The organism is Brevundimonas bacteroides DSM 4726 (assembly GCF_000701445.1).
Taxonomy (GTDB): domain Bacteria; phylum Pseudomonadota; class Alphaproteobacteria; order Caulobacterales; family Caulobacteraceae; genus Brevundimonas; species Brevundimonas bacteroides.
Map to the genome: position 1 here is coordinate 1 of NZ_JNIX01000015.1, position 52344 is coordinate 52344.

Annotated in this window: 66 protein-coding genes and 2 tRNA genes (1 of these 68 only partly in view); 55 read left to right on the top strand and 13 right to left on the bottom strand. The window is 67.6% G+C overall.

Features of this window, described 5'->3' with window-relative positions; all coding sequences use genetic code 11:
• The first annotated feature begins 572 nt into the window (after positions 1 to 572).
• The 3 genes from Q333_RS0113290 to Q333_RS17420 are packed head-to-tail and all read left to right on the top strand — an operon-like array spanning position 573 to position 2618.
• Entirely contained in the window at positions 573 to 1142 is a 570-nt protein-coding gene (locus tag Q333_RS0113290) for a LemA family protein (RefSeq protein WP_029417644.1), read from the top strand.
• 6 nt (positions 1143 to 1148) lie between these two features.
• Positions 1149 to 2159 (top strand): M48 family metallopeptidase, encoded by a 1011-nt coding sequence (locus tag Q333_RS0113295; protein WP_029417646.1) that lies wholly within the window; start codon positions 1149 to 1151, stop codon positions 2157 to 2159.
• A 9-nt stretch (positions 2160 to 2168) separates the two neighbouring features.
• Positions 2169 to 2618 (top strand): hypothetical protein, encoded by a 450-nt coding sequence (locus Q333_RS17420; protein ID WP_029417647.1) that lies wholly within the window; start codon positions 2169 to 2171, stop codon positions 2616 to 2618.
• Here Q333_RS17420 and Q333_RS0113305 read toward each other — a convergent pair.
• Positions 2609 to 2684, bottom strand: a tRNA-Lys gene (locus Q333_RS0113305). The two genes, Q333_RS17420 and Q333_RS0113305, sit on opposite strands and share 10 nt — an antisense overlap.
• 194 nt (positions 2685 to 2878) lie before the next feature.
• On the opposite strand from Q333_RS0113305, the gene Q333_RS0113310 reads away from it, so the two are divergent.
• The gene (locus tag Q333_RS0113310; RefSeq protein WP_029417648.1) at positions 2879 to 4294 is read left to right on the top strand and encodes an amino acid permease; all 1416 of its coding nucleotides are present in this window, start codon (positions 2879 to 2881) and stop codon (positions 4292 to 4294) included.
• Positions 4294 to 4647 (top strand): Hpt domain-containing protein, encoded by a 354-nt coding sequence (locus Q333_RS0113315; RefSeq protein ID WP_029417649.1) that lies wholly within the window; start codon positions 4294 to 4296, stop codon positions 4645 to 4647. Before Q333_RS0113310 ends, Q333_RS0113315 begins: the two co-directional genes overlap by 1 nt.
• On the opposite strand, the gene Q333_RS0113320 is transcribed toward Q333_RS0113315, so the two are convergent.
• Both Q333_RS0113320 and Q333_RS0113325 read right to left on the bottom strand, forming a co-directional pair.
• Positions 4644 to 5009, bottom strand: coding sequence for a chorismate mutase (locus Q333_RS0113320; protein ID WP_051651333.1), 366 nt, complete (start codon positions 5007 to 5009; stop codon positions 4644 to 4646). The two genes, Q333_RS0113315 and Q333_RS0113320, sit on opposite strands and share 4 nt — an antisense overlap.
• The gene (locus Q333_RS0113325; RefSeq protein WP_029417653.1) at positions 4981 to 5811 is read right to left on the bottom strand and encodes a ferredoxin--NADP reductase; all 831 of its coding nucleotides are present in this window, start codon (positions 5809 to 5811) and stop codon (positions 4981 to 4983) included. The genes Q333_RS0113320 and Q333_RS0113325 overlap by 29 nt, the downstream gene beginning before the upstream one ends.
• A 254-nt stretch (positions 5812 to 6065) precedes the next feature.
• Here Q333_RS0113325 and Q333_RS0113330 point away from each other — a divergent pair, with 254 nt between their 5' ends.
• Positions 6066 to 8321: a S9 family peptidase gene (locus Q333_RS0113330; protein ID WP_035294461.1), complete on the top strand. Its 2256-nt coding sequence runs from the start codon at positions 6066 to 6068 to the stop codon at positions 8319 to 8321.
• Between the two features lie 35 nt (positions 8322 to 8356).
• The gene (locus tag Q333_RS0113335) at positions 8357 to 8653 is read left to right on the top strand and encodes a SemiSWEET family sugar transporter (protein WP_029417656.1); all 297 of its coding nucleotides are present in this window, start codon (positions 8357 to 8359) and stop codon (positions 8651 to 8653) included.
• Here the strand turns inward: Q333_RS0113335 and Q333_RS0113340 are convergent.
• Positions 8650 to 9723: a L,D-transpeptidase family protein gene (locus Q333_RS0113340; RefSeq protein WP_029417658.1), complete on the bottom strand. Its 1074-nt coding sequence runs from the start codon at positions 9721 to 9723 to the stop codon at positions 8650 to 8652. The two genes, Q333_RS0113335 and Q333_RS0113340, sit on opposite strands and share 4 nt — an antisense overlap.
• A 148-nt stretch (positions 9724 to 9871) precedes the next feature.
• Here Q333_RS0113340 and Q333_RS18000 point away from each other — a divergent pair, with 148 nt between their 5' ends.
• From Q333_RS18000 to Q333_RS0113395, 11 genes are all read left to right on the top strand, one after another.
• Complete coding sequence (locus Q333_RS18000; protein ID WP_281173722.1) at positions 9872 to 9994, top strand: hypothetical protein; 123 nt, start codon at positions 9872 to 9874, stop codon at positions 9992 to 9994.
• Between the two features lie 116 nt (positions 9995 to 10110).
• Positions 10111 to 11445, top strand: a complete 1335-nt coding sequence (locus tag Q333_RS0113350; protein WP_029417660.1) for a hemolysin family protein — start codon at positions 10111 to 10113, stop codon at positions 11443 to 11445.
• Between the two features lie 96 nt (positions 11446 to 11541).
• Positions 11542 to 11617 (top strand) — tRNA-Trp (locus Q333_RS0113355).
• 77 nt (positions 11618 to 11694) lie between these two features.
• Entirely contained in the window at positions 11695 to 12009 is a 315-nt protein-coding gene (gene secE / locus Q333_RS0113360; RefSeq protein WP_029417662.1) for a preprotein translocase subunit SecE, read from the top strand.
• Between the two features lie 42 nt (positions 12010 to 12051).
• Positions 12052 to 12612, top strand: a complete 561-nt coding sequence (nusG, locus tag Q333_RS0113365; RefSeq protein ID WP_211249716.1) for a transcription termination/antitermination protein NusG — start codon at positions 12052 to 12054, stop codon at positions 12610 to 12612.
• A 190-nt stretch (positions 12613 to 12802) separates the two neighbouring features.
• Positions 12803 to 13234 (top strand): 50S ribosomal protein L11, encoded by a 432-nt coding sequence (gene rplK / locus Q333_RS0113370; RefSeq protein WP_029417664.1) that lies wholly within the window; start codon positions 12803 to 12805, stop codon positions 13232 to 13234.
• A 4-nt stretch (positions 13235 to 13238) separates the two neighbouring features.
• Complete coding sequence (gene rplA, locus Q333_RS0113375; RefSeq protein WP_029417665.1) at positions 13239 to 13928, top strand: 50S ribosomal protein L1; 690 nt, start codon at positions 13239 to 13241, stop codon at positions 13926 to 13928.
• Positions 13929 to 14094: 166 nt separating this feature from the next.
• Positions 14095 to 14604, top strand: a complete 510-nt coding sequence (locus tag Q333_RS0113380; protein ID WP_162175591.1) for a DUF2059 domain-containing protein — start codon at positions 14095 to 14097, stop codon at positions 14602 to 14604.
• Between the two features lie 309 nt (positions 14605 to 14913).
• Positions 14914 to 15429, top strand: a complete 516-nt coding sequence (gene rplJ, locus Q333_RS0113385; protein ID WP_029417667.1) for a 50S ribosomal protein L10 — start codon at positions 14914 to 14916, stop codon at positions 15427 to 15429.
• Positions 15430 to 15492: 63 nt separating this feature from the next.
• The gene (gene rplL / locus Q333_RS0113390) at positions 15493 to 15882 is read left to right on the top strand and encodes a 50S ribosomal protein L7/L12 (protein ID WP_029417668.1); all 390 of its coding nucleotides are present in this window, start codon (positions 15493 to 15495) and stop codon (positions 15880 to 15882) included.
• 160 nt (positions 15883 to 16042) lie between these two features.
• Positions 16043 to 16720 carry a type 1 glutamine amidotransferase domain-containing protein gene (locus Q333_RS0113395; protein ID WP_029417669.1) on the top strand — a complete coding sequence of 226 codons (678 nt, stop codon included), beginning with the start codon at positions 16043 to 16045 and terminating at the stop codon, positions 16718 to 16720.
• A gap of 18 nt (positions 16721 to 16738) precedes the next feature.
• On the opposite strand, the gene Q333_RS0113400 is transcribed toward Q333_RS0113395, so the two are convergent.
• The 3 genes from Q333_RS0113400 to Q333_RS0113410 all read right to left on the bottom strand — a co-directional run bounded on the left by Q333_RS0113400 (position 16739) and on the right by Q333_RS0113410 (position 20972).
• Entirely contained in the window at positions 16739 to 18694 is a 1956-nt protein-coding gene (locus Q333_RS0113400; protein ID WP_029417671.1) for a M61 family metallopeptidase, read from the bottom strand.
• A 113-nt stretch (positions 18695 to 18807) separates the two neighbouring features.
• Positions 18808 to 19308, bottom strand: coding sequence for an FKBP-type peptidyl-prolyl cis-trans isomerase (locus tag Q333_RS0113405; protein WP_029417672.1), 501 nt, complete (start codon positions 19306 to 19308; stop codon positions 18808 to 18810).
• Between the two features lie 41 nt (positions 19309 to 19349).
• Entirely contained in the window at positions 19350 to 20972 is a 1623-nt protein-coding gene (locus tag Q333_RS0113410; protein ID WP_029417677.1) for a response regulator, read from the bottom strand.
• Between the two features lie 162 nt (positions 20973 to 21134).
• On the opposite strand from Q333_RS0113410, the gene Q333_RS0113415 reads away from it, so the two are divergent.
• Complete coding sequence (locus Q333_RS0113415; protein WP_029417679.1) at positions 21135 to 21899, top strand: alpha/beta fold hydrolase; 765 nt, start codon at positions 21135 to 21137, stop codon at positions 21897 to 21899.
• A 21-nt stretch (positions 21900 to 21920) separates the two neighbouring features.
• On the opposite strand, the gene Q333_RS0113420 is transcribed toward Q333_RS0113415, so the two are convergent.
• Together Q333_RS0113420 and Q333_RS16660 are read right to left on the bottom strand one after the other, a co-directional pair.
• The gene (locus Q333_RS0113420; RefSeq protein ID WP_084176141.1) at positions 21921 to 23321 is read right to left on the bottom strand and encodes a mechanosensitive ion channel; all 1401 of its coding nucleotides are present in this window, start codon (positions 23319 to 23321) and stop codon (positions 21921 to 21923) included.
• Between the two features lie 112 nt (positions 23322 to 23433).
• Positions 23434 to 23841: a YciI family protein gene (locus Q333_RS16660; protein WP_035294464.1), complete on the bottom strand. Its 408-nt coding sequence runs from the start codon at positions 23839 to 23841 to the stop codon at positions 23434 to 23436.
• Between the two features lie 57 nt (positions 23842 to 23898).
• Between Q333_RS16660 and Q333_RS0113430 the strand changes: the two genes are divergently transcribed.
• On the top strand, positions 23899 to 25212 hold the full coding sequence (locus Q333_RS0113430; RefSeq protein WP_051651334.1) for an MFS transporter: 1314 nt from the start codon (positions 23899 to 23901) through the stop codon (positions 25210 to 25212).
• Between the two features lie 179 nt (positions 25213 to 25391).
• Here the strand turns inward: Q333_RS0113430 and Q333_RS17095 are convergent, their stop codons facing one another.
• Genes Q333_RS17095 through Q333_RS0113445 form a run of 3 tightly spaced genes read right to left on the bottom strand, consistent with a single transcriptional unit; the run spans position 25392 to position 28662 of the window.
• Positions 25392 to 26792 (bottom strand): alpha/beta fold hydrolase, encoded by a 1401-nt coding sequence (locus tag Q333_RS17095; RefSeq protein ID WP_051651335.1) that lies wholly within the window; start codon positions 26790 to 26792, stop codon positions 25392 to 25394.
• Entirely contained in the window at positions 26789 to 27787 is a 999-nt protein-coding gene (locus Q333_RS0113440; RefSeq protein WP_029417684.1) for an MDR family NADP-dependent oxidoreductase, read from the bottom strand. Before Q333_RS0113440 ends, Q333_RS17095 begins: the two co-directional genes overlap by 4 nt.
• Positions 27784 to 28662 carry a VOC family protein gene (locus tag Q333_RS0113445; RefSeq protein ID WP_029417685.1) on the bottom strand — a complete coding sequence of 293 codons (879 nt, stop codon included), beginning with the start codon at positions 28660 to 28662 and terminating at the stop codon, positions 27784 to 27786. The genes Q333_RS0113440 and Q333_RS0113445 overlap by 4 nt, the downstream gene beginning before the upstream one ends.
• A 71-nt stretch (positions 28663 to 28733) precedes the next feature.
• Between Q333_RS0113445 and Q333_RS0113450 the strand changes: the two genes are divergently transcribed.
• Positions 28734 to 29036 carry a DUF1330 domain-containing protein gene (locus Q333_RS0113450; protein WP_029417686.1) on the top strand — a complete coding sequence of 101 codons (303 nt, stop codon included), beginning with the start codon at positions 28734 to 28736 and terminating at the stop codon, positions 29034 to 29036.
• Positions 29037 to 29054: 18 nt separating this feature from the next.
• Positions 29055 to 29945: a DUF1838 family protein gene (locus Q333_RS0113455; protein ID WP_029417688.1), complete on the top strand. Its 891-nt coding sequence runs from the start codon at positions 29055 to 29057 to the stop codon at positions 29943 to 29945.
• Between the two features lie 72 nt (positions 29946 to 30017).
• Here the strand turns inward: Q333_RS0113455 and rpmG are convergent, their stop codons facing one another.
• Positions 30018 to 30185, bottom strand: coding sequence for a 50S ribosomal protein L33 (gene rpmG / locus Q333_RS0113460; protein WP_029417689.1), 168 nt, complete (start codon positions 30183 to 30185; stop codon positions 30018 to 30020).
• A 128-nt stretch (positions 30186 to 30313) separates the two neighbouring features.
• On the opposite strand from rpmG, the gene Q333_RS0113465 reads away from it, so the two are divergent.
• The 33 genes from Q333_RS0113465 to Q333_RS0113625 form a co-directional block, all read left to right on the top strand.
• Positions 30314 to 30874, top strand: a complete 561-nt coding sequence (locus Q333_RS0113465; RefSeq protein WP_029417690.1) for a hypothetical protein — start codon at positions 30314 to 30316, stop codon at positions 30872 to 30874.
• Positions 30875 to 31138: 264 nt separating this feature from the next.
• The gene (gene rpsL / locus Q333_RS0113470; protein ID WP_021697983.1) at positions 31139 to 31513 is read left to right on the top strand and encodes a 30S ribosomal protein S12; all 375 of its coding nucleotides are present in this window, start codon (positions 31139 to 31141) and stop codon (positions 31511 to 31513) included.
• Positions 31514 to 31536: 23 nt separating this feature from the next.
• On the top strand, positions 31537 to 32010 hold the full coding sequence (rpsG, locus tag Q333_RS0113475) for a 30S ribosomal protein S7 (RefSeq protein WP_029417691.1): 474 nt from the start codon (positions 31537 to 31539) through the stop codon (positions 32008 to 32010).
• A gap of 165 nt (positions 32011 to 32175) precedes the next feature.
• Positions 32176 to 34257, top strand: coding sequence for an elongation factor G (gene fusA / locus Q333_RS0113480; protein WP_029417693.1), 2082 nt, complete (start codon positions 32176 to 32178; stop codon positions 34255 to 34257).
• Between the two features lie 56 nt (positions 34258 to 34313).
• Entirely contained in the window at positions 34314 to 35504 is a 1191-nt protein-coding gene (gene tuf / locus Q333_RS0113485) for an elongation factor Tu (protein WP_029417695.1), read from the top strand.
• Positions 35505 to 35910: 406 nt separating this feature from the next.
• Positions 35911 to 37056 carry a GNAT family N-acetyltransferase gene (locus Q333_RS0113490; protein ID WP_029417697.1) on the top strand — a complete coding sequence of 382 codons (1146 nt, stop codon included), beginning with the start codon at positions 35911 to 35913 and terminating at the stop codon, positions 37054 to 37056.
• An 11-nt stretch (positions 37057 to 37067) separates the two neighbouring features.
• Positions 37068 to 37982 (top strand): cupin-like domain-containing protein, encoded by a 915-nt coding sequence (locus Q333_RS0113495; RefSeq protein ID WP_029417699.1) that lies wholly within the window; start codon positions 37068 to 37070, stop codon positions 37980 to 37982.
• A 100-nt stretch (positions 37983 to 38082) separates the two neighbouring features.
• The gene (locus Q333_RS0113500) at positions 38083 to 39024 is read left to right on the top strand and encodes a GIN domain-containing protein (RefSeq protein WP_035294468.1); all 942 of its coding nucleotides are present in this window, start codon (positions 38083 to 38085) and stop codon (positions 39022 to 39024) included.
• Positions 39025 to 39383: 359 nt separating this feature from the next.
• Positions 39384 to 39689 (top strand): 30S ribosomal protein S10, encoded by a 306-nt coding sequence (gene rpsJ / locus Q333_RS0113505; RefSeq protein WP_003164367.1) that lies wholly within the window; start codon positions 39384 to 39386, stop codon positions 39687 to 39689.
• A 20-nt stretch (positions 39690 to 39709) separates the two neighbouring features.
• The gene (gene rplC / locus Q333_RS0113510) at positions 39710 to 40465 is read left to right on the top strand and encodes a 50S ribosomal protein L3 (protein ID WP_029417705.1); all 756 of its coding nucleotides are present in this window, start codon (positions 39710 to 39712) and stop codon (positions 40463 to 40465) included.
• Complete coding sequence (gene rplD / locus Q333_RS0113515) at positions 40465 to 41133, top strand: 50S ribosomal protein L4 (RefSeq protein ID WP_029417706.1); 669 nt, start codon at positions 40465 to 40467, stop codon at positions 41131 to 41133. The genes rplC and rplD overlap by 1 nt, the downstream gene beginning before the upstream one ends.
• Positions 41133 to 41435, top strand: a complete 303-nt coding sequence (locus tag Q333_RS0113520; protein ID WP_029417707.1) for a 50S ribosomal protein L23 — start codon at positions 41133 to 41135, stop codon at positions 41433 to 41435. Before rplD ends, Q333_RS0113520 begins: the two co-directional genes overlap by 1 nt.
• Before the next feature lie 4 nt (positions 41436 to 41439).
• Positions 41440 to 42273 carry a 50S ribosomal protein L2 gene (gene rplB / locus Q333_RS0113525; protein ID WP_029417708.1) on the top strand — a complete coding sequence of 278 codons (834 nt, stop codon included), beginning with the start codon at positions 41440 to 41442 and terminating at the stop codon, positions 42271 to 42273.
• A gap of 2 nt (positions 42274 to 42275) precedes the next feature.
• A complete protein-coding gene (gene rpsS, locus Q333_RS0113530; protein ID WP_029417709.1) occupies positions 42276 to 42554 on the top strand; it encodes a 30S ribosomal protein S19 in 279 nt (92 codons plus the stop codon).
• A gap of 1 nt (position 42555) precedes the next feature.
• Entirely contained in the window at positions 42556 to 42936 is a 381-nt protein-coding gene (rplV, locus tag Q333_RS0113535) for a 50S ribosomal protein L22 (protein ID WP_035294470.1), read from the top strand.
• Positions 42936 to 43685 (top strand): 30S ribosomal protein S3, encoded by a 750-nt coding sequence (rpsC, locus tag Q333_RS0113540; RefSeq protein WP_029417712.1) that lies wholly within the window; start codon positions 42936 to 42938, stop codon positions 43683 to 43685. The genes rplV and rpsC overlap by 1 nt, the downstream gene beginning before the upstream one ends.
• A 5-nt stretch (positions 43686 to 43690) precedes the next feature.
• Positions 43691 to 44131 (top strand): 50S ribosomal protein L16, encoded by a 441-nt coding sequence (gene rplP / locus Q333_RS0113545; RefSeq protein WP_029417713.1) that lies wholly within the window; start codon positions 43691 to 43693, stop codon positions 44129 to 44131.
• Positions 44131 to 44325 (top strand): 50S ribosomal protein L29, encoded by a 195-nt coding sequence (gene rpmC, locus Q333_RS0113550; protein ID WP_029417715.1) that lies wholly within the window; start codon positions 44131 to 44133, stop codon positions 44323 to 44325. Before rplP ends, rpmC begins: the two co-directional genes overlap by 1 nt.
• A gap of 9 nt (positions 44326 to 44334) precedes the next feature.
• The gene (gene rpsQ, locus Q333_RS0113555; RefSeq protein WP_029417716.1) at positions 44335 to 44577 is read left to right on the top strand and encodes a 30S ribosomal protein S17; all 243 of its coding nucleotides are present in this window, start codon (positions 44335 to 44337) and stop codon (positions 44575 to 44577) included.
• Positions 44578 to 44594: 17 nt separating this feature from the next.
• A complete protein-coding gene (gene rplN / locus Q333_RS0113560; protein ID WP_029417718.1) occupies positions 44595 to 44963 on the top strand; it encodes a 50S ribosomal protein L14 in 369 nt (122 codons plus the stop codon).
• Positions 44964 to 44965: 2 nt separating this feature from the next.
• On the top strand, positions 44966 to 45274 hold the full coding sequence (rplX, locus tag Q333_RS0113565; RefSeq protein WP_029417720.1) for a 50S ribosomal protein L24: 309 nt from the start codon (positions 44966 to 44968) through the stop codon (positions 45272 to 45274).
• Entirely contained in the window at positions 45274 to 45834 is a 561-nt protein-coding gene (gene rplE, locus Q333_RS0113570) for a 50S ribosomal protein L5 (RefSeq protein WP_035294472.1), read from the top strand. The genes rplX and rplE overlap by 1 nt, the downstream gene beginning before the upstream one ends.
• Before the next feature lie 19 nt (positions 45835 to 45853).
• Positions 45854 to 46159, top strand: coding sequence for a 30S ribosomal protein S14 (gene rpsN, locus Q333_RS0113575; RefSeq protein ID WP_029417722.1), 306 nt, complete (start codon positions 45854 to 45856; stop codon positions 46157 to 46159).
• 14 nt (positions 46160 to 46173) lie between these two features.
• Positions 46174 to 46572 carry a 30S ribosomal protein S8 gene (gene rpsH / locus Q333_RS0113580; RefSeq protein ID WP_029417723.1) on the top strand — a complete coding sequence of 133 codons (399 nt, stop codon included), beginning with the start codon at positions 46174 to 46176 and terminating at the stop codon, positions 46570 to 46572.
• Between the two features lies 1 nt (position 46573).
• On the top strand, positions 46574 to 47107 hold the full coding sequence (rplF, locus tag Q333_RS0113585; RefSeq protein ID WP_029417725.1) for a 50S ribosomal protein L6: 534 nt from the start codon (positions 46574 to 46576) through the stop codon (positions 47105 to 47107).
• A 3-nt stretch (positions 47108 to 47110) separates the two neighbouring features.
• Positions 47111 to 47473 carry a 50S ribosomal protein L18 gene (rplR, locus tag Q333_RS0113590; protein ID WP_029417727.1) on the top strand — a complete coding sequence of 121 codons (363 nt, stop codon included), beginning with the start codon at positions 47111 to 47113 and terminating at the stop codon, positions 47471 to 47473.
• 10 nt (positions 47474 to 47483) lie between these two features.
• Positions 47484 to 48119 carry a 30S ribosomal protein S5 gene (gene rpsE, locus Q333_RS0113595; protein WP_029417728.1) on the top strand — a complete coding sequence of 212 codons (636 nt, stop codon included), beginning with the start codon at positions 47484 to 47486 and terminating at the stop codon, positions 48117 to 48119.
• A 3-nt stretch (positions 48120 to 48122) separates the two neighbouring features.
• The gene (gene rpmD, locus Q333_RS0113600) at positions 48123 to 48317 is read left to right on the top strand and encodes a 50S ribosomal protein L30 (protein ID WP_029417730.1); all 195 of its coding nucleotides are present in this window, start codon (positions 48123 to 48125) and stop codon (positions 48315 to 48317) included.
• A 134-nt stretch (positions 48318 to 48451) separates the two neighbouring features.
• A complete protein-coding gene (rplO, locus tag Q333_RS0113605) occupies positions 48452 to 49048 on the top strand; it encodes a 50S ribosomal protein L15 (RefSeq protein ID WP_029417732.1) in 597 nt (198 codons plus the stop codon).
• A gap of 107 nt (positions 49049 to 49155) precedes the next feature.
• Complete coding sequence (gene secY / locus Q333_RS0113610; protein WP_029417733.1) at positions 49156 to 50532, top strand: preprotein translocase subunit SecY; 1377 nt, start codon at positions 49156 to 49158, stop codon at positions 50530 to 50532.
• 30 nt (positions 50533 to 50562) lie between these two features.
• Entirely contained in the window at positions 50563 to 51135 is a 573-nt protein-coding gene (locus tag Q333_RS0113615; RefSeq protein ID WP_029417734.1) for an adenylate kinase, read from the top strand.
• Positions 51136 to 51214: 79 nt separating this feature from the next.
• Positions 51215 to 51952 (top strand): energy transducer TonB, encoded by a 738-nt coding sequence (locus tag Q333_RS17680; RefSeq protein ID WP_051651336.1) that lies wholly within the window; start codon positions 51215 to 51217, stop codon positions 51950 to 51952.
• 66 nt (positions 51953 to 52018) lie between these two features.
• Positions 52019 to 52344: the 5' end (the start) of a zinc-dependent metalloprotease gene (locus Q333_RS0113625; RefSeq protein WP_051651337.1), read on the top strand. The gene runs 2158 nt beyond the window's last position; only the first 326 of its 2484 coding nucleotides appear in the window; it begins with the start codon at positions 52019 to 52021; its stop codon lies beyond the right edge, outside the window.

The following is a 52344-nucleotide window of genomic DNA, read 5'->3' on the forward strand; positions in this document are numbered from 1 at the left end:
GGCCCTGTTAGAGCCTTGCCGCTACTGACGCCTCCGGCGGGAAGGTCGGCGTGCTTGCGAAAGCCGATCCCCTGAACGCGGCGAGTCTTCTGCTCGCCGCCTTTTTGGTGGGCTACCGCCTGGAACGCGGTTCCAGGCTACTTGAGCCCGAGACCCTCGCTCCTGACAGTGAACCCACGCCACCCCCTTGATCCGGACGCCGAATGACCGCTCTTCACGGCCTCCGGTCGTTGGACCTCTGGAGCCCCCGCTCCAACCGCTCCCGCCGCGACAAGCTCGCAAGGCCTTGCGCCCTTCCCAGGCGACGGAACCGGAGGTGATTGTAAGGCAGGATTCAATGAGGGCGCGTTCAGAGCGTCTCAAACGGAGCGGGCGTTGATTTTACTCGCTGATTCCGGGCGTCGTTGGATGACTGGGAAAAACAGCGCGCGATCATCCTTCCTCGTGCCGCAAGGGGAGAAGGGACATGAGTGCGTCGTGGTGAGAGATACGTGAGACCATTGGCGACCTGACGATTTCGCTATCCGCATCGCCCGGCCCGCGTGATAATCACGCCGAACAGGGGAGTTCCAATGATCACGCTCATCGTCATCGCCGTCATCGTCGCGATCCTCGCCTTCGTGGTGATCGGCGCCTACAACAAGCTCGTCGCGCTGGATCAGCGCGCGGACCAGTCGTTCGCCGACATCGACGTCCAGTTGAAGCAGCGCAACGACCTGATTCCCAATCTGGTCGAGACGGTGAAGGGCTATGCCGCCCACGAGCAGGGCACGCTGAACGCCGTGACCCAGGCCCGCGCCGCCGCCGCAGGAGCCACGACCGTCAACGACAAGGTGGCCGCCGACAACATGATGACCGCCGCGCTCGGCCGGCTGTTCGCCGTGGCCGAGGCCTATCCGGACCTCAAGGCCAACACCAACTTCCTGGAGCTGCAGCGCGAGTTGGCCGACATCGAGAACAAGCTGGCCGCCGCGCGCCGCTTCTTCAACAATGCCGTGGCCGAGTTCAACGCCGTGCGCGCCCAGTTCCCGACCGTGCTGTTCGCCGGGATGTTCGGCTTTGGTCAGGAGAAGCCCTTCTTCGATGTCGGCGCCGCGGACCGCGAGGCCATGAACGCCGCCCCGCCGACGGTGAAGTTCTAGGCCTCGATGCGCGCCGTCGGTCTCGCGACCCACATCTGGGCCAACAACACCCGCTCGATCCTGCTGCTGGCCGGGTTTCCGGTCATGCTGGTGGGGGTGATCTTCGGTCTGCAACTGATCCTGATGGGGTTCGGCGTTCTGCCGAACTCCGGCGGGACGCTGGAAGACGACATCGCGCTGGCCGTCTCGATGCTGGCGGGCACCATCCCGCTGGCGCTGGTCGTCGCCGGGATCTGGTTCGCCATCGCCTGGTTCGGCAACCAGGCGATGATCGACGCCATGACCGGCGCCCGGAAGGTCGAGCGGACGGCGGAGCCGCAGCTTTACAATCTGTTGGAAAACCTGGCCATCTCACGGGGGTTGCGGACGCCGACGCTGCGCATCATCGAGCGGCCCGAGCTGAACGCCTATGCGTCCGGCCTGCGCGAGGGCCATTACAGCGTGACCGTCACGCGCGGCCTGATGGAGGCGCTGGACCGCGACGAGATGGAGGCGGTCCTGGCCCATGAGCTGACCCACGTCATCAACAAGGACGTGCGGACGATGGTCATCGCCTCGATCTTCGCCGGCATCATCACCGTGTTGGCGGAGCTGACGTTCCGTGGGCTGTTCTATGTGCGGGGATCGAGCCGGGACAACAAGAACGCCGGGCCCTTGCTGATGATCGGCTTCGCCATCGCCCTGGTCGGCTTCGCGCTGGCGGTCGTCATCCGGCTCATGCTGTCGCGGACGCGCGAATATGTGGCCGACGCCGGGGCGGTGGAGCTGACCAAGAACCCCGACGCCATGATCTCGGCGCTGAGGAAGGTCGAGGGACGGTCGTTCGTGAAGGCGCCGGACGAGGTCCAGGGCATGTTCCTGGACAACCGCAAGGAGGGCTTCCTCGACGGTCTGTTCGCCACCCACCCCTCGATCGACAAGCGGGTCGAGGCCCTGATCGAATTCGGCGGCGGGCGCGATCCCGGACCCTTGCCGGCCATGCCCTCGGCCGCTACGGCCGTGCCGCTGGCGGGTTGACGGGGCGGCATGGCTGGGCGTCTCAAGGTGTTCGCGTGGTCGGACGGGTTTCACCGCTTCACGGTGGCGACGACCTCGCGGCCCAAGGCGCTGGAGGCCTGGGGCGTCGGGCAGGATCTGTTCGCGGGCGGGCTGGCGGACGAGATCCGCGAGGGCGACGACTACGACGCGGCGCTGGCGCGGCCGGGCACGGTCATCCGGACCGGCGTGGCCGTCGATCCGGGCGAGGTGAAGCCGGTCCGGCCGAAGGCGAACGAGCCGGCGGCGAAGCGGGCGAGGGCGCGCCGGGACCAGCTGAAGGCGGAACTGGAGACGCTGGAGACCGAGACCGAACGGGCGCTGTCGGAGCTTGCGGCCGAGCGCGAGGCGCTGGACGCGCGAATGGCCGAGGTGAAGGCGAAGGCCGACCGGGAGAGGAAGCGCCTGAAGGCCGCGCTAAACAAGGACGATGGTGGGTGATGTAGGGTTCGAACCTACGACCCGCTGATTAAGAGTCAGCTGCTCTACCAACTGAGCTAATCACCCGGACCAGTCGTCGTGGTCGGTCGTGCAAACGCCATGCCGCTTCCGCGTGTGCCAGATCGCGAGGCGTCACGGGAGGGCGGGACATAGAGAGTAGGGCCTCTCCTGGCAAGGGTCTTCGAGCGTGGTTCCTCTGTGTCGCGGGGGCGTCTAGCATCGCCCGGGAATCGCGCCGGGCAAGGCGGGGGAGTGGACGCATGGCTTTCTGGAACCGGCGCAAGTCGATCGATCTGATGCAGGCCGGAGGCGACGGGCCCCGGCTGAAGGCCACGCTGAGCTGGTATCACCTGATCGCGCTCGGCGTCGGCGCTATCGTGGGCACCGGCATACTGACCCTGATCGGCGTGGGCGCGGGGCTGGCCGGGCCGGCGGTGATGATCAGCTTCGCGCTCGCGGGTCTCGTCTGCGCCTGCGCGGCCCTGGCCTATGCCGAGCTGTCGACCATGATGCCGCAGGCCGGCAGCGCCTATACCTATTCCTACGCCGTGCTGGGTGAACTGCTGGCGTGGATCGTGGGATGGAGCCTGATCCTGGAGTACTCGCTGGTCGTGTCTGCCGTGGCCGTGGGGTGGTCCGGCTATGCGGTCGGGTTCCTGACCGGGCTGGGCATCGATCTGCCCACCGCGCTGACGGTCGGGCCACATGTCGCGGGCGGGATCGTCAACCTGCCGGCCGTGTTCATCATCGCCATAGTGACGGGCCTTCTGCTGCTCGGCACGCGGGAGAGCGCGACGCTGAACGCCGTGCTGGTGGTCATCAAGGTCGCGGCGCTGGTGGCGTTCGTGGCCATCGCCCTGCCGGCGTTCGACAGCGCCAACTTCACGCCCTTCATGCCCAACGGTTTCGGCGCGCCCTTCGTGCAGACGGGGGTGATGGCGGCGGCGGCCATCATCTTCTTCGCCTTCTATGGCTTCGACGCCATCTCCACGGCGGCGGAGGAGACCAAGCGGCCCGAGCGGGACCTGGCCATCGGCATCGTCGGCTCCATGCTGGTCTGCACGGCGCTGTATCTGGTGGTGGCGGCCACCGCGATCGGCGCCCGACCGGTCGCGAGCTTCGCCGAGAGTCCCGAGCCCCTGGCCCTGATCCTGCGCGAGATGGGGCAGGGGACGGCGGCCCAGTGGATCGCGGCTTCGGCGGTGATCGCGTTGCCGACCGTGCTACTGGCCTTCCTGTTCGGACAGAGCCGGATCTTCCTGGGCATGGCGCGCGACGGCCTGTTGCCGACGGGGCTGGCGAAGATTTCGGGGCGAGGCGTGCCGGTCGTGGTGACGGTGTTCACGGCGATCGTGGTCGCGGCGCTGGCCGGTGTGATGCGGCTGGACGAGCTGGCGTCGCTGGCCAACGCGGGGACGCTGGCGGCCTTCGCGGCGGTGGGGGTGTGCCTGATCGTGCTGAGGCTGCGCGACCCGAACCGGCCGAGGAAGTTCAAGGCGCCGCTGTTCTGGCTGGTCGGGGCGATCACCATCGTCGGCTGCATCGTCTTCTTCCTGAGTTTGCAGACGCGGACGCAGTTCTGGTTCCTAGTGTGGAACGGGGCGGGCTTGCTGGTCTACTTCCTGTGGTCGGCGCGGAACGCCCGGCTGGCCAAGGCCCCGCAAGAGGCCGCCTGATGTCGCGCCGCGACCTGACCGGCGCGGTGGACTTCTCGGTGCTGGACCGCACGACGGGCGGCGACGACGCGGTGTCGGAGGAGATCCTGGGCCTGTTCGTCCAGCAGGCCGAGGTGTGGGCCCCGCTGCTGGGTGTCCGCGAGGACGGTTGGCGGGACGCGGTTCACACTCTCAGGGGGACGGCGGCAGGGATCGGCGCAGGCGCGCTTGCCGAGGCCTGCGCGACGGCCGAGGCGGCGGAGAAGGCGGATGCGCCGCCGTTGCTGGAGCGGGTGCGGGACGCGCTGGACGCCGCCCTCGCCGACGTGGCGGCGTGGCGGCATGAGCTTATGCTCAGGTCGCTGAAGGGCTAGCTGCGGGTCCGGTCGTAGACCGAGAACTCGTGGGCGATGCAGCGGTCGATCAGGGTGCGCCAGACGGGCTCGGCGATGTCGGGCGACAAGTGCTGGCCTTGCGCTGCCGCCAGGACCTTGGCCACCACGTCCTCGATTCGGGCGTCGTCGTGGACGGCGTCGCGGTTCGGCTTGATGCGCGCGGCGGCCTCCATGTAGCGCTGGCGCTCGGCGATGAGGGCGACGAGGGCCCGGTCCAGCGCGTCCACGCCCTGGCGGACCTCGGCCATCGACTGGCAGGCGGCCGGGTCGACGCGGGCGTCGACGGCGACGATCTGGGGCTTGTGCAGGACGTCAGCCGACAAAGGCGCGCTCCAGGACATAGTCGCCGGGCTCGGCGTTGGAGCCCTCCTTGAGGCCGAAGCCTTCCAGCAGCTCGGCGGTTTCCTTGATCATGGCCATGGAGCCGCACAGCATGACGCGGTCGCGGTCGGGCGAGAAGCCGCCCCTCTCGTCTGGGCCTGCCAGGCCGAGGTCGGTGAAGACCGCGCCCGACGTGATGCGGTCTGTGATGCGGCCCGGCGTGTCGAACGGCTCGCGCGTGACGGTGGGATAATAGGTCAGCTGGGCCGCCGCCTCCTCGCCGATCAGGGGATCGTCGTGGATGCCGGAGGTGAAGAAGTCGCGGTAGGCGAGGTCGGCGACGTTCCGCACCGTATGGCAGACGATGACGCGGCCGAAGCGGCTGTAGGTGTCCGGATCACGCGCGACGCTGAGCCAGGGCGCCAGGCCTGTGCCCGTGCCGATCAGCCAGAGCGTCTCGCCGCCGGTGAGGGCGTCGAGCACGAGCGTGCCGGTGGGCTTCTTGCCCATCATGACGGTGTCGCCGGGCTTGATGTGGACAAGGCGGGACGTCAGGGGGCCGTCGGGCACGGCGATGGACAGGAACTCCAGCTGTTCGTCCCAGCTAGGGCTAGCGATGGAGTAGGCGCGGAGCAGGGGCTTGGCGCCGTCCTCGGCCGGCAGGCCGATCATGACGAACTCGCCCGAGCGGAAGCGGAAGTCGTCCGGGCGGGCGACGCGGAAGCTGAACAGCTGCTCGGTCCAGTGATGGACCCAGGTCACCTCCAGCTCGTGGAAGGCCGAGGGGCGGGCGGGCGGCGGGGACAGGGCGGCGTCGGTCATATGGCCCTGTCTTTAGGGGGTCGGGGGCGGAAGCGGAAGGTGGCGTAGAGTCCCTCTCCCAGCGGGAGAGGGCTTGAGGCTCGGAGAGCGTAGCGATCCGCTAAGCCGAAAGGGTGAGGGGTTAGATCGGTAGCCGGTGAGAGGGAAACCCCTCACCCTTTCGCGCAAGTCCACTCGCTTCGCTCGCGGGCGCTCAAGCCCTCTCCCGCCGGGAGAGGGTGACGAGCGCGAAATCCCCCGCTAGCGTCGCCGTCATGCGTACCGTCCTCGCCGTCTCCGCCCTCGCCCTGTTGTCCGTCACCACCGCCCAGGCCCAGACCCCGGACTCCGCGATCCTCACCCCCGAACGGGTCTTCGCCAGTCCGTCCTTGAACGGGCCGGTCGCCCAGGGCGTCAGCCTGTCCCCGGACGGCGAGTTGGTGGCCTTCCTGAGGGCGCGGGAGGACGACGTTTCGGTGCTGGACCTGTGGGCCGCGCCAACCGGGGCGGGGGAACCGTTCAAGCTGATCGACGCGAGGGCGCTGGTCCCGGACGCGGGCGAGCTGTCGGAGGCGGAGAAGGCGCGGCGCGAGCGGATGCGGATCAGCCAGCGTGGCGTGGTCGAATACTCCTGGGACGAACAGGGCCGCTACATCCTGGCGCCGCTGGAGGGCGACATCTTCTTGGCCAGCCGCCAGGGCGGCGACATCCGCCGCCTGACCGAGACCGAGGCCGACGAGATCGACGCCAAGGTCAGCCCCCAGGGTAACTTCGTCAGCTTCGTGCGCGACCAGGATCTGGTGATCGTCAACCTCGCCGACGGGCAGGAGCGGCCGGTCACGACGGACGGCGAGGGCCTGATCACCTGGGCCACCGCCGAATTCATCGCCCAGGAGGAGATGGATCGCGACACCGGCTACTGGTGGAGCCCGAACGAACGGTTCATCGCGCTGCAGCGGACCGATGAATCGACCGTCGACGTCATTCCGCGGCTGGACATCACCGGCGGCGGGGCGACCACGATCGAGCAGCGCTATCCGCGCGCCGGGCGGCCCAACGCCGTGGTCGAGCTGTGGGTCCAGGACGTCGCCTCGGGCCAGAGGGTCAAGGTCGATCTGGGCGACAACACCGACATCTATCTGGCGCGGGTCAACTGGGCGACGGACGGCAGCGTGCTCTATGTCCAGCGCCAGTCGCGCGATCAGCAGACGCTGGACCTGCTGCGCGTGGACCCGGCGACCGGGGCGTCGCGCGTCATCGCGACCCAGACGTCCGACGCCTGGGTGCCGCTGACCCACGATTTCAAGGCGCTGAAGGACGGCCGCTTCATCTGGTCGGACGAGAGCACCGGCTGGCGGCACCTGTATCTGTTCGACGCCGACGGCCGGAAGGTGCGCGCCATCACCTCCGGCGACTGGCCGGTCAAGGCGCTGAACAGCGTCAACGAGGAGACCGGCGAGGTCTTCTTCACCGCCTCCATGCGCGACGGCCGCGAGTATCCGATCGAGCAGCAGCTGTTCCGCGCGAGCCTGACCACGGACGGCGCGCCGGTCGCGGTGACGCCGCAGGGCGGCTGGTGGTCGGCCAGCATGAACCGGACGGCGACGGCCTATGTCGGGAACTACAACGACCTGACCACGCCGCCGCGCTCGGGTCTGTATGCCGCCGACGGGACCTTCGTGCGTTGGATCGAGGAGAATGCGGTGGACGCCGACCACCCGTTCGCGCCCTTCGTGTCGCGTCGGCCCACCGTCGAGTTCGGCACGCTGGAGAGCGATGGCCACATCCTGGTCTGGCAGATGGCCAGGCCCGTCGATTTCGATCCGTCGCGGACCTATCCGGTAGTCATGCAGGTCTATGGCGGCCCCTCGGGGGGCGGCGTTCGCAACGGCTGGCTGCCGGCGACGACGCAGCTGCTGACCGAGGCGGGCTATCTGGTGTTCCGTCTGGACAACCGGGGCGAGGGCGACCGGTCGGCGGCGTTCAAGCAGGCGCTGTACCTGACGATGGGCCAGCCTGAGGTGGACGATCAGGTTCTGGCGATCAACCATCTGAGATCCCTGCCGTTCGTGGATGACGACCGGATCGCGGCGATGGGCTGGAGCTACGGCGGGTTCATGACGCTGCACATGCTGACCGAGCCGAGGATGAACCTGACCGCGGCCATCTCGGGCGCGCCGGTGACGGACTGGAGCCTGTATGACACCCACTACACCGAACGCTTCATGTCGACGCCGGAGGCCAACCCGGAGGGGTATGCGGCGTCGGACGTGGTGGATCAGCTGGACCAGCTGACCGGGCGGCTGCTGCTGATGCACGGCATGGCCGACGACAACGTCATCCTGGAGAACTCGACCCGGGTGATGGATGCGCTGCAGGCGTCGAGCACGCCGTTCGAGCTGATGCTCTATCCGGGCCAGCGTCATGGCGTGCGGGGCAATGAGCGTCAGCTGCAGCAGTGGCGGACCTACCTGGACTTCCTGGACCGGACGATCGGATCGCGGGCGCCGGAGGCGCTGAGGGCGGAGTGACAGGAACCGGGGCCATGTCGCGCCGTTGACGGCGCATGAACTCCGACCTGATCGCCAACGCCTTCGGCACGGCCGCCGCCCTGTGCTCCATCACCAGCTTCGCGCCCCAGATGATCAAGATCTGGAAGGAGCGTGACGCGTCCTCGGTCTCGCTGAAGACTTATTCTCTGACGGTGACCTGCTTCGTGCTGTGGGTCGTCTACGGGGTGATGACCCAAGCTTGGCCGGTGACCTTCGCCAACTCCGCCGCCCTGGTCATGGCGGCGGGGGTGCTGGCCATGAAGTGGCGGTTCAAGGACGGCGATCCGGAAGAGGCGGAGGCGGCCTCCTAGGTGAAGACCACCTCGACGCCCGGCTTGACCGAGGCGGCGAGCTGTTCGGCGCTCCAGTTGGTCAGGCGGACGCAGCCGTTGGACTGGGTCTTGGCGATCTTGTTCGGATCGGGCGTGCCGTGGATGCCGTAGGTGTCGCGCGACAGGTCGATCCAGACCGAGCCGACCGGGTTGTTCGGCCCCGCAGGGATCACGAGCTTCCTGTCGCCGCGGTCGTAGCTGACCCGTTCGGGATCGTAGGTGTAGTTAGGCTCGGGCGCGACGCCGAGCACCGTCAGGCGGCCTGACGGAGCGGGACGCTCCGGGCTGCCGATGGTGGCGGGATAGAAGGCCAGCAGCCGGCCGTCGGAGTCGAAGGCGCGCAGCGAGCTCTCGGCCTTGTCGATGACGATGCGGGAGACCTCGGGCAAGGGTGCGGCCGAGACGGCGGGGACCACGATGGTCTGGCCGACGCGGGCGAAGTCCACGCCGGGATTGAGTGCGGCGAGCACGCCTTCGCTGACGTGGAAGCGCTCGGCCAAGGCTTCACGGGGGCTGGCGTAGCCTACGCTCCGCATCGCCGCCATGGCTTCGAGGTCGGTGGGCACCGGCGCGAAGGGGCCGGCGACGTCCTGGGCCGTGATGACGTGGTCGGTCAGGACCGGGGCGGCGCCCTCGGTCAGGCGGGCGAAGACCTGGGCGTCCAGTGCGCCGTCGACGGGCAGGTCGTTGGCTTCCTCGAAGGCGGCGACGGCCTGGCGGGTGTTGTCGCCGCCGAAGCCGTCGACGATGCCGGGTGAGAAACGGGCGCGATCGAGCAGAATCTGGGCGCGGATGATTTCGGGAGGCGGGGTTTCGGGAGGGGCGGCCTGGCCGGGCGCGGCGTCGGTCGGAGCCGATGTCGCGGCCGACGCCTCGGACCAGACGGCGCTTTCGATGGTCTGGCGGGACAGGGTTCCGGCCGGGGCCGCGGGCGCAGGCGCGGTAGGGACGGCGGCCGGCTGCTCATTTCCGTCCGGATCGGGGGCTCCGCAGGCGGCGAGAGACAGGGCGAGGGCGGCTGGGAGGAGAAGCACAGGCAGGCGACGCATACGGAGGAACTCACGGCGGACTGGAGCCGCATCAACCCGCACCCGGCGTTTACCGTTCCGCACAACCGGTTGGGGCGCGCGCTTGCCGTGAACCGCGAACCGGCTTCTACGTTCGTTTCGGCCGTTAGGATTTTGGTAACCAGTTCCCATGCGACGCGCGCTGCACATCGGTCTCTTCATCGGCACCCTGCTGGGGGTCTCGGCCTGCGCCACGGCCGACGACGGGTCGCGCGGTGCCTACGGCTCGGTCGAGGCCGGGCGCACGAACTGATCGTTCGGTCCCAGGAAGCCTTGGCCAAGGAAATCGTGGCGAAACCGGCCGCGTTCCGCTAGGAGCGGACGGCGGACGCCGACTGTCGCGCCGCGTCGGGCCTCTCTCCCCACAAGATGTTATCCATCGCCATCGTCGTCGTTCTGCTCCTCGTGGTGCTCAACGGCCTGTTCGCCATGACCGAGCTGGCGGTCGTCTCGTCGCGCAAATCCAAACTGCAGAGCCGGGCCGAGCGCGGCGACCGGGGCGCGCGCGCCGCGCTGAAGCTGTCGGAGGACCCGACCCACTTCCTGTCGGCCGTCCAGGTGGGCATCACCCTGATCGGCATTCTGGCCGGCGCCTACGGTCAGGCCGCCATCGCGGGCGAGCTGACGCGCATCATCGAAACCGCGTTTCCGGCGACGGCGGCCTGGGCCGAGATCGCCTCGACCGCGGTGGTCGTCGTCGGGATCACCTATGTGTCGCTGATCGTCGGCGAGCTGGTGCCCAAGCGGCTGGCGTTGATCTTTCCCGAATCGATCGCGGCGAAGACGGCCGGTCCGATCTCTACCCTGGCGATCGTGCTGCATCCCTTCGTGGCGCTGCTGACGGCGTCGACCTCGGGCATCCTCAAGATCATGGGGGTCAAGGACCGCGACGGCTCCGACGTCACCCAGGAGGAGGTCGAGACCATGATCGCCGAGGGCACGGCGTCGGGTCTGATCGAGCCCGAGGAGCAGGTCATGATCGAGGAGATCCTGACGCTCGGCGACCGTCCGATCCGCGTGGCCATGACGCCGCGCCACGAGGTGTTCTGGATCGCTCTGGACGACACCGAGGAGCAGTTGCGCGAGGAGATCCGCACCTGTCCCTATTCGCGCATCGTCGTGGCTCGCGAGAACGACGTCGATAACCCGATCGGCGTGGTCCACAAGAAGGACCTGCTCGACAGCCTGCTGGATAACGGCGAGTTCAACGTCGAGAAGCTGGTGCAAACGCCGGCCTTCATCCCGCAGTCGACCTCGGTCCTGAAGGCGCTGGAGATTCTGAAGTCGTCCAAGGTCCACATGGCCTTCCTGGTCGACGAATTTGGCGCCTTCGAAGGCGTGGTCACGGCGACCGACCTACTGGAAATGATCGCGGGCGACTTCGACGAGGGTCATGACGACGCCGAGCAGATGATCCGCCAGCGCGAGGACGGCACCTGGCTGGTCGACGGGCAGATGGACCTGGACGAGCTGGCCGACGACCTGGGCGAGGACTTCGGTGAGCACGAGGGCTTCCACACCATCGCGGGCCTGGTGCTGCACCAGCTGTCGCGCGTGCCGGAGGAGGGCGAGGTGCTGCAGCTCGGCCGGTTCGAGGTCGAGGTGATCGACATGGACGACCGCCGCATCGATAAGCTGCTGTTCCGTCAGGTGGTGAAGCCCGAAGACGAAGCCGAGGCCAACGCGGCGCGGTTCGAGGACTGATCCGGCTTGAAAACGCTGGCGGGGTCAGGCATAGCCCCCGGTCTGGCGAACCGACGCGCCGATGGGTTCGCCCCCACGGCGCGTTCTGTTTTGTCTAGGAGTTTAGCTCAGTTGGTAGAGCACCGGTCTCCAAAACCGGGGGTCGTGGGTTCGAGTCCCCCAACTCCTGCCATTTTCCCCTCTGTTCCCGCAGGCCACGGCTTCCCATCTGCGGGGATGGAACACGCGTTAGAAGAGACCCCGTAGACGATGGCCAAGTCCAGGTTCACAGGCGGACGCCGCACCGGAAACCCGGCGGCCGGCTCGCGCCCGCAGGTCGCGGCCCAGGCCTCCGGCGCCACGGTCACCGTCGACGACGCGGCCCCCAAGAAGAAGACCAGCCCGGCCCAGTTCTTCAGCCAGGTCCGCGCCGAGGGTCGCAAGATCGTGTGGCCGAGCCGCAAGGAGACCTGGATCACCTCGGTGATGGTCTTCATCATGGTGGCCATCGCGGCGGCCTTCTTCTGGATCGTGGACTGGATGCTCGGCATGGCGTCCACCTTCGTCCTCGCCATCGGCCAATAAGAAAAAAGAAGGATCGCGCCCGTGACGGATGCAGCGCCCGAACTGAAGGCTCCGGCCAACCCGCGCCACAAGTGGTACATCGTCCACGCCTATTCGAACTTCGAGAAGAAGGTCGCCCAGCACATCCGCGACCAGGCCAAGCAGCGCGGGCTGGAGGAGTATTTCTCCGAGATCCTGGTGCCGACCGAGGACGTGGTCGAGATCCGTCGCGGCCGGAAGGTCAACTCCGAGCGCAAGTTCTTCCCCGGCTATGTGCTGGTGAAGATGGACCTGACCGACGACGCCTATCACCTGGTCAAGGACACGCCCAAGGTCACGGGCTTCCTGGGCGCCGCGGGCGGCACCAAGCCACTGCCGGTCTCCGAGCGCGAGGTCCAGAACATCATCGGTGCTGTAGAAGAGGGCGTGGAGCGTCCCAAGCCCACGATCCGCTTCGATATCGGCGAGACCGTCAAGGTCATCGACGGCCCGTTCGCCAGCTTCGACGGCCAGGTGGAGAGCGTCGACGAGGACGCCGCGCGCCTGCGGGTCGCGGTGTCGATCTTCGGCCGTCCCACGCCGGTCGACCTGGAATACAGCCAGGTGGAGAAGGTCGCGGCCTGATCGTCCGACCACTTCAGACTTCGCGGCGGCGGCTCCTTGGAGCCGCCGTTTGCTTTTGCAGGGCGAGCCCGCTATAGGCGCGCCTTCGCTTTTCCGGCCCGCCGGAAACGCGGGAAATCCGTGGGAGGCCGCCATGCCGCACCACGGCTCATCCGTGGCGATTGAGTTCGCCGCTTCATAGGAGAGACCAATGGCCAAGAAGATTCTGGGCTATATCAAGCTGCAGGTGCCCGCGGGCTCTGCGACCCCGTCGCCGCCGATCGGGCCGGCGCTGGGTCAGCGCGGCGTCAACATCATGGGCTTCGTCAAGGAGTTCAACGCCCGCACCGAGAAGGAAGTGAAGGGCACGCCCCTGCCGACGGTGATCACCGTCTATCAGGACAAGAGCTTCACCTTCGTCACCAAGACCCCGCCGGCGACCCACTACCTGAAGCAGGCCGCGGGCATCACCTCGGGCGCCAAGCTGACGGGCCGCGAGACGGTCGGCAAGGTCACGCGCACCCAGCTGCGCGAGATCGCCGAGAAGAAGATGAAGGATCTGAACGCCAACGACGTCGAGGCCGCGGCCAAGATCATCGAAGGCTCCGCCCGCGCGATGGGCCTGAACGTGGTGGAGGGCTAAGACCATGGCCAAGCAACCCAAGCGCATCCAGGCCTGGAACGTGGACCGTGAGGCCCTGCTGCCGTTCGACGCCGCCATCAAGGCCGTCAAGGACAACGCCAAGGCCAAGTTCGACGAGTCGATCGAGATCGCCGTCAACCTGGGCGTCGACCCGCGTCACGCCGACCAGCAGGTCCGCGGCGTGGTCAACCTGCCGTCCGGCACCGGCCGCGACGTCCGCGTCGCCGTCTTCGCCAAGGACGCCAAGGCCGAGGAAGCACGCGCGGCCGGCGCGGAATACGTCGGCGCCGAGGATCTGTACGAGCAGATCAACGGCGGCCTGATGGACTTCGACCGCGTCATCGCCTCGCCCGACATGATGGCCCTGGTGGGTCGTCTGGGTAAGGTGCTGGGCCCGCGCGGCCTGATGCCGAACCCCAAGGTCGGCACCGTGACTCCGAACGTCGGCCAGGCGGTCAAGGACGCCAAGGGCGGCGCTGTTGAGTTCCGCGTCGAGAAGGCGGGTATCGTCCACGCCGGCATCGGCAAGGCCTCGTTCACCCAGGACGCCCTGGAAGCCAATGTCAAGGCGATCGTCGACGCCCTGGTCCGGGCCAAGCCGTCGGGCGCCAAGGGCACCTATGTGAAGCGCATCAGCCTGTCGTCCACGATGGGCCCGGGCGTGAAGGTCGATCCGGCGTCTCTGAACGCCTGATCCGCCGCACAGCGCTGAAATGATGAAGGGCGGCGGCCGCAGGGTCGCCGCCCTTTTTCATTGGCATTTCCCTTGTCGTCGGCGATTGTCGGCAAACAACCCGGGGCGGCGAGACATGAGACGTGCAACTCTTTTGATCGGCGCTGTTCTCGCGGTATCGGCGCCCATGGCCGCACCCGTCGCCGGTCAGGATCTGGAGGTCCAGGCGGCGTCGCCAGTCGACGACTCCGCCGAGCGCCTGGCGCTGGCCCGTCGATTCATCGCGACGATGCAGGTCGAAGAGCTGGACCAGATGATCTCCGCCATGATGCAGGACGTGGTGGCGGACATGCCGGTCGAGAAAGGCGAGGTCGATCCGCAGACGTTCGAGCGCGTCATGATCTCGTCCACGACCCGGATGGTGGAACGGCTGTTGGAGGCCATGGCGCCCGTCTATGCCGAGGTCATGACGGTGGAGGAGCTTCGCGCGCTGGTCTCGTTCTACGAAAGCGATGTCGGCCAGTCGTCCGTCCGACGCATGTATGAAGCCGCACCCCGCATGACAGAAGTCATGACCGAGATGATGCCGACGCTGGCCCGCGAGATGATGACAGACCTCTGTGGCGCGCTCAGCTGCACGGCCGACGAGTTGCGCGAGGCGAAAGCGGCGATGGATGGAGCTTTCGCCGCCGAGTGACCGCGGTTGATTTCCGCCTTCCTTCCTGTATAGAGCGCCGCTTCCCGTCGCGGCCCCGGTCGCGGCGGACCTGTCCGAGAACTTCGGGGCGAGGGGGCCACCCTCGCCGTAAATGCTGGAGAGCCCTCCAGCGCCGTGGGGAGATGGGGATGTGAGATGACAGCCGTCGGCCCGTGATCCGGGATGGACGATGTCGGACGCTTCCTTCGGACAATACGACCGGCCTGAACGTCTCGCGGCGACGCGCGGCGCTTTGGCCATACGGCGTCGGGGCTCGTCCCGGCGTCGAATCCAAGACTGGAGACCGCAATGGATCGCGCACAGAAGGCCGAGTCGATCGAAACGCTGAAAGGCGTCTTCGCCGAGGCCGGCAGCGTGGTCGTGACCCACAACCTGGGTCTGACCGTTGCGGAAATGGAAGACCTGCGTGGGCGGCTTCGCTCGGCCGGCGGCTCGTTCAAGGTGGTCAAGAACCGCCTCGCGCTGAAGGCCCTCGAAGCCGACGAAGGCAGTGCGTATCGCGGCCTGTTCAAGGGCCCGGTCGGCATCGCCTACGCCAACGACCCGGCCACCGCGGCCAAGGTCTCGACCGAGTTCGCCAAGGGCAATGACCGCTTCGTCATCGTCGGTGGCTTCATGGGCGAGACCGTCGTCGATCCGAAGGGCGTGGAGAGCCTCTCCAAGCTGCCGTCGCTCGACGAGATCCGCGCCTCGCTGATCGGCCTGCTGAACGCGCCCGCGACCAAGATCGCCGGCGTCGTGCAAGCGCCCGCCGCCCAGCTGGCCCGCGTCTTCAGCGCCTACGGCGCGAAAGAAGCGGCGTGAGCCGACTTTCCATCTCCGCATTCCCCTCTCTGAACCCAACCTATTCCCCGAAGGAAAACTGACATGGCTGACCTGTCCAAGATCGTCGAAGACCTGTCCTCGCTGACCGTCCTCGAAGCCGCCGAACTCTCGAAGCTGCTGGAAGAAAAGTGGGGCGTCTCGGCCGCCGCTCCGGTGGCCATGGCGATGCCCGCGGGCGGTGGCGGCGCTGCCGCTCCGGCCGAAGCCGCCGAAGAGCAGACCGAGTTCACCGTCGTCCTGCTGGACGGCGGCGACAAGAAGATCAACGTCATCAAGGAAGTCCGTGGCGTGCGTTCGGACCTGGGTCTGAAGGAAGCCAAGGACCTGGTCGAAGGCGCTCCGCAGAACGTCGTCGAGAACGTCTCCAAGCAGGCCGCCGACGAAGTGGCCAAGAAGCTCACGGAAGCCGGCGCCAAGGTGCAGGTCAAGTAAGCTTCGGACCTCGGACGTTTCCGTCGGGCGGCTTGAGCCGCCCGGTCGGACCGAAGATCGAAAAGCGCAGGCCCGGAGGGAAACCTTCGGGCCTGTCGTCGTTTCTGGGGCTCCCCTATCGGAACGGTCGCGCTTCCGTTCCCCGCAAGAGAGACCCGCGATGAAGATCCTGATGGTGCTGACGTCCCATGATCGGCTGGGCGACACCGGCAAGAAGACCGGCTTCTGGCTGGAGGAGTTTGCCGCGCCCTACTATGCGCTGAAGGACGCGGGGGCCGAGATCACCCTGGCCTCACCGAAGGGTGGTCAGCCGCCGCTCGATCCCAAGAGCGACGAACCCGATGCCCAGACCGACGCCACGCGTCGGTTCAAGGCTGACGACGCGGCCCAGAAGGCGCTGGCCTCGACGCAGAGGCTGTCGGACGTGAGCGCCGATGATTTCGACGCCGTCTTCTATCCGGGTGGCCACGGGCCGTTGTGGGACCTGACCGAGGACCGCACGTCCATCGGCCTGATCGAGGCTTTTGCCAAGGCCGATAAGCCGATCGGGGCCGTCTGCCATGCCCCGGCGGTGTTCCGGCATGTGAAGGGCCTGGACGGTGACTTCCTCATCAAGGGTCGCAAGGTGACTGGTTTCACCAACACCGAGGAGGAAGGCGTCGGCCTGACCGAGGTGGTGCCCTTCCTGCTGGAAGATATGCTGAAGGCCAACGGCGGGGACTATTCACGCGGCGAGGACTGGCAGCCGCACGTCGTCACCGACGGCAAGCTGGTCACGGGCCAGAACCCGGCATCGTCCGAAGGGGCGGCAGAGGCCCTGCTCAAGCTGCTGAAATAGTCGCTCGCTGCGACCGGATCAGCGACGCCTGGCCGTCAGGATGTCGCCGATCCGGTCGCGAGTCCCCTCGATGCGCTCGAGGCGCGGGTAGCGCAGGCCGTCGTGGTAGGCCAGTTCGACGGTGCGGACGCGCTGGCCATTCCTCAGCGTCAGGCGGATGGGGTCGGTCCCGCCCTTAGCGGCGGTGACGGCTTCGCGCAGGGCCTCTGCGCTGCCGGCGCGGTCGCCGACGGCCAGAAGATCCCAGCCTGCGCCGATGCCGGCCTCGAACAGGGGGCCGCCCCAGCGGATGGCGGTGATGCGGTTGTTGGCGCCGCTGATCGAGAAGCCCAGAGAATAGCGGAAGTCTGACCCCCAGTTGGAGTGGACCGCCTTCTCGTCGGCGTTCGGTTCCTCGACGTAGACGAGGCGATAGCCGCCGCGCTCCAGGCCATCCAGCGGGGCCTCGGCGTCGGGACCGTCTGCGTCCAGCCGCTCGCGCAGGAAGGTCGCCCAGTCGTAGGGCTCGACGGCGCTCAGCGCTGCGACCACGTCGTCGAAGGTATAGCCGCGCGGGGTCCAGTCGCCGTCCGATCCTTCGGGCGAGAAGAAGGTCCGGGCGAAGTCGTCCAGCGAGCGGCGGTCGCCCGACCGCTCGCGGATCAGGGTGTCGACGTCCAGCCAGATCAGGGCGGCCTCGTCGTAATAGTCGCCGGTGCCGCGCATCCATGACGTCCACTGGCCCGGCACGCGATAGCCGAGCAGATTGTGGTTGTTGACGTCCTGGAGGTTCCTCCAGCGGCGGCCCGGCTGGTTTTGATAGAAGGCCGCGCGGTCGGCGATCAGGACGAGCGCCTGGGCCTTGGTGTGCAGGCCGGTGCGGGCCGAGAGCACGTCGCCCCAGTACTCGGTCTGGCCTTCATAGACCCACATCAGGCTGTTTTCGGTCGGGACGTTGTAGTTCGCGGTCAACTCGTCGGCCGGTCGCATGAACTTGCCGTTCCAGGAGTGGACGTATTCGTGGGGCAGCAGGGCGCGGCCGCCCGCGTGGCTGTTCCAGGAGGTGAAGAAGTTCGGCGCGTGGGTGTTCTCAGACGAGCGATGATGTTCCAGTCCGATGCCGCCCATCTGGTTGGTCAGGCCCAGCAGGAAGTCGTAGCGGTCGAAGTGGCGCGAGCCGAACAGGCGGTCGGCCTGGGTGATGAGGTTCTCGTAGTAGCCGATCTGCTCGGGGGTGGCGGCCAGGTTGGCGGCCTCGTCGGCGACGATGTTCAGATAGATGTCGTCACCGGCGGGATCGATTTCGACCTGGCGATAGTGCAGGCCCGCGAACATAGGGCTGTCGGCCAGGGTGTAGAGGTTCACGGGCTCGAATGCGGCGAGACCATCCTCGAACGAGGTCGTGCGCAGGGAGACGCCATAGCTCCAGCCGTCCGGCAGGCGTACCGACGGCGCGAAGGTGATGCCGGTGGAGGCGTACCCGGCCGGATAGAGCAGGGCCTTCTCGAACTGCAGGTTCATCATCCGCGGTGTCATGACCACGCGCCAGTTGGCGTTGTCGGACTGGGTGAGCCACTGGAAGGATACCTCCAGCTCGCTGACGCCCGTCGGGATGTCGACATGGAAGGCATAGGGATCGACAGCGTCGCGGCGCCAGTCGATCTCCTGGCCGTCGGCGACGACAGTCAGGCCGCCCAGCAGCTGGATCGGCCCGGAGATGGCGTGATTGCCGGGCAGATACTTGGGGTAGAGCAGGGTGATGTGGCCGCCCGAAACGGGGATCACCTGCCGCACCGACACGATGTGGCGGTCATAGTCGGTCGCGTCGACCTCGTAGCGGATCACGCCGGGGTAGGTCGGATTGGTCGGGGCCGGGATGGCCGGGCTGTCCGGGAAGCCACCGATATTGGGCGTCGTCGGCGTCGCGGTCTGTGACAGGGTCGGACCCGCGGCGAGCAGGAGAGCAGCGAGGCAGGCGGAGGCGGCGAGACGCATGGAACAGACCCGGTCAGCGAAGGGGAGGTGGAGATCACGACGTGCCATCCCGCTGGTCAAGAGGCAGGAGGGCGCGAGGGAGATTTGCCAGGGTTCCCGGATTGGCCTTGCGGCTACTTCACCTCGATCAGTTCGACCTTGAATAGCAGGGTGGAGTTTGGCGGGAGTTCGTCGCCACCGACCCAGCGGTCGCCGTAGCCGAGCGCGGCGGGGATGGCGAAGTGGAAGGTCTCGCCCTCGCGCATCAGGGCCACGCCCTCGGTCCAGCCGCGGATGACGCGGTTCAAGGGAAACTCCGCCGGTTCGCCGCGGTCGTAGGAGCTGTCGAACTTGCGACCGTCGATGAAGGTTCCCTCATAGTGGACGCGGACCGTGTCTGTCCCAGTCGGCTGGCGGCCCGAGGGGTTGGCGCGGCCTTCGCGGCGATACTGGAGGCCCGAGGCCGTGGTCGTCCAGTCGCGTCGGGCCCCATTCCATTCCAGATAGGCCTGCTGGCCCGCGACGTACTCCTCGGGCGTCGAATACCGGGGCGTCGCGTCGGTGGCGGCCGGCGCGGGCGCGGTGGCGCAGGCGCCGAGCAGGGCAAGGGCGGCGAGGGGGATTAGGTGTTTCATGCGCCATGGCTTAGCAGTGGCCACGGCGGCTGCGAAGGGGCTCAGGCGGCGCGCCGGCGCCTTGTCTCGGCGGGAGCGGTTTCGGCGGATTCCGGAGACAGGGCGGCGTTCATGGCCATGCGCAGGCGCTCGGGCTTGATCGGCTTTTCGACCACGGCCGCCATGCCGATCGACAGATAGTGTTTCGCGTCGTCCGGGTTGGCGTTGGCGGTGAGGGCGACGATCGGGATAGCGCCTATGGGTGCGGGCAAGGCGCGTATGGCCTTTGTGGCCTGCACGCCGTCCATGCGCGGCATCTTGATGTCCATGAGGACCAGATCGAAAGGGCGGGACTGGACGACTTCGAGCGCCTCCAGCCCGTCGTCGGCGGTCTCGGAGGTGCAGCCGAACATTTCGCAGAGGGCCTGGGCGACGACGCGGTTGGTGGCGTTGTCGTCGACGATCAGGATGTGCGGCGTCGTCTGAAGGTCGAGCTCCGACAGGGACGCAACGTTGGTCGGGATCTCGGCAGGGCGGTCGGCGAGCGGCGCAGTCAGGTCAAAGGCGAAGGTCGCGCCACGGCCAGCGTTGTTCTCGGCCCAGATGCGGCCGTCCAGCCGTTCGATGATCTGGCGGCAGATGGACAGGCCCAGACCCGCTCCGTCCGGGCCGGAACCGTGGACGAAGGGTTCGAAGATGGCGTCGACGCGGTCGGGCTCCACGCCGGGACCGTCGTCGCGCACGCGGGCCTGAAGATGGACCCGGCCGTTTTCGGACCAGGCCTTGAGGCTGGCCTCGACCACGCCGTTCCTGGCGAACTTCAGGGCGTTGCCGATCAGGTTGTTGAAGACCTGCTTCAGGCGGATCGGATCGACCTCGGCGGCGAGCTCGGTGTCGCCTTCATAGCCGACCATGAGGCGGACGCAGTCCTGCGACGCGCGCGGGGCCCACATCTGCTCAATGTCGTCCATGAGGGCGCGAAGCGGCACGGGCTCCGCGGTCATCTCCAGCTCGCCGGCCTCGGCGCGCGAGAGGTCCAGCGCGTCCTGGAGGATGCGCAGCAGGGTCTCGGAACTGTCGACGATGGTCTGGACGTGGGCGTGGGCGGTCTCGTTCAGGGGCTGGCGACGCAGCAGCTCGGCGACGGCGAGGACGCCGTTCATGGGCGTGCGCAGCTCGTGGCTCATGATGGCCAGGAACTGGCTCTTGGCGCGGGCGGAGGCCAGGGCCTGGGTGCGGCTGTCGGTCAGGGCGCGGGCCTGGTCGGCGAGCTCCTGATTGCGGCTGCGCTGTTCGTCGTTAACGGCGGCGAGCAGGCCGACGGCGGTGCCGACGCCGCGATAGCGGCCTTCATGCGTGACGATGAAGCCGCGCATCAGAGCGCCGGGGCCCGACTTGATCAGGATGTCGCAGAAGGCGTCGATGCGGACGCCGGCGTCGACCACGGCGGGCTCGGGGTCCATGATCATGGACACCGGGCGGTTGGCGTAGAGGGCGTGGCCGAAGGGGCCGGCGATCTTCAGCAGGAAGGCGTTGCGCTCGACCAGTCCGACCGGGCGGCCGTCGGTGACGACGGGTATGACGAGGGTGTCCGGCTCCGACTGGAACCGGGCGAAGATCTGGCTGGCCGGGGTCGTGGGGTCGACCGGCTCGGCGCGCTCCGTCAGGACTTCGATGGTCGGCATACTCGGGCCGAAACTCCCTGCTACGAAGAGACCTTAGCCGCAAACCATTTTCGGAAACGTTAAGTGGAAACGGAGATTTCTCGCCTGTTCCCGAGAGTCGGATATCCGTCACAAAAGTGAGGTGATCACGAGTCAGTCTCGATTCAGCATAGGAGGCGGACGATGCTGAGACTTCTACTTCGCGCGGGCGCGCCGGTGTTCGCGGCGGCCGGACTGGCGGCTGGAGCGGCAGGGGCCCAGGAACGGGCGACGGTGGTGCTGGTGCACGGGGCCTGGGCCGACGGATCGTGCTGGAGCGAGGTGGCGGGGTATCTGATCGACGCGGGCGTGAACGTCGTGGCGGTGCAGAACCCGCTGTCGAGCCTGGAAGCCGACGTGGGGACCGTCCGGCGTGCGATCGACGACCAGGCGGGCGAGGTGGTTCTGGTCGGCCATTCCTACGGCGGCGTGGTGATCTCGGAGGCGGGCAACCACGACAAGGTGCGGTCGCTGGTCTATGTCGCGGCCTTCGCGCCGGGGCCGAACCAGTCGGTCAACGCCATCCTGTCGGCCTTTCCGCAGCCGGAGTGGTTTTCGAGCCTGCACGCGGACGCCCAGGGCTGGGTGACCTGGCCGGCCGAGCCGATGGCGCGGTGGTTCTCCGCCGGGCTGCCGGCGCGGCAGCAGGCGGTGCTGGCGGCGACGCAGCATCCGACCTTCTTCGGGGTCAACGACAACGCCATCGGGGCGACGGCGGCCTGGTCGGTCAAGCCGACGCACTATGTGATAGCCGACGGGGACCAGATCATCCCGGCTCAGCTGCAGACCCATTTCGCCACCACCATGAACGCGACGGTGACCCACGCGGACGGGGGTCACCTGATCATGCTGGCTCAGCCGCGCGTGGTGGCCGACGCCATCCTGGCGGCCGTCGAGGCGACGGACTGATCGCCCGCCGCCTCTGAGACATCAGACGCCGCTTTCGGGCTGGCCGGCCTGGAACGGCCGGGGCTCGGGCTCGTACGGCGAGGGAGCCGGCGGGCGGCGGTCAGTCGAGGCCGGGGTGATCCGCTGGCCGCCTTGCGTCCACTGCGACAGCAGCTTGCCGGCGGTCTCGCGGCCGCCGAGGCCGAAGGCGAGCGCCGCCGCCACGGCCGCCGAGCCCAGGATCAGGCCGAAGGCCAGCACCACGATCTCGTCGGCGATGCCCATGAAGCTGAGGCCCATGGCGGTGGCGAGCGCGATGGTGGCCCAACGCACGATCGTCGAGGCGAAGCGGTCCGCCCCGGCGGTGCCCCGGTTGATCAGGGTGGCGAGCACGTCGGCGATCAGCACGCCGGCGGTGATGATGATCCCGCCGACCAGGACACGGCCCGCCAGATCAAGGACGCCGGCCAAGATGGCGGCGACCGAGGCGAAGCCGATCAGTCGCGCGGCCTCCACCGCCGTGAACAGGACGATGGCGATCATGGCGATCATGCCGACGACGCGCGACGGCGTCAGGGGCTTGGCGGGCGGGGCGGCGCCCTCGATCTGGGCCGCATAGGCGGGCGAGACTGCGCCGGCGTACGGCGAGGCCCCGGCTGAGGCGGGCGGGGTCGCGGACGCGGTTGGCTTGAGCGACGACAGGCCGATCAGGCTCTGGATCGAGCGGTCGAAGCCGGTGGCCGGCAGGATGCGCTCGATCAGGCTGGCCACCCAGCGGCCGATGAACAAGCCGATGGCCAGAACGATGGCGGCGGCGATGACGCGGGGCAGGGCGTCGAATACGGTCGACAGCACGGCCACGGCTGGCTCGGTGATGACGGTGATGGCCAGCTTCTCGAGCGCGGCGATCGTCACCGGGATCAGGATCAGGACGAAGACCAGGGTGCCGACCGCGTCGCTGACGCCGGTCGAGCCGGTGGTCTTGGCCACGCCGGACTTCTGCAGCCAGCCGTCGGCGCTGGCGGCCTGGAGCGCGGCGGAGACCACGCGGCGGGCCAGCGTCGCCACGATGAAGCCGACGAAGAAGATCAGGGCGGCGGCGACGATGTTCGGGATGGCGCTGGCGACCGTGTTCAGCAGGGTGTTCAGCGGTGCGACCGCGCCTCCGAGGTTGAGCACGCCCAGCGCCGCGACCACGCCGAACAGCAGGACGGTCCACAGCGCGACGTCGCCCAGCTTGGCGCCCACGGTCTGGCGGCGCTCGAGGCCCTCGTTGTGGCGGTCCGCGCCCGGCAGCTTGTCAACGCCCTTGGCGAGCGCCCATTTGATCGCCCGGCCGATGAACCAGGCGGCGATCAGGATCAGGACGGCGCCCAGAACCCGGGGCGCCCAGACCTCCAACAAGGCCTCCCAGCCGATGAATTCATACTCTGTATTGGTCACGGACGGCCCTCTCCTGCAAAGCGACTGACGATGGCCAGCAAACCGGCGAGACGCGAAGCCGGTTCCGCACCGTACAAGCTTGGCGGGAAAGGTTTTTACTGCAGCGCTTCTTTCAACCGCCCGTCGCGCGGTGTGCGATGGATGCGGCGTCGGCCCAGATTTTGCCGCCCACCCACAGGCCGATGGACGGCGTGATCTCGGTCAGCTCGATGGAGGCATAAAGGTCGGAGGTGATGTAGGGGTCGCCCCGCATCACCGCCCAGGCCTCGTTGGCGTCGGCCGCATGGACCAGGAAGTAGGAGCCCATCAGGGCGGTCTCGCCGGGGCGGCGCATGGGGCCGGCGACGATGTAGCGACGCCAGTTGGCCTCGACGTAGGCCAGGTGGCCTTCGAGATGCTCGACGCGGCGGGCGGGGCCGTTCGAGCCGTCCTTGCAGACGAACAGGAAGAGCGGAGTCTCGTCCCTGGCCACATGGGGCGGGGCGTCGTCCGACGTGCGGGGGGCGATCGGCTCTTGCATCGGTCGGGAATCCGTCGGCAAATGGTATAGACTTATACCAACTGATCGGGACGGCGGATGCAAGCGCACGGGGCTGCCAAGGGCGGATACGGCGAGTTCAAGCTGGGATGGCCCGTGGTGCTGTCGGCCATGCTGGGCATCGGGCTCGGCCTGTCGCCCCTGCCGTTCTACACCATCGGCATTCTGGCGCCCGAGCTGGCGCGCGAGTTCGGCTGGGGCTTCGCCGAGATCCTGGGCGGCCTGCCGATCATGACCTTCGCCGTGCTGCTGGGCAGTCCGCTGGTGGGGCTGCTGGCGGATCGGGTCGGGGTGCGGGCGGTGGCGCTCTGGTCGCTGCTGCTGTTCGGCCTGGCCTTCGCAGGGTTCGCGGCGAGCAACGGCAACATCACGCTCTTTTACATCACCTGGGGGATCATGGCGCTGGTGGGGGCGGGCACCCTGCCGGTGACCTGGACGCGGGCGGTGAACAACCGGTTCGAGGTGCACAAGGGGCTGGCGCTGGGGCTGTCGCTGGTGGGGACCGGCATGTTCGGCTTCGCCTGCAAGCCCTACACGGCCTGGCTGGTCGAGGAGTTCGGCTGGCGGATCGCCTATCTGGGCGTGGCGGCTCTGCCGCTGCTGGTGGCCCTGCCCATCGCCTTCATCTTCTTCCACGACGTGGGCGGCAAGACCGTGACGGCCGCCGAGCGGCGCGTCGCCGATGCCGAGAGGAAGGCCGTAACACCGGGCCTCAGCTTTGGTCAGGCGTTGCGCGACTGGCGCTTCTGGGTGCTGGCTGTCGCCTTCGTGCCGATCAGCTTCGCGGTCGGCGGGCCGATCCCGAACATCGAGAATATCCTGCGCTCCAACGGCTTCGAGGCCGGGGACATCGTGACGCTAGCGTCGCTGATCGGGCTGTCGGTGATCGGCGGACGGCTGCTGGGCGGCTGGCTGATCGATCGCATCTGGGCGCCGGGGGTGGCCTTCGTGCTGCTGAGCGCGCCGGCTGTGGCGTGCTGGCTTTTGGCGCAAGGCACGACCGATCCGGTGATCGCGGGGCTGTCGATCGTGCTGATCGGATTTGCCGCCGGGGTCGAGTACGACCTGATGGCCTTCATGGTGGCGCGCTATTTCGGGCTGAAGAGCTATGGCGGCATCTATGGGGCGTTGTACGGCTTCTTCGCCCTGGGGGCGGGGATCGGGCCGGTGATCTTCGGCCAGTACTTCGACCGGACCGGCAGCTATGAGACCATCCTGCTGTATTCCGCGATCGGGCTGGTGGCTGGGGCGGCGTTGCTGCTCTTGATGGGCAAGTATCGGAACTTCGGGCCGGATCGGATTGAGGCGACGGCGGCGGCGGAACGGACGACGGACCCGGACTTCGCGGCCTGAGCGGCCGTCTCCCGCGAACGACGAGAGGTCGTCTGTCAACACTGATGCGACATAACACAAGGTCTTAGGCGTGAGAGCTCAGACGGTATCGCAGAGGTTGGACTCTTTGCACCCGGTCTGGTCCGAGTCCAATCCGTGTCAGCCTGCCACGCGGCCTCCCACGGCCTGCGATCGACCCATCAGACGCCGGTGCCGGCAGCCCACGCTTCCAGATCGCTCCATCGCCGGTGTGCGCGGAGAAGGCTGACCGCTCGGGCGTGGGTGGCGGCGAGGTCAGCGGGTCGGTCGACGCGGTGGGCGGGGTCGCGGCGATGCCAGGGGTCGAACAGGCGCTCCCACGAGGCGATGCGGAAGGCGCGGAGGAGGTGGGCGCCGTCCCACTCGGGTGCGAGCGAAGGCACGGCATCGGGCAGGCCAAGGAGGCGGCCCGGCCGGGCTGGCGCGCCGGTCAGGGTCGAGGCAAGGACGGAGCCCGCGCCGACGCCGGTGATCTCGGCGTCGGAAAGGTTGAGCGCGTCCAGCGCGGCGCGGACGGTTTCGGACCAGTCGATGGGGCCGGTCCAGCCCTCTGAGGACAGACCGTGGCCAGGGAGGTCGAGCGCGATCACGGGGCGCCCCTCGGCCCGGGTCAGGTCGGTGGCGGAACCTCCGGCATCATGGAGCATCACGAGCGGGCGGTCGGGGCCTTCGAGCAGGGTGTGGAACGCGAGGCGTTCGTCGCCGATCGCGAGGAAACCGTCGCCGATGCGGTCGGGCGCGGGGTCGCCGGGATGGGCCACCAGGTGCTCGGCGGCGGCGGCGTGGAGCGCCGGGATGTCAGGGAGGATGACGCCGCGACCGGCCAGCGCCGGACGGTCGAGGTGGGTGGCCAGGATGTCGGAGGCGGCGCAGGCGATCAGGCCCGTGGAGGGCAGGCGGTCGGCGACGGCCTCGGCGCGGAAGGTGAAGGCGGCGCGGTAGACGGGGCGGTAGGCGTCGCCCGTCGCCAGCAGGTCCATGGCGTTGGCGTGGATGTGTTCGGGCGAGGAGACGGCCATGGCCATGCGCTCGGCCGGGTCGGTCGAATGCCATGGGAAGAAGACGGTCTGGGCCTCCATGCGCGCCCACAGCCAGGCCATGTGCGACCCGTCCCATGCGGGCTGGAATGGCGGGAGGTAGTCGGCGAGGAAACGGGCGCGTTCGGCCTCGGTCCAGGCGGGCAGGCCGTCGCAGACCAGGGCGGCGGTGCTGTTCGGGAAGAGGGCGGCGAAGGTGGCGGCGGTCGCGGCGCCGGTGTGGAAGCCGTAGAGGCCGACGCGGAACAGGCCCAGCGTCTCGGTCAGGTGGTGGAGAGCGCGGGCGAAGTCGGCGCTGTCGGGATCGCTGAGGGGCAGGGAGTCCGACGCCCCGGCGCCGGGGGTGTCGGGGGCGATGACGGTCAGGCCGCGCGCGGCGATGGCCCGACAGACGGCCTCGACGGCGCGGGAGGACTGGGGCGAGCCGTGGATGACGAGGACGGCGGGGCCCCGTCCATAGCGGCGGATCAGAACGCGGCGGCCGTCGACCGTGACGAAGCCGCGCTCTCCGCCGGGGCGGGTCACACCCGGACCAGGGTCTTGCCGACGTTCTCGCCGCGCATGAGGCGCTCCAGCTGGCGACCCGCGCTGTCGAGGCCGTGACCGATGTCCTCGGCGATGGTGAGGCGGCCGGCCTTCACCCAGGGCTCGGCGAGCGCGGTCCATTCGGCCCAGCGCGGGTAGAAGTCGTAGACCACCAGGCCGAAGACGGCGGCGCGTTTGCCGACGAGGGGACCGATGGCGGTGACGGCGGGGCCTGCGTCGGCCTGGTAGTGGTCGGCGAGGCCGCACAGGACGACACGGCCGTAGGGCTTGAGGTTGCGGATGCCGACGGACAGCTGGCCCGCGCCGACATTCTCGAAATGGATGGTGGAGCCCGGCGCGACGGCGGCGGCGACCTGGGCCTCCCAATCGACGGCGCGATAGTCGATGCAGGCGTCGAAGCCATAGCGGTCGACGACGAGGGCGCACTTCTCTGGCCCGCCCGCGACGCCCACGGCGCGGCCTCCGAGGTTCCGGGCGATCTGGCCGGCGACCCCGCCGACGGTTCCGGCTGCGGCGTTGACGGTCAGGAGGTCGCCGTCGCCGGTCCTGGCCAGCTGGGTCATGCCGGCCCAGGCGGTCAGGCCGGGCATGCCGAGCACGCTGAGGTGCAATGACGGGGCGATGTCGGCGGAGACCTTGCGGGCCGTGTCGGAGCGGACCCAGGCGAGGTCGGTCCAGCCGGCCTCGGTGACCACGCAGTCGCCCGGCGCGAAGCCGGGGTCGCGGCTCTCCTGAACCTCGGCGACGCAGAAGCCGGGCAGGGGCTCGCCGGGCGCAGGCGCGGGCTCGCCCATGTGACGGCCCCGGATGCGGGCACCGATGTATGGGTCCAGCGAGAGGAACAGAGGGCGTACCTTCAGCGAGCCGTCGCCTTTGGGCGGCGCGCGGTCGCGGGTCACGACAACGAAGTCGGCGGCGACGGGGGTGGCCGTGACGGGGCGGGCGAGGACGACCTCGTGGGCTTGATCGCTCATGCCTCGACGACCTCGACCAAGGTGCCGTCCGGGGCACGGAGCGTGCCCGCGCGCTTGCCGCCGTAGACGGCGCCGTCGCGGGCGACGGGCGGGGTGATCCAGCCCTTCAGCGCGTCGAAATCCGGGTGGCGGAAGGTGGTGATGGCGATGCCGGGGGGCAGGGCGCCGGGCTCGGTGGAGCGAGCGGTCGTGGCGTCCGGATACTGGTCCAGTTCCAGGAAGCAGTCCCGGCCGTGGACCATGGTGGCGAGGGTGTGTTTCGTATCGGGCGGCAGGTCGAAGGCGGCGTTGATCATGGTGTAGACCAGATCCATCGAGCGGCCGGCCAACAGCTTGAGCTCCGTTTCGAACCAGTCCAGCGAGGCTTGCAGGTCGGAGCAGGCCAGCACGATGATGAATAGCTTGTCGATCAGGCTGGCGGCGCGCGGCAGGTCATAGGCCGGGAGGTTGTCGCGGATCTGGGTCAGGTAGACGATCTCCTGATCCGGGCCCTTCACCTGCATGGGGAAGATGGCGGGCAGGCCGTCGAGCTCCTTGGGCGGGCCGATGATCTGGAACGGCGAGCGCTCCATGCGGGCGTTCACGGCGTGGGTGTCCTGGGTGCAGATCTCTATGGCGGCCCAGCCGTAGGTGCGAAGGGGCCGATAGTCGGCGGGCGTGTCGCCTTGGACGAAGCGCAGGAAGACCTCGGCGCCCGAGGCCGGGCGGCAGACGACCGAGGCGCGATCGGCGGTGTTAGGGCAGCCCCAGCTGGCTGCCAGGTCGGCGGAGAGGGGGGCGCGCTCCACGACCTGATAGTCCAGCCATTCGACGTAGCGTGCCGCGGTCGCCTCCGGGTCGGCGACGGTCAGGGTGGCGGCGCGCAGGAGTTCCATGAGCTCTCGACGAAATGGTATAGATTTATACCATTTGAGCGCGCTAGGGTGGCCATAGCAAGGGGGAGCCGATGGCCGCCTATATGATCGTCCTGGCCAAGATCGAGGACCGCGAGCGGTTCATCGGCGGGTATGGCCAGGCGGCAGCGGCCCTGATCCAGAAGCACGGCGGGCGATATCTGCTGCGGGGGCCGGGCGTTCGGCTGCTGGAGGGGGACTGGGGCGACGGCGCGGGCGCGGTCATCTCGGAGTGGCCGGACATGGCGGCCATCCGCGCCTTCTGGGACAGCCCCGAGTATGCGGAAGTGAAAAAACTCCGCGAGGACATCGCCGACTGCCGCGTCTGGGCCGTCGAGGCGCCCAAGGTCACCTGACATCACCGGAGGAAGACTATGATCCGCATATTGATGGCCTCGGCCGCCCTGGTCGCCGCGGCGATGCCGATGACGGCGTCCGCCCAGCAGATCGACCTGTCGACGCCGGCGGGCGCGATCGCGGCGAACCGCAAGATCCAGTGCTCGACCGTCGATGGCGAGCCGGTGGTCTACCACTGGTCGGGCCGGGTCTATGCGCGTTCGCCCGGCGTTCCGGACCGGCATGTCTTCAACGTCGAGGGCATGAACGTGCGCCAGTGCGGGACGGTGACGGACCCGGTGCGGGGCACCGGATACCGGCTCGTGTCGCGCGAGCTGATGATCTACCTCGATCCGCGCACCAATGAGGTCCTGCGCACCTGGACCAACCCCGAGACCGATCAGCAGGTCGAGGTGGTGCATGTCGCCAACGACCCGGTGAACTCGCGACCCACCTATGAGCGGACGGCGGACGGGTCGCCGTTCCGGTTCTCGGGCCGGGTCAATCAGGGCTGGGTCTTCCTGCCGTTCGAGGCGCCGCTGTTCTATGTGAACCCGCTGGGCGGCGACTATCAGGAGTATGTCGGCAACCAGTATCACGCCATGGAGATCTTCGACTTCTCGGTTCGGGAAGACGATCTGCTGGATGCGTCGCGTCCGCGCGCGGACGCCTCGATCGCATGGGTGCGCATCTCGCCGTGGCTGCCGTGGATGCGGATGGGCGGACGGCCCGGCGGGCTGGTGTTCAACGCGGTCGGTCAGACCATGGCAAACGGGATCGACGGCCTGCCCCAGGTGCTGAAGGACGAGATCGCGGCCAACTATCCGGACTACGTCGCGCCGCCGCCTCTGGACGATGCGCGGCCCAACGAGACCAGCTGGACCTACTTCAGGAAGGTGTTCGACGCCGAGCGGGCGGCGGCGCAGTAGCGTCCCCGTCGGCGCAAACGTAAACGCCCGGCGAGAGGCCGGGCGTTTCTGCGTTGGGGCCGGAAGGCGGCCTTACTTGATCTTGCCTTCCTTGAACTCGACGTGCTTCTTCACGACCGGGTCGTACTTCTTGACGACCATCTTCTCGGTCATGGTGCGGGCGTTCTTCTTGGTGACGTAGAAGAAGCCGGTGTCGGCCGTGGAGTTCAGGCGGATCTTGATCGAGGCGGGCTTGGCCATCGGAAATTACCTTTGCGACGGCGGGGAAGCCGTAAAATGAGAGGCGCGGAACATACTCAGGAAGGTTCCGAAGTCAACGCCGGACTTGGGACGTTGCCTTGGCGGAGCCTGAGCCCCAGGGTCGAGGCATGAAAGCCCTCCTGATCGCGCCCCTTCTGTTCGTCCTCACCGCCTGCGCCAGCCTGCCCGCCGGGCCGTCGTCGCAGCAGGACGCCTTCATGGCGCGGCTGAACGCGCTCTGCGGCCAGAGGTTCGAGGGGCGGGTGGTGACGACCGATCCGGTCGACTCGACATTCGCCAGCCAGCGACTGCTCATGCATGTGCGCGACTGCTCGGCGGAGGAGGTCCGCATTCCCTTCTGGGTCGGCGAGGACCGGTCGCGGACCTGGGTGGTGACGAAGACGGAGAGCGGCCTGACGCTGAAGCACGATCACCGCGATGCGGCAGGACGGCCCGACGGCCTGCACTGGTACGGCGGCGATACGACGGGACCGGGGAGCGCCGAGCGGCAGGAATTCCGGGTCGACGCCTTTTCCATCGAGCTGTTCAACGCCTGGGACGCCTCGGTGTCGACGACCAACGTCTGGGCGATGGAGGTCCATCCGGACCGGATGTTCGCCTATGAACTGCGGCGGCCCAACCGGCACTTCCGGGTGGAGTTCGACCTGACGCGGCCGGTGGCGGAGTAGGGCGGGGCCGCGCCCTTGACCTGACAGGCCCGTCCGCGTACACGCGCCGGACTTTCGAGACGGGGCTCGCCCCATCCTGATCGTGACAATCGAACGGACGGGCTGTGCCCGCCGGAACGCCCAAAGCGCGCGTTCCGGTTTTTTCGTTTGGCGGTTCGGCCAGTCTCGAACGATCCCGGGCGGTCCAGTAGGGCCGTTCAAAAAGAAGGAAACCGAGGCGCTCCGGCCGACAGGCACACGCCTCCATCAGAAGTCGAGACTGTAATGCCCACGATCAACCAGCTGATCCGCAAGCCCCGCAAGCCCAAGCCCGTGCGCAACAAGGTGCCGGCCCTGGAAGGCTCGCCCCAGCGCCGCGGCGTCTGCACCCGCGTCTATACGACGACCCCGAAGAAGCCGAACTCGGCTCTGCGTAAGGTCGCCAAGGTCCGCCTGGCCAAGAACGGCTACGAAGCCGTGTGCTACATCCCCGGCGAGGGCCACAATCTGCAGGAGCACTCGGTGGTCCTGATCCGCGGCGGCCGCGTGAAGGACTTGCCCGGCGTCCGCTACCATATCCTGCGCGGCGTGCTCGACACGCAAGGCGTCAAGGACCGCAAGCAGCGCCGCTCGCACTACGGCGCCAAGCGTCCGAAGTAAGAACAAGAACAAGGTAGAAGCCCATGTCCCGTCGTCACCGCGCCCAGAAACGCGAAGTCCTGCCGGATCCCAAGTACAAGGATCTGATCGTCACCAAGTTCATGAATTACGTCATGTACGAGGGCAAGAAGGCCGTCGCCGAGAACATCGTCTATGGTGCCTTCGACATCCTGGCCGAGAAGAAGAAGGACCAGGAGCCGGTCCAGACCTTCCACGCCGCGCTGGACAACGTCGCGCCGTCGGTCGAAGTCCGGTCGCGTCGCGTCGGTGGCGCCACCTATCAGGTGCCGGTCGAGGTTCGCCCCGATCGGCGTCGCGCGCTCGCCATCCGCTGGCTGGTCAATGCGGCGCGCAAGCGCGGCGAGAACACCATGACCGAGAAGCTGGCGGCCGAGCTGCTGGACGCCTCGAACAACCGCGGCACCGCGGTCAAGAAGCGCGAAGACACCCACAAGATGGCCGAGGCGAACCGCGCCTTCAGCCATTACCGCTGGTAACGTCTTCAAAGCGTCGCATCCCTTTTCTAAGGGCCGGGCGCTGACTATCTGGGACTATCCGGCGCGGGCGGTTTGAGCTAGATCGCCCGCGCTCGCATATCCCGACATCGACGAACTCCCCGAGGGCGCACCTTCGCGCCCTGAAAACTTTTCAAGGCGCTTCCTATGCCCCGCACGCACAAGATCGAGGACTACCGCAACTTCGGCATCATGGCCCACATCGACGCGGGCAAGACGACGACGACCGAGCGGATCCTGTTCTACACCGGCAAGTCCCACAAGATCGGCGAAGTCCACGACGGCGCCGCGACCATGGACTGGATGGACCAGGAGCAGGAACGCGGCATCACCATCACCTCGGCCGCCACGACCGCCTTCTGGCGCGAGAAGCGCCTTAACATCATCGACACCCCCGGCCACGTCGACTTCACGATCGAGGTCGAGCGTTCGCTGCGCGTGCTGGACGGCGCCGTGACCGTGCTGGACGGCAACGCGGGCGTCGAGCCCCAGACCGAGACCGTCTGGCGTCAGGCCGACAAGTACAAGGTTCCCCGCATCGTCTTCGTCAACAAGATGGACAAGATCGGCGCCGACTTCGACAAGTCGGTCGAGTCGATCCGCGACCGCCTGGGCGCCAAGGCCGTGCCGATCCAGTTCCCGATCGGCTCGGAATCTAACCTGACCGGCCTGGTCGACCTGGTCCGCATGACCGGCGTCGTCTGGGACAACGACGGCCTGGGCGCCTCCTACAAGGACGTGCCGATCCCGGCCGATCTGGTCGACAAGGCCAATGAGGCCCGCCAGTACCTGATCGACAACGCCGTCGAGCTGGATGACGAGGCGATGGAAGCCTACCTCGAGGGCAACGAGCCTTCGGAAGAGACCATCAAGAAGTGCATCCGCAAGGCCGTGCTGACCGGCGCCTTCTATCCGATCCTTTGCGGCTCGGCGTTCAAGAACAAGGGCGTCCAGACCCTGCTCGACGCCGTCGTCGACTATCTGCCGTCGCCGGTGGACATCCCGCCGACCCAGGGCATCGATTTCAAGACCGAAGAGCCCGTGACCCGCAAGGCGTCGGACGACGAGCCCCTGTCGGTCCTGGCGTTCAAGATCATGGACGACCCCTTCGTCGGCTCGCTGACCTTCTGCCGCCTGTACTCGGGCAAGATGGAAACGGGCATGGGCCTGCTGAACTCGACCCGCGACCGCAAGGAGCGCGTCGGCCGCATGCTGCTGATGCACTCCAACAACCGCGAGGACGTCAAGGAAGCTTATGCCGGCGATATCGTCGCCCTGGCCGGTCTGAAGGACACCCGCACCGGCGACACCCTGTGCGATCCCATCAAGTCGCCGGTGATCCTGGAGAAGATGGAGTTCCCCGCGCCGGTCATCGAGATCGCCGTGGAGCCCAAGTCCAAGGCCGACCAGGAGAAGCTGGGCGTCGCCCTGGCCAAGCTGGCCGCCGAGGATCCGTCCTTCAACGTCTCGACCGACCACGAGTCGGGCCAGACCATCCTGAAGGGCATGGGCGAGCTGCACCTCGACATCAAGATCGACATCCTGAAGCGCACCTACAAGGTCGAGGCCAACATCGGCGCGCCGCAGGTGGCCTATCGTGAATCGATCACCCGCAAGGCCGAGATCGACTACACCCACAAGAAGCAGACCGGCGGCACGGGCCAGTTCGCCCGCATCAAGCTGGTGTTCGAGCCGGGCGAGCCTGGCACGGGCTTCGTGTTCGAGTCGTCCATCGTCGGCGGCGCGGTGCCCAAGGAATACATCCCGGGCGTCCAGAAGGGCCTCGAGTCGGCCAAGGAAAACGGCCTGCTGGCCGGCTTCCCGCTGATCGACTTCAAGGCGACCCTGATTGACGGCGCCTACCATGACGTCGACTCCTCGGTGCTGGCGTTCGAAATCGCTTCGCGCGCCGCCTTCAAGGAACTGCGCGAGAAGGGTGGACCGCGTCTGCTGGAGCCGATCATGGCCGTCGAGGTCGTGACGCCGGAAGACTACCTGGGCTCGGTCATCGGCGACCTGAACGGTCGTCGCGGCATGATCCAGGGTCAGGACATGCGCGGCAACGCCACGGTGGTGAACGCCTTCGTGCCGCTGGCCAACATGTTCGGCTATGTGAATACGCTTCGCGGCATGTCGCAGGGCCGCGCCGCCTTCACCATGCAGTACGACCACTATGAGCCGGTGCCGCAACACGTCGCCGACGAAGTGATCAAGAAGTACAGCGCCTAACCCCAACCCCCTGAAAACCCTAGGATAGCCCCTCATCAGGGGACGGAGAGAAGAGAATGGCCAAGGAAAAGTTCGAACGCACCAAGCCGCACTGCAACATCGGCACGATCGGTCACGTTGACCACGGCAAGACGACGCTGACGGCGGCGATCACGATGACGCTGGCCAAGGCCGGCGGCGCCAAGGCGATGAACTATGCGGACATCGACGCCGCGCCGGAAGAGAAGGCGCGCGGCATCACCATCAACACGGCGCACGTGGAATATGAGACGGCCAACCGTCACTATGCCCACGTCGACTGCCCGGGCCACGCCGACTATGTGAAGAACATGATCACGGGCGCCGCGCAGATGGACGGCGCCATCCTGGTGGTGTCGGCCGCCGACGGCCCGATGCCGCAGACCCGCGAGCACATCCTGCTGGCCCGTCAGGTCGGCGTGCCGGCGCTGGTGGTGTTCATGAACAAGGTCGACCTGGTCGACGACGAGGAGCTGCTGGAGCTCGTCGAGATGGAAGTGCGCGAGCTGCTTTCGTCCTACCAGTTCCCGGGCGACGACATTCCGATCACCAAGGGCTCGGCCAAGGCTGCGACCGACGGCGTGAACCCGGAGATCGGCGAGCAGAAGATCCTGGAGCTGATGCAGACGGTGGACGACTACATCCCGCAGCCTGAGCGTCCGATCGACCTGCCGTTCCTGATGCCGGTGGAAGACGTCTTCTCGATCTCGGGCCGCGGCACCGTGGTCACGGGCCGGGTCGAGCGCGGCATCGTCAAGGTCGGCGAGGAAGTCGAGATCGTCGGCATCCGCCCCGTCCAGAAGACGACCTGCACGGGCGTGGAGATGTTCCGCAAGCTGCTGGACCAGGGCCAGGCGGGCGACAACGTCGGCGTGCTGCTGCGCGGCACCAAGCGCGAGGACGTCGAGCGCGGCCAGGTGCTGTGCAAGCCGGGCTCGATCACCCCGCACACCAAGTTCCTGGCCGAGGCCTATATCCTGACCAAGGAAGAGGGTGGCCGTCACACGCCGTTCTTCACCAACTACCGCCCGCAGTTCTACTTCCGCACGACCGACGTGACCGGCATCGTGCAGCTGAAGGAAGGCGTTGAGATGATCATGCCCGGCGACAACGCCGAGCTGAACGTCGAGCTGATCACCCCGATCGCCATGGAAGAGAAGCTCCGCTTCGCCATCCGCGAAGGCGGCCGCACCGTCGGCGCCGGCGTCGTGGCCAAGATCATCGCCTAACAGCGACGATCAACGTTGTACTGAAGAGCCCCGCCGGAGCGATCCGGCGGGGCTTTTTCCTTGTCGTTCTCCTGTGCGGGAGAAGGAGCTTTAGTTCGGCTCTCCCGTCGCCGGGTCAGTCTTGGTCTTGCCGGAGTTCGAAGAGCCTTCCGACCCTGCCGGCTCCTGGGCAGGACGAGGTGGTTGGCCGTCTCTGTCGGGCCTTTCCTCTTCGTAGTCTGACGAGTAGCCGGGGTCGCGGGCGGGATCGGTCATCGGTCTTTCTCCTTGAGGAGCGGCAACGCTCTGGCGGTGCGACGGCTCCCAACCTTTCCTTCACCACGTCTCTGAACCGTGCCGAAATGGCGCCCATGGCAGGGTCCTGGCCGGAACGCGTCTTGCTGGAAGGCGCGCGACGGAGAGGCGCATGGCCGGATCGCTACAGATCGAGATCGTCAGGGCCGATCAGCTGACGCTGGCGGACCGGGTGCTGTGGCGGGCCATGACGGACGCCAACCCTGACCTGGCCAGCCCCTATTTCCGCTTCGAGTTCACCGAAATCGCCGGGCGGATCAGCCCGGACGCGGCCGTGGCGGTCCTGAGCCGGGACGGACGCACCGTGGGCTATTTCCCGCATCAGCGGCGCGGGGCGGCGATCCAGCCGCTGGGCGCGCCCATGAACGACTATCACGGCGTCGTCGCCATGCCGGGCGAGGCCCCGCCGCTGGAGACGGCCGCGGCCCTGCTGGGCGCGCCCCGGCTGAACGTCTCGGCCTGGGTCGGGCCGTCGGGCGTGGGCGAGCCGCGCGAGACGCTGATGACCATCACGCCGGAGGAGGGTTACGACGCCTGGTACGCCGAGCGTCGCCAGACCTGGGGCAAGTACTTCAAGGACAAGGAACGGGCGCGGCGCAGTCTGGAGGCCGAGCAGGGGGCGATCCGGGTCGAGCGCGGCCTGACCGATCCGATGCTGCTGGATCATCTGATCGAGTTGAAGCGCGACCAGTATGCGCGGACGGGGCGGCACGACATCTTCGCCTGCGGCTGGACCCGCGATCTGCTACACGCCTTGATGGCGGACGGGCGGGAGGACTTCGGGGCGTCGATGGCGGCGCTGTGGACCGGGGACAGGATCGCGGCGATCGAATATTCGCTGCACGCGGGCGACCGCTATCACTTCTGGTTCCCGGCCTATGAGCCCGCCGTGGCGCGGTGCTCGCCGGGCATCCTGCTGACGCTCGACACTATGAAGCTGGGCTGCGCGGACGGGTTCCGGGTGTTCGACTTCGGCTTCGGCGGCGAGGGCTACAAGAAGTACTTCTGCAATGCGTCGCAGGGCGTGCGCGAGGCCGTGGTGCTGAAGCCCGGGCTGGGCGCGGCCCTGTCCGACGCGGCCGTCGGCCTGCTGAACGGGGCGGCGGGCGGACGGGCCGAGCGGCTGCGCACCAGCGTGCGCCGGCGCTGGGCCGCCATCGAGGCCTGCGAGACCACCCCCGCCAACCGCCTGATGGGCGCCGTCGCCGCCGCCGGCGTCGCCATGAAGAAGGCCACGGGCCGCCAGGCCTCGGCTTGAGAAGGATGACCATGCTGAAGACCGCCCGCCGCACCCGCTATCCCGGTCCGATCGCCGAAGCCGCCAAGCATCCGCACGGACTGGTGGAGCAGGGCTTCGCCTCGGACGCGGCGCTGGCCGAGATCCTGCATCGCTATCCGGCCGAGCTGATCGACATCAACCTCTACGACTACGATGCCGAGGGGCAGGTCTCGCTGCGGACCGGCGACAAGGGCGACCTGACGGGCGAGCAGCTGCTGGCCGCGATCCAGGGCGGGCGGCTGTGGGTGAATCTGCGGAACGCCGAGGCCGGCTGCCCCGAGCTGTGGGCGGCGGCGATGGGCGAGTTCCGGCGCATCCAGGCGACGTATCCCGGCATGCGGGCGGTCACCAATGCGGGCCAGCTGATCATCTCCTCGCCGGTGGCCAAGGTGCCGTATCACTTCGACGCGGCGGGCGTGGTGCTGTTCCACCTGCGCGGTCGCAAGCGCATCTTTGTCTATCCGGGCGACGAGGCGCATCTGCCGGAAGTGAGCATGGAGCAGGTCGTCGCGCGTCAGACCACCGAGGAGCTGCCCTACACCCTGGCCTTCGAAGCGGACGCCCAGGTGTTCGATCTGGAGCCGGGCGAAGCCCTGACCTGGCCGCTCTATGCGCCGCACCGGGTCGAGAACCTGGATAAATTCTGCGTCAGCCTGTCGATGGATTTCCAGACCTGGCCCTCGCGGTTCCGCAACGGCGCCCTCTACACCAACGCCGTGATCCGCAGCCGGGGCGGGCGGCCCCGCTTTACCGAGACCATGACCACACCCGAGCTTGCGGCACGCTGGGCGGCGTCTCTGGCGCTGAAGCGCGTCGGCGGACTGAAGAGCCGCATCGCCCACTTCGAGCGCGACTTCGTGCCGGACGCGCAGGCCCAGGACGGTGCAGGGGCGCTGCGGGCCTGAGCGACTGCTCGATTAAATCGAGGTCATGACGTCGAGTTAAAATGACTTCGGCGTCCCTGGGGATCAGGTTCCGCTCCATCGCTGGAGAGGAGCACACCCCATGAAGACCACCTTGGCTTTGACCGTCGTCTCGACCGCACTGGTCGCGGCCTTCGCCTTCGCCGCCGCGCCCGCCGAGGCCAAGGAGCCTGAGGTCCGCGTGCGCCACGCCGCCGCCCGCATGGTGGTGATCGTCGAGGACCGCGCCGACGTCGCCGTCGAGATCGAACAGGGCTCCTCGGGCCTCCCGGCCGTGACCGTCACCCGCGTCGGCGACGAGGTCCGCATCGACGGCAACCTGGGCCGCCGCGCCTTCCGCAACTGCCAGAGCGGCCCCTCCGACGCTCGCCAGCCGGGCGAGGGGGCGTCGGTCGAGGGTCGTGACCACGGCCGGGTGCAACTCTCGGCCGCGCCGTTGATCGTCGTTCGGACCCCGCCGACCGTGGATGTCTCCACCGAGAACGCCGCCGTGTTCGGAGCCGTGGGTCGAGGCGCGACCTCGATCGACCTGGCCAGCGGCGGGTGCGGAGACTGGACCGTGGCCAATACATCCGGGACCATGGATTTGTCGGTTGGCGGCTCAGGCAGCATGCGCGCCGGAACGTCGGGCAGCCTCGAAGCGGCCATTGGCGGCTCGGGCACCATCACGGCGGGCGCCACCGGCGATCTGGACGCGTCCATCGGCGGATCGGGTACGGTGGTTGTCGCCTCCGTCACCGGCTCGGTCGATGCGGCCATCGGCGGTTCGGGCGACATCCGTATCAACGGCGGCCGACCGACCTCGATCGACGCCTCCATCGGCGGCTCGGGCGATATCCATGTCCAGGGTGACGCCGGATCGCTGGACGCGTCTATCGCGGGCGGCGGCGACATCACCGTCACCGGCACGGTCTCGAGCCTGGACGCCAGCCTGGTGGGCGGCGGCAACGTCAACGTGGGCCGGGTGACCGGCTCGGTGTCCCAGTCCGTCATGGGCGGAGGACGCGTGCGCATCGGCGGCTGATCTCCCCCACTTCAGCCCGCCGAACGTCGGGACGGCCCGGGAGCGTGGAACCCCCCGGGCCGTCTTTTCATTTCCTGCCGCTCAGAGGCGTTCGCCCGCTTGACGAAAGCGGAATCGGCGGTCATAAGCCGCCCCTCTTGTTGGACCGGCTGTGCAGGCAACTGCAGACGCGGTTCGCAGGAACGACCTGAGTTACCGTTCTTTGCAGCGACTTAGGACTTCAACGGCCTTCGCGGGCGACCGCGTGGGCCGATCGTTTTTGCGAAACGTGCGTACCTGACGGGGTTTCCCCGAAAGGCTCCGGTCTTTGAAATGGTTCACAGGGACGCAGGTTCGCCTGCTTGGGAATAGCTACCGATATGGATCAAAGCATCCGCATCAGGCTCAAGGCCTTCGATCACCGCGTCCTCGACTTTTCGACGCGCGAGATCGTCAACACCGCCAAGCGCACGGGCGCGACCGTTCGGGGTCCGATCCCGCTGCCGACCCTGATCGAAAAGTTCACCGTGAACCGCTCGCCGCACGTCGACAAGAAGTCGCGCGAGCAGTTTGAAATCCGCACGCACAAGCGTGTCCTCGACATCGTCGACCCCACCCCGCAGACCGTGGACGCGCTCATGAAGCTCGACCTGTCCGCCGGCGTGGACGTCGAGATCAAGATTTAAAGTAGAGAAGGCGGGATCCGATGCGCACGGGCGTGATCGCCAAGAAGCTGGGCATGACCCGCGTGTTCGCCGATGACGGCGCGCACGTTCCGGTCACTGTGCTTCAACTCGACGACTGTCAGGTCGTCGGCCAACGCACCCAGGAGCGGGACGGCTACGTCGCCCTGCAGCTGGGCGCCGGGGCCAAGAAGGCCAAGAACACCAACAAGGCCCAGCGCGAGACCTTCGCCAAGGCCGAGGTGGAGCCGAAGCATGTGGTCATGGAGTTCCGCGTGTCGGAAGACGCCATGATCGACGTCGGCGCGACCCTGTCGGCGGACCACTTCGTCGCCGGCCAGAAGGTCGACATCCAGGGCGAGACCATCGGTAAGGGTTTCGCCGGCGCCATGAAGCGCTGGAACTTCGGCGGTCTGCGCGCCACCCACGGCGTTTCGGTCTCGCACCGCTCGCACGGCTCGACCGGTAACCGTCAGGATCCGGGCCGCACCTTCCCCGGCAAGAAGATGGCTGGTCACCTGGGTGTCGAGACGATCACCACCCAGAACCTGACCGTCGTGAAGGTCGACGCCGAGCGCGGCCTGATCATGGTCAAGGGCGCCGTCCCCGGCCACGAAGGTTCGTGGGTCAAGGTCCGCGACGCCCACAAGAAGCCGTTCGACGGCGTGCCCTTCCCGGGTTCGTTCAAGACCAAGGGCTCGGCTGCTGCCGCTGCCCCGGCCGAAACGCCTGCCGAAGAGCCGGCAGCGGTCGAAACCACCGAAGGCGGTGAAGCCTGATGAAACTCTCGGTCATCAAACTCGACGGCAAGGCCTCGGGCGACGTTGAACTGTCGGACGCCGTCTTCGGCATCACCGACATTCGCGGCGACCTGCTGGCCCGCTACGTCAACTGGCAGCTGGCCAAGCGCCGCGCCGGCACCCACAAGGTCCAGACCCGGAACGAGAACTCTCGCACCGGCAAGAAGATGTACAAGCAGAAGGGCACCGGCGGCGCCCGTCACGGCTCGCGTCGCGCGCCCCAGTTCGTCGGTGGTTCGCGCGCCTTCGGCCCGGTCGTCCGCGACCACGGCTATGACCTGCCCAAGAAGGTCCGCGCCCTGGCCCTGCGTCATGCGCTCTCGGCCAAGGCCAAGGCCGGCGACCTGGTCGTCGTCGACGCCCTGACCGTCAAGGACGCCAAGACCTCGGCCCTGCGCGAGACCTTTGGCAAGCTTGGCTGGACCAAGACGCTGATCATCGCTGGCCCGGAAGTGGACGAGAAGTTCGCGATGGCGTCGCGTAACATCCCGCACATCCACGTGCTGCCGAACGCCGGCCTGAACGTCTACGACATCCTGCGCGCCGACAAGCTGGTGCTGTCCAAGGCCGCCGTCGACGCCATCGAAGCCCGCTACGCCGACCACAAGCCGTCGCGTCGCGAACAAGCCGAGAAGGACGCCGCGTAATGGCCGCCCAACCCACCGCCAAGCACTACGACACCATCCTGGCTCCGGTGATCACCGAGAAGGCCACGATCCTGTCGGAGCAGAACAAGGTCGTCTTCCGCGTCGCGGACAACGCCTCCAAGGACGAGATCGCCGCGGCGGTCGAAAGCCTGTTCAAGGTCAACGTCCTCAAGGTCAACACCCTGGTCCAGAAGGGCAAGACCAAGCGCTTCCGGGGCATCCAGGGCCGCCGGGTCGACATCAAAAAAGCGATCGTGACGCTGGCCGAGGGCCAGTCGATCGACGTCACGACGGGGCTCTGATCCGATGGCCTTGAAGACCTACAATCCGACCTCGCCGGGCCGTCGCGCCCTGGTGCTGATCGACCGTTCGGAACTGCACAAGGGCCGTCCGGAAAAGTCGCTGACCGAAGGCCTGACCAAGTCGGGCGGCCGGGGGCAGGGCGGCCGTGTGGCCGTGCGCTTCCGCGGCGGTGGCGCCAAGACCCTGTACCGCAAGATCGACTTCAAGCGCCGCAAGTTCGCCGAGGCGACCGTCGAGCGCCTGGAGTACGACCCCAACCGGACCGCCTTCATCGCGCTCATCAGCTACGCTGACGGCGAGAAGGCCTACATCATCGCGCCGCAGCGCCTGAAGGCCGGCGACACGATCGTGGCCGGCGAGAAGGTCGACGTGAAGCCGGGCAACGCCATGCCGCTGCGCTCGATCCCGGTCGGCACCATCATCCACAACGTCGAGATGAAGCCGGGCAAGGGTGCCCAGCTGGCCCGTTCGGCCGGCGCCTACGCCCAGCTGGTCGGTCGCGACCAGGGCTACGCCCAGATCCGTCTCGGCTCGGGCGAGCTGCGCATGGTTCTGGACGGCTGCATGGCCACGGTGGGCGCGGTGTCGAACCCCGACCACATGAACCAGAACCTCGGCAAGGCCGGTCGCGTCCGCCACATGGGCTGGCGTCCGCACGTTCGCGGCGTCGCCATGAACCCGATCGACCACCCGCACGGTGGTGGTGAAGGCCGGACCTCGGGCGGCCGTACGCCGGTCACGCCCTGGGGCAAGGACACCAAGGGCACCCGCACCCGCAAGAACAAGGCCACGGACAAGTTCATCATCCGTAGCCGCCACGTGAAGAAGGCTCGCTAAAGATGGCCCGTTCCTCCTGGAAAGGCCCGTTCGTCGACGGGTATCTGCTCAAGAAGGCCGACGCCGTTCAGACGTCGGGCCGCAAGGACGTGATCAAGACCTGGTCGCGCCGCTCCACCATCCTGCCTCAGTTCGTGGGCCTGACGTTCGGCGTCCACAACGGCCAGAAGCACGTCCCCGTGCACGTCAACGAGGACATGGTCGGCATGAAGCTGGGCGAGTTCGCCCCGACCCGCAACTTCCCCGGCCACGCCGCGGACAAGAAGGCGAAGCGGAAGTAAGATGGCCCAGACCAAGAACCCCCGCCGCGTCGGACAGACCGAGGCCCGCGCCAAGCTGGTCAACGTCCGCATCAGCCCGCAGAAGCTGAATCTGGTGGCCGCCTCGATCCGCGGCCTGCCGGTGCAGAAGGCTCTGAACGAGCTGGAGTTCAGCCGCAAGCGCATCGCGACCGACGTTCGCAAGGTGCTCTACAGCGCCGTCTCGAACGCCGAGAACAACCACAACCTCGACATCGACAATCTGGTCGTCGCCGAGGCCTTCGTGGGCAAGAACCTGGTGATGAAGCGCTTCGCGAGCCGTGCTCGTGGTCGTTCGTCGCGCATCCTGAAACCGTTCAGCGAGATCACCATCGTGGTCCGCGAAGCCGGCGAGGCCGCCTGATGGGTCAGAAAATCAATCCGATCGGTTTCCGCCTCGGCGTGAACCGCACCTGGGACAGCCGCTGGTTCGCCGGTGGGGCCGACTACGCCCGTCTGCTGCACCAGGACCTGAAGCTGCGCACGTGGCTGAAGGAACGCCTCAACGCCGCCGGCGTGTCGCGCATCATCATCGAGCGTCCGCACAAGAAGTGCCGCGTGACGATCTACGCCGCCCGTCCGGGTGTCGTGATCGGCAAGAAGGGCGCCGACATCGAGAAGCTGCGCAAGGACATCTCGGCTCAGACCGAAGGCGAGGTTCACCTGAACATCGTCGAGGTCCGCAAGCCCGAGACCGACGCCCAACTGATCGCCGAGAACATCGCCCAGCAGCTCGAGCGCCGCATCGCCTTCCGTCGCGCCATGAAGCGCGCGATGCAGTCGGCCATGCGCCTGGGCGCCAAGGGCGTCCGGATCAACGTGTCGGGCCGCCTCGGCGGAGCGGAAATCGCGCGGATGGAGTGGTATCGCGAAGGCCGCGTGCCGCTGCACACCCTGCGCGCCGACATCGACTACGGCTTCATCGAGGCCAAGACGACCTACGGCATCATCGGCGTGAAGGTCTGGGTGTTCAAAGGCGAAGTGCTGGAGCACGACCCGATGGCCCAGGACAAGCGCTGGGCCGCCGAGGCCGCCGGCCCGTCTTCCAACGAAGGCCGCGAACGCGGCCCGCGCCGCGACGACCGCGGCGGCCGTCGTGGCCGTGAGGGCTAAGGACCATGCTGCAGCCTAAGAAAACCAAGTACCGCAAGGCCTTCAAGGGCCGGATCCACGGCTCCGCCAAGGGCGGCTTCTCGCTGAACTTCGGCTCTTACGGGCTGAAGACGCTGGAGCCGGAACGCATCACCGCGCGCCAGATCGAGGCGGCCCGCCGCGCGATCACCCGCCAGATGAAGCGCCAGGGCCGCGTGTGGATCCGCGTGTTCCCCGACCTGCCGGTCACCGGCAAGCCGGCGGAAGTCCGGATGGGCAAGGGCAAGGGCGCCGTGGACCACTGGGCCGCGCGCTGCCACCCGGGCCGCATCCTGTTCGAAATCGACGGCGTGGCCGACGACATCGCCCGTGAGGCGCTGCGTCTCGGCGCCGCCAAGCTGCCCGTGCGCACCAAGGTGGTCACCCGCCTGGACGCCGGCGTGGCTCATACGGAGGCCGCCGCCTGATGACCAAGATCGCCGATCTCCGCTCCCAGACGACGGACCAGCTGGGCGACCAGCTGCTGTCGCTCAAGAAGGAGCAGTTCAACCTGCGTTTCCAGGCGGCCACCGGCCAGCTGGAGAAGACGCATCGCGTTTCGGAAGTCCGCAAGGACATCGCCCGGATCTCCACGCTGCTGCGTGAAAAGAAGGCCTCGTAAGGAACCCCCATGCCCAAACGTATTCTCGAAGGCGTGGTCGTGTCCGACAAGGGCGACAAGACCGTGGTCGTCAAGGTCGAGCGCACCCTGCTGCACCCGGTCCTGAAGAAGACCGTCCGCCTGTCCAAGAAGTATCACGCCCACGACGAGACGAACGCCCTCAAGGAAGGCGACGTCGCCCGCATCGTCGAGTGCGCCCCCAAGTCCAAGCTGAAGCGGTGGGAAGTCCTCTCCCCGTCTTCCGCTTCGTAATCGGAAGGATCTGAACAATGATCCAGATGCAAACTAACCTGGACGTGGCCGACAATTCGGGCGCTCGCCGGGTCATGTGCATCAAGGTGCTGGGCGGCGCGAAGCGTCGCTACGCCTCGGTCGGCGACACCATCGTCGCTTCCGTCAAGGAAGCCATCCCGCGCGGCCGCGTGAAGAAGGGCGACGTCGTTCGCGCCATCGTCGTTCGCACCGCCAAGGACATCCAGCGCAAGGACGGCTCGGTGATCCGTTTCGACCGCTCGGCCGCCGTGATCGTCAACAAGCAGAACGAGCCGGTCGGCACCCGCATCTTCGGGCCGGTTCCGCGCGAGCTGCGCGCCAAGAACCACATGAAGATCATCTCGCTCGCTCCGGAGGTCCTGTAACCATGGCCGCCAAGATCAAGAAGGGCGACCGCGTCGTCGTCCTGACCGGCAAGGACAAGGGCCGCACGGGCGAAGTCGCCCGGGTCCTGCCCACCGAGAACCGCGTGGTCGTGACGGGGATCAACATGGTCCAGCTCCACACCCGTCCGTCCCAGGGCGACCCCCAGGGCGGCATCAAGAACAAGGAAGCGTCGATCCACGTCTCGAACGTTGCGATCGCCGACGCCAACGGCAAGGCGACCCGCGTCGGCTTCCGCATGGACGGCGACAAGAAGGTTCGTTTCGCCAAGACCACGGGAGACGTCATCTGATGGCGACCGAGAAGTACATTCCCCGGCTCAAGACCGAGTACAACGAGCGCATCAAGGGCGTGATGACCGAGAAGTTCGGTTACACCAACCCGATGCAGACGCCCAAGCTCGAGAAGATCGTGCTGAACATGGGCATCGGCGAAGCCGTGGCGGACTCCAAGAAGGCGAACGCCGCCCTCAAGGACCTGACCCAGATCGCCGGCCAGAAGGCCGTGCCGACCAAGGCCCGCAACTCCATCGCCGGCTTCAAGCTGCGCGAAGGCATGGTCGTGGGCGGCAAGGTCACCCTGCGCGGCGACCAGATGTACGAGTTCCTGGACCGTCTGATCACGATCGCCCTGCCGCGCGTGAAGGACTTCCGGGGCCTGAAGCCGACGTCGTTCGACGGTCGCGGCAACTACGCCATGGGTCTGAAGGAGCACATCGTGTTCCCGGAGATCAACTACGACCAGATCGACCAGATGTGGGGCATGGACATCATCGTCTGCACCACGGCCAAGACCGATGACGAGGCGCGCGCGCTTCTCACCGAGTTCAAGTTCCCGTTCGTGAAGAACTGAGCGGGAAGGGAAAAGCACAATGGCTAAGAAAAGCGCCGTAAACCGCAACGAAATGGTCAAGGCCAAGGTTGCGCAGTATGCCGCGAAGCGGGCCGCCCTGAAGGCGACCGCGAACGACGAGAGCCTGCCTCTGGAAGAGCGTTTCGACGCCCGCCTGAAGCTGGCCGAGCTGCCGCGCAACTCGGCGGCCGTCCGCATCCGCAATCGCTGCGAGGTGACGGGTCGTCCGCGCGCCTTCTATCGCAAGCTCAAGATGAGCCGTATCGCCCTGCGTGAGCTCGGCAACCTGGGTCAGATCCCGGGCCTGACCAAGTCCAGCTGGTAAGGGGAGCGACAGACATGATGATCAACGATCCCCTGAGCGACATGATCGCCCGCATGAAGAACGCGGCCATGCGCAAGCGTTCCAAGGTCCTGACGCCGGCCTCGCGCCTGCGCCAGCGCGTTCTCGACGTGCTGCAGGACGAGGGCTACATCCGTGGCTACAACCTGGTCCAGAACCCGGGCGAGTTCCCGCAGTTCGAGATCGAGCTCAAGTACTTCGACGGCCAGCCGGTGATCGCCGAGATCGCCCGCGTGTCGAAGCCCGGCCGCCGCGTCTATTCGGCGATCAGCGACCTGAAGCCGGTCAAGAACGGCCTGGGCATCTCGATCCTGTCGACCTCCAAGGGCGTCATGTCCGACGCCGCAGCCCGCGACGCCAACGTCGGCGGCGAAGTCCTCTGCAGGGTCTATTAAGATGTCCCGTATCGGAAAACGTCCCATCACCGTGCCGAAGGGCGTGACTGTCACGCTCGACGGCCAGACCGTCACCGTCAAGGGTCCCAAGGCTGAGCGGTACTGGACCGTGGCCGAGGAAGTCGAGCCCAAGCTGGACGGCGATCAGCTGACCTTCGAGATCCGTTCGGACACCCAGCGCGCCCGCGCGATGTGGGGCCTGTCGCGGACGCTGGTCGACAACATGGTCACCGGCGTCACCACCGGCTTCGAGCGCAATCTCGAGCTGGTCGGCGTGGGTTATCGCGCCGCCATGAAGGGCAACGACCTGTCGCTGCAGCTGGGCTTCTCGCACGAAGTGGACATCAAGGCTCCGGCCGGCGTGACCTTCGCGGTGCCGAAGCAGACCGAGATCAAGATCTCGGGCCCGGACAAGCAGGTCGTCGGCGAACTGGCCGCCAACATCCGCAAGCTGCGTCCGCCGGAGCCCTACAAGGGCAAGGGCGTCCGCTATGCCGGCGAGAAGGTCCGCCGCAAGGAAGGCAAGAAGAAGTAAGCCATGGCCACGACTCTCAAGCAAAACGCCAAGCGTCGCGCCGAGCGCACCCGTCGCCGCCTCAAGGCCGTGGCCAACGGCCGCCTGCGCCTGTCGGTCCATCGTTCGGACAAGAACATCTCGGCGCAGATCATCGACGACGCCAAGGGCGTCACCGTGGCTTCGGCCTCGTCGCTGGAAGGCGACAAGGCGGGCGTCACCAAGGGCTCCAACGTCGAGGCGGCCGCCGCGATCGGCAAGCTGGTCGCCCAGCGCGCCATCGAGAAGGGCGTCAAGGACGTGGTCTTCGACCGCGGCGGTTACATCTATCACGGTCGGGTGAAGGCGCTGGCGGATGCCGCGCGTGAAGCCGGCCTGAACTTCTAAGGACCGACAGATGGCCCAGGCACCCCAGCGCGGCGGCGGACAAGGCGGCAACGACCGCAACCGTCGCGACAACCGCAACAACTCCAACGCTCCCGCCGCCGACGGTCCGGATTCGGACATCGTCGAGAAGCTGGTGCACATCAACCGCGTCGCCGCCACCGTGAAGGGCGGCCGCCGGTTCTCGTTCGCGGCCCTGATGGTCGTCGGCGACGGCAAGGGTCGCGTCGGCTTCGGTCACGGCAAGGCGCGCGAAGTGCCGGAAGCCATCCGCAAGGCGACCGAGGAAGCCAAGAAGACCATGATCCGGGTTCCGCTGCGCGAGAACCGCACCCTGCACCACGACGGCTCGGGCCGTTGGGGCGCCGGCAAGATCATGATGCGCGCGGCTCCTCCGGGAACCGGCGTCATCGCCGGCGGTCCGATGCGCGCCGTGCTCGAAACCCTCGGCGTCCACGACGTCGTGGCCAAGTCGACCGGTTCGTCGAACCCCTACAACATGATCCGCGCGACCTTCGAGGCGCTGAAGGTTCAGTCCTCGCCGCGTCAGGTCGCCTCCAAGCGCGGCAAGAAGGTCGCCGACCTGATGGGCCGCCGCAACGATGGCGCCTCGGCTCCCGAAGCCGCGCCTGAAGCCGTGGAGGCCTAAGAGATGGCGAAGAATGAAAACGCGACGGTCACCGTCCGTCAGACGGCCAGCCCGATCCGCCGCAAGTCGGACCAGCGCGCCACCCTGGTGGGCCTGGGGCTGAACCGTGTCGGCCGCGAAAAGACCCTGGAGGACACTCCCTCGGTCCGCGGCATGATCGCCAAGGTCGCCCACCTGACCAAGATCGTCGAGAAGTAATCGAGTAGGGCTTAGGGCTTAGAGCTTAGGAGGGTCGAACCTTCTAAGCCCTAAGCCCTACTCACTAAGCCCTTGCTCAATCCAAACGCCGAGTCTGGCCCAGCCAGGCGCTAGAACCCGAAAGGATCAGGCACATGAAGCTGAATGAAATCCGCGACAACGAGGGTGCCCACAAGAAGCGCATGCGCGTCGGCCGTGGCCCAGGCTCGGGCAAGGGCAAGACCGCCGGTCGGGGCGTCAAGGGCCAGAAGTCGCGTTCCGGCGTCGCCATCGGCGGCTTCGAGGGCGGCCAGATGCCGCTCTACATGCGCATGCCCAAGCGCGGCTTCAACAATCCGAATGCGCTCAAGCTGGCCGAAGTGAACCTGTGGCGTCTTCAGGACGCCGTGGACGCCAAGAAGCTGGACGCCAAGTCGGAAATCAACGGTGACGCCCTGGTGGCCGCCGGCGTGATCCGTCGCAGCAAGGACGGCGTGCGCCTGCTGGGCACCGGCGAGGTCAAGGCCAAGCTGAATCTGGTCGTCTGGTCGGCCTCGGCCGGCGCCAAGAAGGCCATCGAGGCCGCCGGCGGCTCGGTCGTTGAGCAGCGCATCGAGGCGGAAGCCAAGGCCGCCGCCCGCGTCGAGAAGCGCAACGCCGCCAAGGGCAAGGCCCCGGCGCCGAAGGCTCCGCAGGGTGACGCCAACAAGGTCTCGGCCCGCGCCAAGCGCACCGCTTCGGCCAAGGCGTAACAATAAAGCGCGGGCTGTCTCCCCAAGAGGCCGCCCGTCGCCTATCTGGACGCAGGCGTCGGATTCTCGTCGATACGCCGCGTTCTGATCAGTCGGGGTAACGACACATGGCTTCGGCCGCCGAACAACTCGCCGCGAATATGAACATGGGCTCGTTCGCCAAGGCGACCGAGCTGCACAAGCGCCTGCTGTTCACCCTGCTGGCGCTGCTGGTCTATCGCATCGGCACCTATGTGCCGATCCCGGGCATCAACTCCGAAGCCTTCCTGCAGTTCTTCAACAATCCGGACGGCCAGCGCGGCATCCTGGATATGTTCAACATGTTCTCGGGCGGCGCGGTCGAGCGGATGGCTGTCTTCGCCCTGAACGTCACGCCCTACATCTCAGCGTCGATCATCGTCCAGCTCATGGGCAGCGTGTATCCGCCGTGGGAAAAGCTGCGCAAGGAAGGCGGCGAGAGCGGCCGCAAGCAGCTGAACCAGTACACGCGCTATCTGACCGTGGTACTCGCGCTGGCGCAGTCCTTCGGCATCGCCGTGGGCCTGAACGCGCAAGCCGGACTGGTCGACGAACCTGGCCTGTTCTTCATCGTCACAACGGTCGTGTCGCTGACCGGCGGCACCATGTTCCTGATGTGGCTGGGCGAGCAGGTGACGGCGCGCGGCGTCGGCAACGGTATCTCGCTGATCATCTTCGCGGGTATCGTGGCCATCCTGCCGGGTACGGTCGCGCGTCTGCTGGGTCTGGCCCAGCAGGGCCAGATGTCGGTCTTCACACTGCTGTTCATCACCGTCCTGGCGATCGCCGTCGTGGTGTTCATCGTCTTCATGGAGCGCGCCCAGCGCCGCCTTCTGATCCAGTATCCGAAGCGCCAGGAAGGCAATCGCATGGCGGGCGGGGAACGCAGCTTCCTGCCGCTGAAGGTCAACACCGCCGGGGTCATCCCGCCGATCTTCGCCTCGTCGCTGCTGCTGCTGCCGACCACGGTCGCCCAGATGACGGCGACGGCCGATCTGCCGGGCTGGATGGACTGGCTGCCGGTCGTCACGGGCCAGCTCCAGCAGGGCCAGCCGGTGTTCATCGCCCTGTACGGCGCTCTGATCGTCTTCTTCTGCTTCTTCTACACCTCGATCACCTTCAATCCGGAGGACACGGCCGAGAACCTGAGGAAGTACGGCGGCTTCCTGCCGGGCATTCGTCCGGGTAAGCGCACGGCGGAGTATCTGGACTACGTCCTCACCCGTCTGACGGTCATCGGCGCGGCCTACATCACCGCCGTCTGCCTGCTGCCCGAGTTCCTGGTCGGCCAGATGGGCGGCATCTACTTCGGCGGCACCTCGATCCTGATCGTCGTCTCGGTGACGATGGACACGGTGGCGCAGATCCAGTCGCAGCTGTTGGCGCACCAGTACGAAGGCCTCATCAAGAAGGCCAAGCTGCGCGGTCGCGGCGGCCGGGGCGCGCCCGCGCCCGTGCGTCGCTAGCGCCTGAGTGCCCGGGGAGGGGTGCCGAGCATGAATCTGATCCTGTTCGGGCCCCCCGCGGCCGGCAAGGGCACCCAGGCCAAGCGGCTGGTCGAACAGCGCGGCATGGTCCAGCTGTCGACCGGCGACATGCTGCGCGAGGCGATCGCTTCGGGCTCCAAGCTTGGTCTGGAATGCCAGGCCATCATGTCGCGCGGCGAGCTCGTCTCTGACGCCATCGTCATCGCCCTGATCGAGGCGCGCCTGAAGGAGGCCGAGGACGCCGGCGGCGCCATCTTCGACGGCTTCCCGCGCACCGTGCCCCAGGCCGAGGCGCTCGACGCCATGCTGGCCAAGCTCGGCAAGAAGATCGACCACGTCGTGCGGCTCAAGGTCGATGATACGGCTCTGATGGAGCGGATCGCCAAGCGCTACGCCGATCAGGGTCGGCCGGACGACAATCCGGACAGCTTCAAGGTCCGGCTGGACGCCTACAACCGCAACACCGCGCCTCTGCTGCCGTACTATGCCGACAAGGGCCTCCTGACCGAGGTCGACGGCATGGGCTCGATCGACAGCGTCGCCTCCGCCATCGACGCGGCCCTGGACGGCAAGTCCGCCTGAGGCTCGCGTTACAGGCCGAATGAACGCAAGGTGACGCTTCGCCGTCTCATGCGTTCATGACCCGATGATACCCAGGCGCGTGGCCCAGTTTCTGTCAGACGCGACAGCGAAGCGATGGACCCGCCCGGCCGTGGTCGCCACGGTCGTGGCCGCCCATGTCGCTGTCCTGGCTGCCATCGGCCTGTCCCGCGCCGCGCCGCCGTCGATCCCGCTCCAGCTGCCGATCTCGGTCGAATTGTTCGAGATCGCGCCGCCGCCTCCTCCGCCGCCTCCGCCAGGCCCCGAACCCGCCGCCGACCCGGGCGGGGGCGCGCCGGCGGCCGCCTCGCGCGTCAACCGGCCGCCGGACCCGCCGCGCGTCCGGCCCGAACTGCCGGTGCTTCCGCCGACGCCTGCGCCCGAGCCCACCCTGGTCGTCGGCGCCTCGCCGACGGCGACCCTCAACACCGGCCTCGGTCAGGGCGGCGAGGGGACCGGCACGGGCGCCGGAACCGGCGCCGGCGATGGACCGGGATCCGGCACGGGCGCCCAGATCCTGCGCGGCGCCTCCAACGGCGAGATCATGGACTTCGTCCCGCCCGAAGCCCGCCGCCGCCGCATCGCCGGCCGCGCCTCGGTCAACTGTGTCATCCGCGCCGACACCCGGCTGGAGGCCTGCCGTCTCGTCGATGAGACGCCGGGCGGCCTGGGCTTCGGCGACGCCGCCGTCCGCATCGCCGAGACCCACTTCCGCTTCCGGCCGCCCACCACGGCCTCGGGCCGCGTCGTGGAGGGCTTCCGGGTGACCGTCTTCGTCCAGTTCGGGCGGCAGGGTTGAAGCGCCGTTTGACCTGACCGCGCGAACCCCTCCAAATGCCCGGGTATTCAGGCGAGGGGCGGCATCATGGTTCGGATCGGCACGGCGGCGACGGCGCTCGCCCTGATTCTGGCGCTCGGGGCGCCCGCGGCTGCCGTCGCCCAGTCGGAGCCCGCCTCCTACAGCCGGACCATCGAGGGCCTGGCGCGACAGGACGGCCTCTTGCCGATCTTCGTCGATCAGGCCGGCGGCAAGGTGCTGATGCAGCTCCCGGCCGCTGCCAGCGACGGCGTGCTGGCCCGCGTCATCCATCATACCGCGCTGCGCACCGGCGTGGGTTCGGCCGTCACGGGGCTGGACCGCGCCCAGATCGGCCCGACCAACATCCTCGCCTTCCGCCGCCTCGGCCGTCG

What these genes read in the sequence shown, in the direction of transcription:
- rplK (WP_029417664.1), top strand. Translation starts at nt 12,803, where the DNA reads ATGGCCAAGAAGATTCTGGGCTATATCAAGCTGCAGGTGCCCGCGGGC.
- rplE (WP_035294472.1), top strand. Translation starts at nt 45,274, where the DNA reads ATGGCGACCGAGAAGTACATTCCCCGGCTCAAGACCGAGTACAACGAG.
- Q333_RS0113310 (WP_029417648.1), top strand. Translation starts at nt 2,879, where the DNA reads ATGGCTTTCTGGAACCGGCGCAAGTCGATCGATCTGATGCAGGCCGGA.
- Q333_RS0113455 (WP_029417688.1), top strand. Translation starts at nt 29,055, where the DNA reads ATGATCCGCATATTGATGGCCTCGGCCGCCCTGGTCGCCGCGGCGATG.
- rpsJ (WP_003164367.1), top strand. Translation starts at nt 39,384, where the DNA reads ATGGATCAAAGCATCCGCATCAGGCTCAAGGCCTTCGATCACCGCGTC.
- Q333_RS0113615 (WP_029417734.1), top strand. Translation starts at nt 50,563, where the DNA reads ATGAATCTGATCCTGTTCGGGCCCCCCGCGGCCGGCAAGGGCACCCAG.
- Q333_RS0113445 (WP_029417685.1), bottom strand. Translation starts at nt 28,662, where the DNA reads ATGGAACTCCTGCGCGCCGCCACCCTGACCGTCGCCGACCCGGAGGCG.
- Q333_RS0113410 (WP_029417677.1), bottom strand. Translation starts at nt 20,972, where the DNA reads ATGCCGACCATCGAAGTCCTGACGGAGCGCGCCGAGCCGGTCGACCCC.
- Q333_RS0113340 (WP_029417658.1), bottom strand. Translation starts at nt 9,723, where the DNA reads ATGCGTCGCCTGCCTGTGCTTCTCCTCCCAGCCGCCCTCGCCCTGTCT.
- Q333_RS0113495 (WP_029417699.1), top strand. Translation starts at nt 37,068, where the DNA reads ATGCTGAAGACCGCCCGCCGCACCCGCTATCCCGGTCCGATCGCCGAA.
- rplJ (WP_029417667.1), top strand. Translation starts at nt 14,914, where the DNA reads ATGGATCGCGCACAGAAGGCCGAGTCGATCGAAACGCTGAAAGGCGTC.
- fusA (WP_029417693.1), top strand. Translation starts at nt 32,176, where the DNA reads ATGCCCCGCACGCACAAGATCGAGGACTACCGCAACTTCGGCATCATG.
- Q333_RS0113400 (WP_029417671.1), bottom strand. Translation starts at nt 18,694, where the DNA reads ATGCGTCTCGCCGCCTCCGCCTGCCTCGCTGCTCTCCTGCTCGCCGCG.
- rpmG (WP_029417689.1), bottom strand. Translation starts at nt 30,185, where the DNA reads ATGGCCAAGCCCGCCTCGATCAAGATCCGCCTGAACTCCACGGCCGAC.
- rplB (WP_029417708.1), top strand. Translation starts at nt 41,440, where the DNA reads ATGGCCTTGAAGACCTACAATCCGACCTCGCCGGGCCGTCGCGCCCTG.
- rplL (WP_029417668.1), top strand. Translation starts at nt 15,493, where the DNA reads ATGGCTGACCTGTCCAAGATCGTCGAAGACCTGTCCTCGCTGACCGTC.
- Q333_RS0113380 (WP_162175591.1), top strand. Translation starts at nt 14,095, where the DNA reads ATGGCCGCACCCGTCGCCGGTCAGGATCTGGAGGTCCAGGCGGCGTCG.
- tuf (WP_029417695.1), top strand. Translation starts at nt 34,314, where the DNA reads ATGGCCAAGGAAAAGTTCGAACGCACCAAGCCGCACTGCAACATCGGC.
- rplD (WP_029417706.1), top strand. Translation starts at nt 40,465, where the DNA reads ATGAAACTCTCGGTCATCAAACTCGACGGCAAGGCCTCGGGCGACGTT.
- Q333_RS0113290 (WP_029417644.1), top strand. Translation starts at nt 573, where the DNA reads ATGATCACGCTCATCGTCATCGCCGTCATCGTCGCGATCCTCGCCTTC.
- rplX (WP_029417720.1), top strand. Translation starts at nt 44,966, where the DNA reads ATGGCCGCCAAGATCAAGAAGGGCGACCGCGTCGTCGTCCTGACCGGC.
- rpsG (WP_029417691.1), top strand. Translation starts at nt 31,537, where the DNA reads ATGTCCCGTCGTCACCGCGCCCAGAAACGCGAAGTCCTGCCGGATCCC.
- rplP (WP_029417713.1), top strand. Translation starts at nt 43,691, where the DNA reads ATGCTGCAGCCTAAGAAAACCAAGTACCGCAAGGCCTTCAAGGGCCGG.
- Q333_RS0113295 (WP_029417646.1), top strand. Translation starts at nt 1,149, where the DNA reads ATGCGCGCCGTCGGTCTCGCGACCCACATCTGGGCCAACAACACCCGC.
- Q333_RS0113450 (WP_029417686.1), top strand. Translation starts at nt 28,734, where the DNA reads ATGGCCGCCTATATGATCGTCCTGGCCAAGATCGAGGACCGCGAGCGG.
- Q333_RS0113325 (WP_029417653.1), bottom strand. Translation starts at nt 5,811, where the DNA reads ATGACCGACGCCGCCCTGTCCCCGCCGCCCGCCCGCCCCTCGGCCTTC.
- Q333_RS0113350 (WP_029417660.1), top strand. Translation starts at nt 10,111, where the DNA reads ATGTTATCCATCGCCATCGTCGTCGTTCTGCTCCTCGTGGTGCTCAAC.
- rplF (WP_029417725.1), top strand. Translation starts at nt 46,574, where the DNA reads ATGTCCCGTATCGGAAAACGTCCCATCACCGTGCCGAAGGGCGTGACT.
- rpsH (WP_029417723.1), top strand. Translation starts at nt 46,174, where the DNA reads ATGATGATCAACGATCCCCTGAGCGACATGATCGCCCGCATGAAGAAC.
- secE (WP_029417662.1), top strand. Translation starts at nt 11,695, where the DNA reads ATGGCCAAGTCCAGGTTCACAGGCGGACGCCGCACCGGAAACCCGGCG.
- Q333_RS0113315 (WP_029417649.1), top strand. Translation starts at nt 4,294, where the DNA reads ATGTCGCGCCGCGACCTGACCGGCGCGGTGGACTTCTCGGTGCTGGAC.
- Q333_RS0113430 (WP_051651334.1), top strand. Translation starts at nt 23,899, where the DNA reads ATGCAAGCGCACGGGGCTGCCAAGGGCGGATACGGCGAGTTCAAGCTG.
- rpsE (WP_029417728.1), top strand. Translation starts at nt 47,484, where the DNA reads ATGGCCCAGGCACCCCAGCGCGGCGGCGGACAAGGCGGCAACGACCGC.
- rpsL (WP_021697983.1), top strand. Translation starts at nt 31,139, where the DNA reads ATGCCCACGATCAACCAGCTGATCCGCAAGCCCCGCAAGCCCAAGCCC.
- rpmC (WP_029417715.1), top strand. Translation starts at nt 44,131, where the DNA reads ATGACCAAGATCGCCGATCTCCGCTCCCAGACGACGGACCAGCTGGGC.
- rpsS (WP_029417709.1), top strand. Translation starts at nt 42,276, where the DNA reads ATGGCCCGTTCCTCCTGGAAAGGCCCGTTCGTCGACGGGTATCTGCTC.
- rpsC (WP_029417712.1), top strand. Translation starts at nt 42,936, where the DNA reads ATGGGTCAGAAAATCAATCCGATCGGTTTCCGCCTCGGCGTGAACCGC.
- rplO (WP_029417732.1), top strand. Translation starts at nt 48,452, where the DNA reads ATGAAGCTGAATGAAATCCGCGACAACGAGGGTGCCCACAAGAAGCGC.
- Q333_RS0113500 (WP_035294468.1), top strand. Translation starts at nt 38,083, where the DNA reads ATGAAGACCACCTTGGCTTTGACCGTCGTCTCGACCGCACTGGTCGCG.
- Q333_RS0113395 (WP_029417669.1), top strand. Translation starts at nt 16,043, where the DNA reads ATGAAGATCCTGATGGTGCTGACGTCCCATGATCGGCTGGGCGACACC.
- Q333_RS17420 (WP_029417647.1), top strand. Translation starts at nt 2,169, where the DNA reads ATGGCTGGGCGTCTCAAGGTGTTCGCGTGGTCGGACGGGTTTCACCGC.
- secY (WP_029417733.1), top strand. Translation starts at nt 49,156, where the DNA reads ATGGCTTCGGCCGCCGAACAACTCGCCGCGAATATGAACATGGGCTCG.
- Q333_RS0113520 (WP_029417707.1), top strand. Translation starts at nt 41,133, where the DNA reads ATGGCCGCCCAACCCACCGCCAAGCACTACGACACCATCCTGGCTCCG.
- Q333_RS0113465 (WP_029417690.1), top strand. Translation starts at nt 30,314, where the DNA reads ATGAAAGCCCTCCTGATCGCGCCCCTTCTGTTCGTCCTCACCGCCTGC.
- Q333_RS16660 (WP_035294464.1), bottom strand. Translation starts at nt 23,841, where the DNA reads ATGCAAGAGCCGATCGCCCCCCGCACGTCGGACGACGCCCCGCCCCAT.
- Q333_RS0113405 (WP_029417672.1), bottom strand. Translation starts at nt 19,308, where the DNA reads ATGAAACACCTAATCCCCCTCGCCGCCCTTGCCCTGCTCGGCGCCTGC.
- rplA (WP_029417665.1), top strand. Translation starts at nt 13,239, where the DNA reads ATGGCCAAGCAACCCAAGCGCATCCAGGCCTGGAACGTGGACCGTGAG.
- Q333_RS0113440 (WP_029417684.1), bottom strand. Translation starts at nt 27,787, where the DNA reads ATGAGCGATCAAGCCCACGAGGTCGTCCTCGCCCGCCCCGTCACGGCC.
- Q333_RS0113415 (WP_029417679.1), top strand. Translation starts at nt 21,135, where the DNA reads ATGCTGAGACTTCTACTTCGCGCGGGCGCGCCGGTGTTCGCGGCGGCC.
- rpsN (WP_029417722.1), top strand. Translation starts at nt 45,854, where the DNA reads ATGGCTAAGAAAAGCGCCGTAAACCGCAACGAAATGGTCAAGGCCAAG.
- rplV (WP_035294470.1), top strand. Translation starts at nt 42,556, where the DNA reads ATGGCCCAGACCAAGAACCCCCGCCGCGTCGGACAGACCGAGGCCCGC.
- Q333_RS0113320 (WP_051651333.1), bottom strand. Translation starts at nt 5,009, where the DNA reads ATGTCCTGGAGCGCGCCTTTGTCGGCTGACGTCCTGCACAAGCCCCAG.
- rplC (WP_029417705.1), top strand. Translation starts at nt 39,710, where the DNA reads ATGCGCACGGGCGTGATCGCCAAGAAGCTGGGCATGACCCGCGTGTTC.
- Q333_RS0113330 (WP_035294461.1), top strand. Translation starts at nt 6,066, where the DNA reads ATGCGTACCGTCCTCGCCGTCTCCGCCCTCGCCCTGTTGTCCGTCACC.
- rpsQ (WP_029417716.1), top strand. Translation starts at nt 44,335, where the DNA reads ATGCCCAAACGTATTCTCGAAGGCGTGGTCGTGTCCGACAAGGGCGAC.
- rplN (WP_029417718.1), top strand. Translation starts at nt 44,595, where the DNA reads ATGATCCAGATGCAAACTAACCTGGACGTGGCCGACAATTCGGGCGCT.
- Q333_RS18000 (WP_281173722.1), top strand. Translation starts at nt 9,872, where the DNA reads ATGCGACGCGCGCTGCACATCGGTCTCTTCATCGGCACCCTGCTGGGG.
- Q333_RS0113335 (WP_029417656.1), top strand. Translation starts at nt 8,357, where the DNA reads ATGAACTCCGACCTGATCGCCAACGCCTTCGGCACGGCCGCCGCCCTG.
- rplR (WP_029417727.1), top strand. Translation starts at nt 47,111, where the DNA reads ATGGCCACGACTCTCAAGCAAAACGCCAAGCGTCGCGCCGAGCGCACC.
- rpmD (WP_029417730.1), top strand. Translation starts at nt 48,123, where the DNA reads ATGGCGAAGAATGAAAACGCGACGGTCACCGTCCGTCAGACGGCCAGC.
- Q333_RS0113490 (WP_029417697.1), top strand. Translation starts at nt 35,911, where the DNA reads ATGGCCGGATCGCTACAGATCGAGATCGTCAGGGCCGATCAGCTGACG.